Source organism: Streptomyces aureocirculatus, from assembly GCF_000720475.1.
GTDB classification, from domain to species: domain Bacteria; phylum Actinomycetota; class Actinomycetes; order Streptomycetales; family Streptomycetaceae; genus Streptomyces; species Streptomyces aureocirculatus.
In genome coordinates, this window is record NZ_JOAP01000032.1 from 57,672 (window position 1) to 115,342 (window position 57,671).

Below are 57,671 nucleotides of genomic sequence, written 5' to 3' on the forward strand. Positions count from 1 at the left end.
CGACACCTTGGTGGACCTCTTCGAGGCACAGGCCGCCCGCACCCCCGACGCCACCGCCGTCACCTGCGGGGACGACCGCCTCGACTACGCCACACTCGACGCGCGGGCGGGCCGCCTCGCGCACCGCCTCGCCGAGGCCGGCGCCGGACCCGAGCACTATGTCGCCCTCGCCCTGCCCCGATCCACCGACCTCGTCGTGGCGATCCTCGCCGTACTGAAGTCGGGCGCCGCCTATCTGCCGGTCGACCCCGGGCTGCCCGCCGAACGCGTCGCCCACCTGCTCGGCGACGCGGCCCCCGTGGCCCTTGTGACCACCACCGACGCCGCCGTGCCCGCCGAGGGCACCGGTGTGCCCGTGCTGCTCCTTGACGACCCCGCGGTCCACGCCGACCTCGCCCAGCGACCCGCCACCCCTCCGGATCCGGACCGCCGTCCGCTGCCGGAGAGCCCCGCCTACGCCATCTACACCTCCGGCTCCACCGGCCGCCCCAAGGGCGTGGTGGTCCCGCACGCCAACGTCGTACGCCTCTTCACGCGCACCCGGCACTGGTTCGGCTTCGACGAGCACGACGTGTGGACGCTGTTCCACTCCTACGCCTTCGACTTCTCCGTCTGGGAGCTGTGGGGGCCGCTGCTCCGCGGCGGCCGCCTCGTCGTCGTCCCCGACGATGTCGCCCGCTCCCCGGAGGACTTCCTGCGCCTGCTCGCCGACGAGCGGGTCACCGTGCTCAACCAGACCCCGTCCGCCTTCTACCCGCTGGCCCGCGCCGACGCCGAACACCCCGAACTGAGCGCCCGCCTGGCGCTGCGCACCGTGGTCTTCGGCGGCGAGGCCCTGGATGTCGACCGGCTCGCCGACTGGTACACCAGGCACGCAAACGGCACTGACGGCACTGACGGCACTGTCAGCGCGCCGCGTCTGGTCAACATGTACGGCATCACCGAGACCACCGTCCATGTCACCTACGCGCCCCTGGACGGCGCGACGGCACACACGGGCACCGCGAGCCCCATCGGCACCGGCATCCCCGACCTGCGGGTCCATGTCCTCGACGGTGATCTGGCGCCCGTACCGCCCGGCGCGATCGGGGAGATGTACGTGGCGGGCGATGGCCTGGCCCGCGGCTACCTGGGCCGGCCGGGCCTGACGGCGACCCGCTTCCTGGCCGACCCGTTCGGCCCGTCCGGCAGCCGCATGTACCGCACCGGCGACCGGGCACGCCGGCGCGCCGACGGCACCCTGGAGTACCTCGGCCGCGCCGACCAGCAGGTGAAGATCCGCGGCTACCGCATCGAACCCGGCGAGATCGAGGCCGCCCTGCACCGCCACCCGGGCGTGAGCGCCGCGACGGTCGGCGTGTACGAGGACGCCTCCGGGACACGGCGCCTTGTCGCCCACGTGGTCGGGGCCGGGGACGGCTCGGGGACGGAGCCGGAAGGCGCCCCCGGCATCGAGGCGCGGGGGAGTGGACCGGGCGCCGTTCCGGACGGCAGCGGTGTCCCCGCCGTCACCGCCCCGTCCGCCGCCGACCTGCGCGCCCACCTGGAGCGCTTGCTTCCCGCCCACATGGTCCCCGCGGCCTACGTACCGCTGGCGGCGCTCCCGCTCACCGTCAACGGCAAGCTCGACCGGCGCGCGCTGCCCGCTCCCGGCCCGGACGGCTTCGCCACCGGCGCCGACCGTATCCCGCCGCGCACCCCCGCGGAACGCGCGGTCGCCGCCGCCTGGGCGGACGTCCTCGACACCGACGCCGTGGGTGCCGACGACGACTTCTTCGCGCTCGGCGGCGACTCCATCCTCGCCGTACGTGTGACGTCCCGGCTGCGCACGGCCTTCGGCCAGGACGTCTCACCGCGGCTCCTGTTCACCCACCCGACGCTCTCCGCCCTGGCCGCCGCCCTCGGCGACCCGGTGGCCGACGGGGCCGCGGGGGCGGACGTCATTCCGGCCGCGGACCCCGGCACTGTGCCCCCGCTGTCGTACGCCCAGCAGCGCCTGTGGTTCCTCGACCGCTTCGAACCCGGCAGCACCGAGTACACGACGCTGTCCGTGCTGCGGCTTCGCGGCTCCCTCGACGAGACCGCCCTGCGCACGGCCCTCGACGGCCTCGTGGCCCGGCACGAAGCGCTGCGCACCACCTTCGCCGAGGACGAGGGCCGGGCCCGGCAGGTCGTCCACGCGCCGTACACCGTGGAACTGCCTCTCGACGTCCTGCCGGGCGCCGACCAGGACGCGCAGCTCGACGCCGTCGTCGGGCGCGCCGCCGCGACCCCGTTCGACCTGTCCACCGGGCCGCTGCTGCGCGCCAGGTTCGCCCGCCTCGCCGACGACGAGCACGTCCTGGTGCTCGCCGTCCACCACATCGTCACCGACGGCTGGTCCGGCGCCGTCCTCGGCCGTGACCTCGGCGAGCTGTACACGGCGGCCCTGGAACAGCGCACCCCAGAGCTGCCCGCACTGCCCGTGCGGTACACCGACTACGCCGCCTGGCAGCGCGCACGTACCGACGTCGCCGACGAGCACCTCGCCCACTGGCGCGAGGTGCTGTCCGGCCTCGAACCGCTGGAGCTGCCCACCGACCGGCCGCGCCCCGCCGTGCGTACCCGCGACGGCGCCCTGGTGACCTTCCGCCTGCCCGCCGACCTCACCGAGCGGCTGCGCGCGACGGCCCGAAGCGCCGACGCCACCCTGTACATGACGCTGCTCACGGCCTGCCAGATCCTGCTGGCCCGCTGGGCCGACCAGGAGGACGTCGCCGTCGGCACCGTGACCGCGGGCCGCGAGCGCCCCGAACTCGACGACCTCGTCGGCATGTTCGTCAACACGCTCGTGCTCCGCGCCCGCGTACGCCCCGACCGGTCCTTCCACGACCTGCTCACCGAGGCGCGCACCACCGTCCTGGACGCCTTCTCCCACCAGGAAGTGCCCTTCGAACGGCTCGTGGACGCCCTGGAGCCCGAGCGTGACACCAGCCGCACCCCGCTCTTCCAGGTCATGGTGGCCCTGCACAACCTGGGCGCGGAGACACCCCGCATGCCCGGCCTTGACGTCGAGCCCGTGACACCGCCCGTCCGCAACGCCACCTTCGACCTCGCCTTCGACTTCGTCGAGCACGACGGCGGTGTCACCGGTCACCTGGAGTACAACACCGGCCTGTTCGACACCGACACCGTCGAACGCCTCGCCGGGCGCCTGACGCTGCTCCTCGAAGCGGCCGCCGACGACCCGCGGGAGAAGGCCGGCGCGCTGGCCCTGATGACCGCCGCCGAGCGCCGTCAGGTCGTCGAGGAGTGGCAGGGCGACCCGCTCCCGGCCGCGGACACCGCCTTCCCCGTCCTGTTCGAGGCGCAGTCGGCCCGCACCCCGCACGCCACCGCCCTGACCGCCCGCGACACCACGATCGACTACGCGACCCTCAACGACCGCGCCAACCGCCTCGCCCACCACCTCGTCACCCTCGGTGTCGGCCCCGAGGAGGTCGTCGCGGTCCAACTGCCGCGTACCACGGACATGTTCGTGGCCCTCTTCGCCGTCCTGAAGGCGGGCGGCACCCTGCTCTGCGTCGACCCCGACCTGCCCGAGGAACGCGTGACGTTCCTCCTCACGGACGCCGCCCCGCGCACGGTCCTGACGCCCGAGACCCTGCACGAGGTGCCCTGGGCCCTGCTGCCCGCACACGACCCGGCCGACGCCGACCGCCTGGCGCCCCTGCGCCCCGATCACGGCGCCTACATCATCTACACCTCCGGCTCCACGGGACGGCCCAAGGGCGTCGTCGTGGAACACCGGCACCTGGTCAACCTCTGCCATGACCACCGCGAAGGACTCGTCGCCCCGCACACCGCCGACGGACGGCGCCTGAAGGCAGCGCTCAGCGCGTCCTTCTCCTTCGACACGTCCTGGGAAGGGCCGCTCCTTCTCGCCCTCGGCCAGGAGGTGCACCTCGTCGACGAGGACGTACGCCTGGACCCGGAGGCCTTCTGCGCACAGGTCGCCGACAGCGGCCTCGACCTGGTGAACGTCACGCCCTCCTACCTGCGCGAACTGACCGCCGCCGGGCTCCTCGCCCCCGGCCGCCACCACCCCCGCGTGCTCCTCGTGGGCGGCGAGGCCGTCGGCACCGACACCTGGCGCGAACTGTGCGCGGCCAAGGACCTGGGCGTCACCGCGTACAACATGTACGGCCCCACCGAGTGCACCGTCGACGCCGTCTACGGCCGCTGCGCGGCACAGCCCGCCCGCCCGGTCGTCGGCCGCCCCGGACGCGGTCTGCGCGCCTACGTCCTCGACGGCGCGCTGCGCCCCGTCCCGCCCGGCGTCCCGGGCGAGCTGTATCTGGCGGGCGCCCAGGTGGCCCGCGGCTACCTCGGCAGGCCGGGCCTGACCGCGGGCCGCTTCCTCGCCGACCCGTTCGGCGGGCCGGGGGAGCGGATGTACCGCACCGGTGACCGTGCCCGCTGGGACACCGACGGCCTGCTCGAATTCCTGGGCCGGGCCGACGAACAGGTCAAGATCCGCGGCTTCCGCGTCGAGCCCGGCGAGGTCGAGGCCGCGCTCCTGGCCGCGCCGGACGTCGCCGATGCCGCGGTGACGGTCCGCGAACACGCGGGCCGCGCCATGCTCGTGGCGTATCTGGTGCCCGCGGGCGAGCACCCTCCGGCGCCCGACGACCTGCGGGTGCGGCTGCGGCGCACCCTGCCCGACCACATGGTGCCCGCGGTCTTCGTGCCGCTGGCCAAGATCCCGCGGACCAGCAGCGGCAAGACCGACCGCCGCGCGCTGCCCGCCCCGCCCGCACAGCCGGACAGCGGTACGCCGTACGTGGCGCCCCGCACCGGCGGCGAGGAGCGCCTGGCGGCGATCTGGGCCGAGGTCCTCGGCGTGGAACGGGTGGGCGCGCGCGACGACTTCTTCACGCTCGGCGGCGACTCGATCCTCAGCATCCAGATCGTCTCCCGCGCCCGGCAGGCCGGACTCGCCCTGACCACCAAGGACGTCTTCCGCCACCGCACGGTCGCCGAACTAGCCCTGTGCGCAAGGGAAGCGGCGCCCCGGACCCCGGCGACGGACACCACCGCGCCCACCGAAGCACCGCTCACACCCATCCAGCGCTGGTACCTCGACGGCCGCGCCCCCGGCGACCCGCTGCGCTTCACCATGACCCAGCGCCTCGAACTGTCCCCGGGCACCGACCTGTCCGCCCTGAAGGAGGCCGCGGACGCCCTCGTACGCCATCACGCCGCCCTGCGCACCCGCTTCCGCCGCACCGGCGACGACGGCCTGCGCCAGGAAGTCCTGCCGGAGCCGCCCGGCGGGCTCCTCACCCGCCACGACGTGACCGGCCTCGACGACTCCGGCGTGGAGCGCGAGGTGCAGCGCGGCGCGGACGCCGCCCAGGCCTCCCTCGAACCCGCCGAGGGCCGGGTAGTCCGCTTCCTCGTCTTCGACCGCGGACCCGACAGGCCCGCGCAACTCGTGATCACCGTGCACCATTTGGTGATGGACGGCGTGTCCTGGCGCATCCTGCTCGCGGACCTGGAGAGCGCCCACCGTGCCGCGACGGCGGGCCGGACCGTCACCCTGCCCCCGGTGGGGACCGCCTACAGCCAGTGGGCCACCCTGCTCGACCGGCACACCCGCTCCGGCGGCCTCGACGCCGACCTCGCGTACTGGACCCGCCCCGCCACACCCGCCACCCTGCCCGCGGGCAGGACCGGACCCAACACCCACGGCACCGCCGCCACCGTCACCGTCACGCTGACGGCCGAGGACACCGACGCCCTGCTTCGCCAGGTCCCCGACGTCTACCGCACCCAGGTCAACGACGTACTGCTCAGCGCCTTCACCCGCACCCTCGGCCGCTGGTGCGCCCACGACACCGTGCTCATCGGCGTGGAGGGGCACGGCCGCGAGGACCTCTTCGACGGGCCGGGCGCCGTCGGTGACCAGACGGGTGCGGGCGACCCCGGTGACGTCGACCTGTCGCGGACCGTCGGCTGGTTCACCGCCGAGTACCCGCTCACCCTGAGCGTCGATCCGGACGCGGGATGGCGCGACACCCTGCGCTCCGTCAAGGAACAGCTCCGCGCGGTCCCGCACCACGGCCTCAGCCACGGTGCCCTGCGCCGACTCCTTCCGGACAGCCCCCTCGCCGACGCCCCCACACCGCAGGTCGGCTTCAACTACCACGGGCAGTGGGACGCGGGCAGCGGCACGGGCGACAGCGAGGGGGGTCTGTACGGTGGCGTGCTCCCGGCGGCCGGACGCGACACCGACCCCGACGAACCACGCCCCTACCTCCTCGACCTGACCGGCGTCGTCCAGGACGGCCGCCTCGAACTCGGCCTGACCTACCCCACCGCCGTCTACGACGAGGCCACCGTCCGCCGCCTCGCCGAGGACACCCGCGCGGCACTGCGCGACATCGTGGCGCACTGCGCGCGGCCGGACGCGGGCGGCCGCACCCCGTCCGACTTCCCGCTCACCGACCTCACCCAGGAGCAGTTGGACCGGCTCGTGGGCGACGGCCGTCAGGTGGCGGACGTCCTGCCCCTGACGCCCCTTCAGTCCGGGATGCTCTTCCACGGCCTCGTCGACGACGCGGGCGCCTACTTCGACAGGACCGCGGTACGGCTCACCGGCGTGGCCGACCCGCGGGCCCTCGCGCACGCCTGGCAGCAGGTGGCCGACCGCACCCCGGCGCTGCGCACCAGCGTCCACTGGCGGCGACTGCCGCACCCGGTGCAGATGGTGCACCGGCACGCGGAGCTGCCCGTCACCCACCTGGACTGGCGCGACCTGACCTCCGAACAGCGCGCCGCGGCCACGGAGCGGCTCCTCGCCGAGGACCGCGTCGCGGGCATGGAGCTGACCACCGCGCCCCTCACCCGGATCACCCTCGCCGCGCTGCCCGGCGACGAGGTCCTGCTGCTGTGGTCCTCGCACCATCTGATCCTCGACGGCTGGAGCACCGGGCAACTGCTCACCGAGGTGTGCGAGCGGTACGCCGCCCTCACCGGCGGCACGGACGCGGCACCGCCACTGCGGCGGCCGTTCGCGGACTTCGTACGGTGGCTGCGCGACCAGGACGAGGGCGCCGCCGAACGGTTCTGGACCGAGGCGCTCGCCGGTTTCCCCGCCGCGACACCGCTGCCCTACGACCGGGCTCCCGCCGAGGCCCACCGCGCCCGCTCCGGGGACGCCGTCCAGCGTGACCTCGACGTGTCCGTGTCCCGCCGACTGCGGGAGACGGCCGCCCGCGCCGGTCTCACCGTCAACACCGTGGTGCAGGCAGCTTGGGCGCTGCTGCTCGCCCGCTACAGCGGTCGCCGCGACGTCGTGTTCGGCACGACCGTGTCAGGACGCCCCGCCGAACTGCCGGGCGTGGAGTCCATGGTGGGCATGTTCATCAACACGGTGCCGACGCGCGTGCGGGTGCCGGCGGGCAGCGTGCTGTCCTGGCTGCGCGGCCTCCAGGAGGAGCAGAGCGACGCCCGGCGCCACGACTTCATGGCCCTTTCCCGCATCCAGGCGCTCAGCGAAGTCCCGTCGGGCCAGGCCCTGTTCGACAGCATGGTGGTGTTCGAGAACTACCCCGTCGACGAGTCGGCCACCGCCCGCACCGGCGTGGGCGTGGCGGACGTGCACGCCGACGACGCCACGACGTTCCCGCTGTGCCTGCGCGCCCACGTCAGCGACCGGCTCGGCTTCGACCTGGCCTACGACGCCGCACTCTTCGACCGCGCCACCGTGGAACGCGCCGTGGACCGCCTCGCCGCGCTCCTCACCCAGCTCGCCGACGGCATCCCCGAAACACCTGACGACCTCGACCTGCTCACCGCCGACGACCGCGACCTGCTGCGCCGGTGGAACACCCCCGCCCGGCAGGTGCCCCCGCGCAGCCCCGTGGACCTGTTCGCCGAGCAGGCCCGCCGCACCCCGGACGCGACCGCCCTGTCCGACCATGGCCGCGAGGTGACGTACCGTCAACTCGCGGCGTGGTCCGACCGCCTGGCGTCCCGGCTGCTCACCGACGGCCTGCGCCCCGAAGGCCGCGTCGCCCTCCTGATGGACCGCTCCGCCGAACTGGTGGTCGCCCAACTCGCCGTCCTGAAAGCGGGCGGCGCCTATGTACCCATCGACACCCGCGCCCCCGAGAACCGCCGCCGCACCCTGCTCGACCGGGCGGGCGTCACGGCACGGCTCACCGCCGTTGATGTCGGGGCCGCGCTCGGCGCCCCCGGCATGACACCGACCGCACCCGCCGGGAGCGACACCGCCCCCAGCGAACAGCTCACCGCCCCCGCCGCCGACCCCGACCGCCTCGCCTACGTCATGTTCACCTCCGGCTCCACCGGTGAACCCAAGGCCGTGGCCGTGCGCCATCGTGACGTGGCTTCGCTCGCCACCGACGGTCGCTTCGCCGACGGCGTGTGCGCCCGTGTCCTGCTGCACTCGCCCGTCGCGTTCGACGCCGCCACCTTCGAGGTGTGGGCGCCGCTGCTTACCGGCGGCTGCGTCGTCGTGGCCCCGGGTGAGACGGTGGACGCGGCCCTGCTGCGCCGTCTCGTGCGACCCGCTGCGGGTGCCGACACCGCTTCGGCCGGTGGGAGTGCGAGTGCGGGTGCGGGGCTTGGGGGCGGCCCGGGCGGGCTGACCGCGCTGTGGCTGACGGCCGGGCTCTTCCGGCTCCTCGCCCAGGACTCCCCGGACTGCTTCGCGGGCCTGCGCCAGGTGTGGACCGGCGGCGACGTGGTCCCCGCCGCCGCCGTACGCCGCGTCCTCGCCGCCTGCCCCGGCCTCACGGTGGTGGACGGGTACGGCCCGACCGAGACCACGACCTTCGCCACCTCCCACGCCCTTGCGGACGCGACGGCCGTCCCCGACACCGTGCCCATCGGCCGCCCCCTGGACGACATGCGCGTCCACGTCCTCGACGCCCGCCTGCGGCCCGTGCCGCCTGGCTGCGCGGGCGAGCTGTTCCTCGCGGGCGAGGGCCTGGCCCGCGGCTACCTGGGCCGGGGCGGCGACACCGCGGCCCGCTTCCTCGCCGACCCGTACGCCGGTCCTGGAGAGCGGATGTACCGCACCGGCGACCTGGCCCGGCGCCGCCCCGACGGCACCGTCGAGTTCCTCGGCCGCGCCGACGACCAGGTGAAGATCCGGGGGTTCCGGGTGGAGCCGGGCGAGGTGGAGGCCGCCATCGCCACCCACCCCGGCGTGACGGATGTGGCCGTGGTGGCGCGCGAGGACCGGCCAGGGGCACGGCGCCTCGTCGCCTACCTCGTCGGACCCGTCGGCGAGGACCCCGACGCCCTCGACGCCCTGCGCGAGCACGCCCGTGCGGCACTGCCCGACTACCTCGTGCCCTCCGCGTTCGTCGCCCTCGCGGAACTCCCGCTCAGCGCCAACGGCAAGGTGGACCGCGCGGCGCTCCCCGCCCCGGCCCCCGACACCGGCGCACACCCCGGCACCCGTACCGAACCCCGGAACGACGCCGAACGCCGCACGGCGGAGGTCTTCGCGGACGTCCTCGGCGTCGACCGGCCCGGCGTGGAGGACAACTTCTTCCACCTGGGCGGCGACTCGATCCTCAGCATCCGCCTCGCCTCGCGGCTCGCCGAGGAGTTCGGCACCGACATGTCACCGCGCGAGGTGTTCGCCCACCCGACCCCGGGCGCGCTCGCCGCACTGCTCTGCGACCACCGGGCCACCGGTACGGCACGCCCCGCGGTCGTCCCGGTCGAGCGCGACGCCACCGCCCCCATGTCGTACGCACAACAACGCATGTGGTTCCTGGAGGAGTTCGCACCCGGCGGCGCCGAGTACGTCACCTCCCTCGCCCTGCGCCTGCGCGGCCGTCTCGACATCCGCGCCCTGGCCGCGGCCTTCCGCGCCCTGGTGGCCCGGCACGAGTCCCTGCGCACCACCTTCGACGCGGTCGACGGCCACGGCGTGCAGGTCGTCCGCCCGCCGCACGAGGTGCCGCTGCCGGTGCAGGACCTCTCCGGTCTTCCCGGGGAGGAGCGTGCACCGCGCCTCGACGACCTGCTCGCCGCCGAGCGCGCCCGCCCGTTCGACCTGCGCGAAGGCCCGCTGCTCCGGACCGGTCTCGTACGGCTCGCCGACGACGAGCACGTCCTGACCCTGACCCTGCACCACATCGTCACCGACGGCTGGTCCACCGCCGTCCTCACCGACGACCTCGCCCACTTCTACCGCGCCGAACTCAATGGCAGCGCGGCGGAGTTGCCGCCGCTCCTGGTGCAGTACGCCGACTACGCCCACTGGCAGCGCAGCGCGCCCGGCGCCGACGCGCAGCTCGCCCACTGGAAGGAGCACCTGGCCGGCACCGCGCCCCTGAACCTGCCCACGGACCGGCCGCGCCCGCCCGTACGCACCCGCAACGGCGCCACCGCCCGCCTGGTCCTGCCGCCGGACACGGCCCGCCGCCTGACCCGGGTCGGCAGGGACCGCGGCACCACCCTGTTCACGACTCTCGTGGCCGCCGCGCAGACGTTCCTCGCCAAGGTGACGGGCGGCCGCGACATCGCCGTCGGCACCGTCACCTCGGGCCGCGACCGCGCCGAGATCCAGAACCTCATCGGTTTCTTCGTCAACACCCTGGTCCTGCGCTCCCACGTCGACCCCGACCTGCCCTTCCCCGCCTTCCTCGACGACGTCCGGCAGACGGTCCAGGAGGCCTTCGCCCACCAGGACGTGCCGTTCGAGCAGGTCGTCGACGAGGTGCAGCCCGCCCGCGACACCAGCCGCACCCCGCTGTTCCAGGTGATGGTCGTCCTCCAGAACTCCCCTTCCGCCGACCTTGGCCTGCCGGGCCTGCACGTCGAGGACGTCGAGACGGAGCTCCAGCACGCGGCGTTCGACCTCACCCTGGAGTTCGCCGAGACGGAATCCGGCGCGCTGCACGGCGTGCTCACGTACAACACCGACCTGTTCGACACGGTCACCGCCGAGCGGATGGCCGGCCAGCTCACCACGCTCCTGACCGCCGTCGCCGACGACCCGCACCGCCCGCTCGGCGCCCTGCCCCTGGCCGGTGACGCGGAGCTGAAGGCCCTGCTCGACCAGGGCCGCGGCACGCTCGTGGCCGTACCGGCGACCCTGCCGGAGCTGTTCGAACGGCAGGCGCGGCGCACACCCGACGCCGTGGCCATCGCCGAGGGTTCGAGGCAGTGGACGTACGCCGAGGTCGACCGCGCCGCCAACCGGCTCGCCCACCGCCTCATCGGCCGCGGCGTGGGCCCGGAGCGCATCGTCGCCCTCGCCCTGCCGCGCGCCTGCGAAAGCGTGATCGCACAGCTCGCCGTCGCCAAGGCGGGCGGTGCCTTCCTGCCCGTCGACCCGAACTACCCGGAGCAGCGGCGGGCGTTCATGGTGCGGGACGCGGGCGCGACCCTGGTTCTCGACGACCCGGCCAAGGTGTGGGTGCGGGACGGCAAGGACACCGCCCCCACGGACGCCGACCGCACCACCGCCCTGACGACCACCCACCCCGCGTACGTCATCTACACCTCCGGATCCACCGGGACACCGAAGGGCGTCGTGGTGCCGCACCACGGACTCGCCGCGTTCGCCGCGGGAACCGCGGAGCAGTACGCCGTGGGCCCCGGCGACCGCGTCCTGCAGTTCGCGTCGCCCAGCTTCGACGCCTCCGTCCTGGAACTGTGCTCCGCGCTGCTCAGCGGGGCGACACTGGTGACCGGCGAGGAGGGGCCGCTGGTCGGTGAGCGCCTCGCCGAGGCCCTCGCCGAGCAGCGCGTCAGCCACACCCTCGTCCCGCCCGCGGCCCTGGCCACCGTGGCACCCGGCACCGCCGGGGCCCTGCCGCACCTGCGCACCCTGATCGTCGGCGCCGAGGCCTGCCCGCCCGACCTGGTGGAGCAGTGGGCCCCCGGCCGCCGGATGATCAACTCGTACGGGCCGACGGAAGCCACGGTCGTCGCCACCTGGACCGGCCCGCTGACCCCCGGCCCCGCCGCCCCGCCGATCGGCCGCCCGGCCGCAGCCACCCACGTCTACGTCCTCGACGGGGCCCTGCGCCCCGTACCGACCGGAGTGACCGGGGAGCTGTACGTGGCGGGACCTGGTCTCGCCCGCGGCTACCTCGGGCGCCCGGGGCTGACCGCGGGGCGGTTCGTCGCCGACCCGTTCGGCGGGCCGGGGGAGCGGATGTACCGCACCGGCGACCTCGTCGTCCGGGCCGCCGACGGCCAACTGCGGTTCGCGGGCCGGGCCGACGACCAGATCAAGCTGCGCGGCTTCCGCATCGAACCCGGCGAGATCGAGAGCGCGCTGCGCGGTGCGCCGCAGGTACGGGACGCGGCGGTCGTCGTCCGCACGGCCCCCCACCGGGACGTCGTGGACGCCCTGAACGACGCTGACGATGCCGACGGCGCCGACAGTGGGCAGGACGCCGCGAGCCCGGACGGCCGGGCGGCCGCGGCCGCCGACCACGGCCGCCTCGTCGCGTACGTCGTCCCCGCCACGGCGGAACCCGGGGACCTGCCCGTCGCCGAGCTGCGCGACCACCTAGCCGGGCTGCTCCCGCCGCACATGATCCCGTCCGTGTTCGTGCCGCTCGACCACCTGCCCCTCACCCCGAACGGCAAGACGGACCGGCGCGCCCTGCCCGAACCGGGACCCGCCCACACCGGCGGCGGACCGCACACCCCGCCCCGCACCGACACCGAACGCCAGGTCGCCCGCATCTGGAGCGACGTACTCGGCGTCGACGACATCGGCGCGTACGACAACTTCTTCCACCTCGGCGGCGACTCGATCCTGAGCATGCAGGTGGTCTCGCGGCTGCGCCGCGAGGGCCTGCACCTGGCCACCCGCGACCTGTTCACCCACCAGACCGTGGCCGAGCTCGCCACCGTCGTCCGCACCGCGCCCCAGCACTCCGGGGACGGACCCGTGACCGGTGACGTGCCGCTCACCCCCATCCAGGACTGGTTCCTGACCACTCCGCGCGCGGGCCACCACCACTTCAACCAGTCGGCCCTCCTGGAACTGCACACCGCACCCGACCCGACGGCGCTGCGCACGGCTCTCGCCGCCCTCCTCGAACACCACGACGCGCTGCGCATGCGCTTCACCCACGACGCCGAAGGATGGCACCAGTTCAACCCGCCGCCCGCGTCCGACGGCGAGGACCCGTTGACGCGGTACGACCTGAGCGGACTGTCGGCCGAAGAAGCCGACGCGGCCATGGAGAAAGCCGCCGACGACCTGCACACCGGCTTCGACCTCGGCCGCGGCCCGCTCCTTCGGGCGGCCCTGTTCACCGGCGACGCCGAACGGCCGGTGTATCTGCTCCTGGTCGCCCACCACCTGGTCGTGGACGCCGTGTCCTGGCGAATCCTCTCCGACGACCTGGAGGCCGCCTACCGCCAGGCCGCCGAGGGTGAGCCCGTCGCCCTGGGGGAGCGCACCACCTCCTTCCGCGACTGGGCGCGGGGCCTTGCCGCACACGTCGCCGATGGCGGCCTCGACCATGAACTGCCGTACTGGCAGGAGGCGGTGACCGCCGAACCCCTGCCGCCCGCCGACAGGCCGGGAACGGACACGGGGGAGACCCGCACCCTCTCCGTGGAGCTCGACGAGGAGGACACCACGGCACTGCTGCGGGCCGCCCCGACCGCGTACCGCACCCGCGTCAACGACGTCCTGCTCGCCGCGCTCGCCCTGGCACTCGCCCGCTGGACCGGCCACGACCGGGTCCGCCTCGACCTCGAAGGACACGGCCGCGAGGACGTACTGGACGACGTCGACCTGACCCGCACGGTCGGCTGGTTCACCACCGTCCACCCCGTCGCCCTCCAGGTGCCGGAGCCGGACGACATCGGCGAGGACCGCGACTGGCGGACCCTGGTGAAATCCGTACGCCGCCAACTGCGCACCGTCCCGGGCAACGGGCTCGGCTTCGGCGCGCTGCGCGCCTTCGGCCCGCCCGAGGTGCGCGAGCGGCTCGGCACGGCCGCGCACGGACAGGTGGTGTTCAACTACCTCGGCCAGTGGGACGCCCGCCCGCCCGCGTCCGACGCCGGACTCGTGCGCACCGAGCACGGCTCCTTCGGCCAGGACCACGACCCGCGGGACAGCGGTTCGCACCCGCTGGAGGTGGTGGGCGCGGTGCAGGAAGGCAGGCTCGCCTTCACCTGGCACCACCGCCCCGGCCTGCACGACACCGAAACCGTGCGGCGCGTGGCAGCCGAGTTCGCCGACGCCCTGCGCCACATAGCCGGGCACGCCCGCGGCACCGCGGCCAACACCGGCAGGAGCCGCCTGTGACTCCACTCGGCCCCGGCATCCGCGGGCCACCGACGGCGGGCACCGACCCCGCCCCGCGGCCCCCCACCGCGGACCATCTCCGGTCCCACGGGACCGCACTACTCATCACGGAGAGCCCGACATGGACGAGAACACCCGCTACCAGGTGCTGCGCAACGACGAGGACCAGTACTCGCTCTGGCCGGTCGACGTCGACGTACCCGCCGGCTGGCACCGCGTCGGCAAGGAAGGCACCGAGGCCGAGTGCTCCGCCTACGTGGACGAGGTCTGGACCGACATGCGCCCGCGCAGCCTGCGTGAGCGCATGGAGAACACCGGGGCATAGACCGCACCTGTGCCGACCCGGGGCGACGACACCGCCGTCCGCCGCCCCGGTCACCGTCACCTCCTCTCTCCCTTTCACCCCCTCACCCCCTCCCCCCACGCAACCCTCGGGCCGCACTTCCCCGTTCCACAGCGCGGCCGTCTCCACTTTCTTTCCAGTTCTGCTCGAGGAGTTCGCCGATGACGCCGACACTGCACAGCGAACGGCTGGAGTTCGCGCCGTACCGCACCGAGGACGAGGAGGGCTTCGTCACCCTTCTGCGCAACGAGGAGGTGTGCCGTTGGATGGGCCAGGAACAGGTGCCCGAGGAGGATCTGCGGACGGCGTTCCGCATGATGCTCACCCACATCTACCCGCAGAACCTGTTCGACGTATGGGGGCTGTGGCACGAGGGGAGGTACGTCGGCCACGCGGAGGTCAAGAAGACGGGCAACGTGGACGGCCACGAGCTCATCACGGCCCTGGCCCCCGACTACTGGGGCAAGGGCCTCGGCACCGAGGTGGTCCGCACCCTGCTGCGCCACGCCGCCGACAACCTGGGTCTCAAGGAGGCCTACGGCATGGTGGGCGCCGACAACGCGGCCAGCCTGGCGATGGCCGAACGCCTCGGCTTCCGCCATGTACGGGACGTGGTGGGCGACGACGGGTCGGTCACGAAGATGGTCGTGATCTCGACGGCCGACGTGCCGTGAGGGCGGCGTCCGGTCCGTCCTGCGCGGCGGACGGCGGCCCGGGGACGGACCATCGCGGCAGCCGCGGTTCCACGAACAACTGGAACAGCAGCCGTACCGGTGGGGTCGACAACAGGAACACCGCCGCGACGACCGTGAGGGTGAGGACGACCTGGCCCACGGGGCCGAGGTCCTTGAGCGCCGGGTAGAGCCCGGCGGCCTCGCCCGCCCGGATCAGCAGGCCGTGCAGGAGGTAGGGGTACATCGTGACGGCGCCGAGCGCGGTGAACAGCGTACGGCGCCGGGGCACGCAGGCGAGGAAAGCGGCGACGAGGACCGCGCTGAGCACGAAGAGTGCGAGGCGCACGACCAGATAGCGCAGCGGACTCACGCCGAGCTCGGTGTACCCGACGTCCATGGACAGCCAGTGCTCGTCGGGGGCGGGGACGAAGAGATAGGCCCCGGCCCCGGCGAGCGCCAGAGCGACGACGGCCCAGCGGCGCGCCACCCGCGTGCGCAGGAAGGCGAAGTGCTGCGGGCGCAGACTCAGGCCGAGCACGAACCAGGGCAGGAACATCAGCACCCGCGGCAGCGCCAGGTCGTAGCTCATCGTGGTGAAGCCCGCGGCGAGGGAGACCAGGACGGCGATGGGCACGGGATGGCGGACGGCACGCCACAGGGGTGTGCTGAGCCGCCAGAGGAACAGCGCGACGAGGAACCAGCAGAGGTAGGTGGGTTCCGTCGGGGTGAGTTCGAAGGGCTCACCCCGTACCGCGCTGTTCGCGGCCGCGTACGCCGTCTCGAAGAGGAGATAGGGGATGAGCACCCCTTCGAGCAGCCGGCGCATCTGGTCGGGCCGGGCGCTGAAGCGCTGCGAGAAGTAGCCGCAGAGCAGAATGAACGCCGGCATGTGGAACGCGTACACCACGGTGTGGACGGCCTGCAGCGTATGCGTGCCGCTGACGATCTGCTCCCAGGAGTGCCCGAGTGCGACGAGCACGATAAGCAGGAACTTGGCGTTGTCGAAGAAGGGGTCGCGCGTGTCAGGGGCGGCCATCGGCATCACGCCCTCGATCGGGCGGGCGCTGGGGGTTCGACCGGTTGCCAGGGCGCGAGACGTCCTCCTTCACGCGTGGCATGGGTCCAGTACAGACGGCTGTCGAGGCCGAGCATGGTGAGCGCGACGCCGCCCGACGCCAGGGGGACGCTGGAAGGGGCACCGGCGAGCAGGACGCCCGTGCGGTTCCACTGCGGCCGGTGCTTGGCGGCGCCGGACGTGCCCCAGGCCGTGGCGACGTCACCGGTGGCGGACCGGGCCGCGAGCAGGACACCGCCCCAGTCGTTGGAGGTGACGCTCACCGGGCCGTAGCCCCCCGCTCCGCCGAAGTCGGTCAGGTCCGCCGACTGGTGGGCGGTGAGCGGCTTCCGGCCGCCCCGCGACGCCGCAGCGGGGGCGAGGCCGTCCGCGTGCAGTTGGGCGCTGTGTACGTTCCCGGAGTTCGGTACGCGGTAGAAGATCCGGACGCCGTCGTCGTCGGGGCGGACGGTCAGCGGCAGCGTGGTGGGCGGAAGCCCGGTCGGCAGCGGGCCACGGACGAGCGCGTCCGGCTGGTCCTGGATCCAGGCGAGGACGGTGTGCGGCGTTGCGGCAAGGACGTAGGAGCGTCCCGAGCGGTCCGTGGCGGCGACCGGGTCGCCGTGCACCGCCTCGCCACCGAGGCCGCGCCAGGGCGCCCACTCTCCGTCCGCCCGCTGGATGCGGCTGGTGAGCTGGTGGCTGCTGTCACGCAGGTACACCGTCATCGTGCCGTCGCGGTGCACCGCGACGGTGGGGGAGCTGATGTCGTTCGTGCCGATCTCGTCCGACAGCTCCGGGGTGCCGAGGGACTGCCAGGGCCCGAAGGCCCCGTCAGGGGACTCCTGGACGGTGAAGCCCACCTCCCTGCGGTAGTCGGCGGCGCGGGCGCCGAACAGGGTGCGGGTGCCGAAGACGGCGATCCGCCCGTCGGGCAGGGCCACGGGGTGGATGCCCGTGTCGATGCCGGTGTCCTTCAGGAGCATGGGCCCGGTCCAGCGCTTTGTGTTCCACCGGCCGCCGCCGCCGGGGCGGTGCCAGTGCGCGATCCGGCCGTCGAGCACGGCGAACGCCCGCAGGCTGTCGCCCTTGCCCGCGAGCAGCCAGCCCGTGCCGGTGTCCCCCGCGTGGTGGATGCTGTACGACCAGCGGTGTTTCGGGCGCGCGGCGACCTTGATGTCACCGCAGCCCGCCGGGTCCTGGCAGGTGTTCCTGGAGCCGTCGCTCCAGGAGTACGTCTCCAGGGTGCGGGCCTTGGACGCGCCGGACGCAGGGTCGAGGGTCCGGGGGAGACCGCCGTTGAAGTACCCCATGTAGGTCTGCACGGTGAAGTGCGGGCGTGAGCCGGTGGCGGCGTAGCGGGCGAGGGCCTGCTGCACGAACCGGGCACCGAAGCGGTGGTCCTGGTGGTCGGCGCACTTGAGGTTGCGGTCGAGGCGGCCTGGCGTCGGGTTCTGCATCCGCACCTGGGTCGGCTTGAAGCGCTCCAGATAGCCGGTCAGGGTCCGGATGAGCTGTTCCCGTGTGTACGAGAAGTCACGGGTGACCAGGCCGCCGTGCACGAGCTGCGAGCCGAGCGCGGCGATCCGGCCGTCCCACAGGCCGTGCAGGCTGTGCGGGCGGTCACCGGTGATGCTGCCCGACTCGTGCAGCAGCGTCCACACCAGGTGGATGTGCGGGTACCCCTGGAGCGTGTCGAGCTCCGCCTGCCCGCCGCCCGCCGTGGCGATGACGCTGCGCCGCCACGGGTGGTCGGTCCGCCCGGTGACCATCTCCGCGTAGGCGGCGCGGATGCCGTTCTGGCGCGCCTTGGCGTACTTGCGCCAGTCGCGCGCGGGCCGGGGGCGGCCGCGGTACGTGCCCCGCCGTGGCGCGTTGATGCCGTTGGCCTCGCCCGACGTCAGAAAGATCGTGACCACGGGCCTACCGCTGCGCAGTGCCTGGCCGACCTCGGGATTGATGAAGAACAGGTCGTCGTCGGGGTGGGCGACGATCTGCACGATCGATTCCGTGGTCTTGGGCTGCGGCCCGGAGGTCGCCCATGTTCCCGAGGGCGCCGCCGTACTCAGGTCCGGGGGCTGGTGCGGGGCGATGGACCCCTCGCCCTCCTCGGAGCGGGCCGCCAGACCGATGCCCACCCCTATGGGCGCCACGGCGCACAGCAGGGAGGCCGCGATGACGTCACGACGGGTTGCTCGCGCGAATCCGCGCTTTTCGGGGTGCATAAACGGTGTTGCCTTGTCTGACGTACCGGCCACTCGGCCAACAGCTCCTGGGATGGACTCCTTGATCACCGAGGAAGATGCCGTGGGAAGGGCTAGGGTTGTCCTCGGTGATCTTCCTCACGTGACAGGGGTGTGAACACCGCGTGCACGTGAGGGTGACGCGCGTATAACAGGTCCAGACGGGAGAGGCCTTTCTGTACCCCGGGCACGTTGGCGTCGGCAAAGCGAAGCGCCGGGGAGTGTGTGCTGAAGGTCGTCGGGGCGGCGGTGCCGGGGCTCAGCGGCGGGCGATCCCGCCGCCCCAGTCGAGGCGGAGCACGGCGACGTCGTCGGAGTGCTGCCCGGCGTTCAGCGCGTGGGTCTCCTTGATGAGGAGGTCGACGTGGGCGGCCGGGTCCGCGGTCGCCAGCTTCCCGATCAGGGCGAGCAGCCCTTCGACGCCGAGTCGCTCACCGGTCGCGCCGTTGTGCCCCTCGGTGAGGCCGTCGGTGTACAGGGTGAGGGCTCCGGCGGCCGGGAGCCGGACGGTCGTGGGGGGCCAGCCGTGCAGGCCGGGAGCGATGCCCAGGGCGATGCCGTGTGCGGCGGTCAGCTCCCGGGTGCCGTCGGCCGTGGTGAGGAGGGGCTCGTGGTGACCGGCGAGGTGCAGCGTTGCGGTGCCCGCGTTCTGGTCGAGGGTGAGCAGGGTGCAGGTGGCGAAGAGCAACTGGCTGTCGCGCTCGGCGATCAGGATGCGTTCCATCAGGTGCAGCAGATCGTCGCCGCGGTGTCCGCCGAGGATGAGGGAGCGCCAGGCGATCCGCAGGCAGACGCCGAGCGCGGCGGCGTCGGGGCCGTGCCCGCTCACGTCGCCGATGACGGCGTGCAGCAGCCCGTCGTCGCCCTCCACCACGTCGAGGAAGTCACCGCCGAGCAGGGCCATTTCGGCGCTCGGCAGATAGCGGGACGTCACGCGCACCGTGGACGTGTCGAGCATGGGCTGGGGCAGCAGTCCGCGCTCAAGACGGGCGTTCTCCTCCGCCCGGAGCCGGGCGGCCTGCGCCTCGGCGCTGGCGCGTTCGGTCTGGCTTCGGTAGACGGCGTAACGCACCGTGCGGTGCAGCAGGTCCGCCTCGACCTTGCCCTTGACGAGATAGTCCTGGGCCCCGGCGGTCATGGCGTCGGAGCCCGCCTGGGCCTCGGAGAGACCGGTCAGGACGATCACCGCGGTGTGCGGGGCCAGACCACGGACGGCGGCGACCGCTTCAATGCCCGACACGTCGGGCAGGTGCAGGTCGAGCAGGACGCAGTCGATCGTGCTTCCGGCCAGTTCGGTGCGGGCCTCGGCCAGTGTGGTGCGGGTGGTCAGCTCGAACCGCAGCCCCGTGTCGTACAGGAGCTCCTCGACGAGCAAGGCATCGCCCTCGTCGTCCTCTATCAGCAGGATTCGGTACAGCGGCTCGGCGGCGGTCCCGCCCGGGGCGAGGGGCATGGACGCGGTCATCTCGCCTGCTCCGTGCCCGCGAGGGCGGCCTCCGGCAGGGGGGACGGGCCGGAGGTCTCCGGCGGCTCGGGTGTCAGGGTGAAGACGATGCGGGTGCCGCCGCTGTGAGCCGGGTCGACGGTGATGGTGCCCCCGTGGAACTCGACGATCTTCTTGCACATCGCGAGGCCGATGCCGCTGCCGCTGTAGGTGTCCTTGGTGTGCAGCCGCTGGAAGATCACAAAGACCTTGTCGGCGTACTCGGGCTCGATGCCGATGCCGTTGTCGGTCACGGTGAACCGCCAGAGGTCGCCCTCCCGCGCCGCCGTGACATGGATCTTCGGTGCTTCGCCGGGGCGGCGGAACTTGACGGCGTTGCCGATGAGGTTCTGCCAGAGCATGCCCATCTGGGTGGGGTCGGCGACCAGGGTCGGCAGCGGATCGTGGGTGACCGACGCGCCGGACTCCTCGATGCCCACGCTCAGCGCGGACAGCGTCTGCTCGAGCACCTCGTCCAGGTCGACGCTCTGGTGGGATTTGTGAAGGCGTCCCACGCGGGAGAAGTCGAGCAGGTCGTTGATGAGGGTCTGCATGCGGTTCGCCCCGTCGACCGCGAAGTCGATGTACTGGTCGGCCCGCTCGTCGAGCTGCCCTCCATAGCGCCGCTGGAGGAGCTGGGTGAAGCTGGAGACCTTGCGCAGCGGCTCCTGGAGGTCGTGCGACGCCACGTACGCGAACTGCTCCAGCTCGGCGTTGGAGCGCTGGAGGTCGGCCGCCTGCGCGTCGAGACGGACGCGTGCCTCCTCGGCGAACGCCAGCTCCTGGACCAGACGCCTGCGCATGGAGTCGATGTCGCTGCTGAGGCGCCGCAGGTCGGCGGGGCCCGTCGGAGAGATGGGGTGGTCGAAGTCACCGCCGCCGATGGTGCGGGCGTCCGCGCCGAGCTGTTCCAGCGGCTTGTTGATGCCGCGGCGCAGCCCTTCGAAGACGACGGCGGTTAGGACGAGGATGACCAGACCGATGGCGCTGAAGATCCAGTTGCGCAGGGTCATCGTGGACATCAGGTCGTCCCTCGCCTGCAGGCGGTCCGCGCGCAACTGCTCCTGCTGGTGGCTCAGGGCGGCGCGTACCCGGTCGAAGGCCGTCTTGCCCTCCGCCGCTCGTTCGGCGGCCAGCGGCGAGGGGGCGCCGGGCTTCGCGGCGGCGACGGGCCGCGCGATCCGCTGCTGCCACCTCGCCACGGACTCCTGTACGGCCTTCAGGTCGTCGAGGCCGGTGCGGTCGCCGTCCAGCAGCTCGGTGAGCCGCGCGGTGCTGGCCTTCTGCTCGGTGACGCCTCGCTCGTAGGGGGTGATGAACTCCGGCTTGCCGGTGAGTCCGTAGCCGCGGATGCCGGTTTCCTGGTTGAGGACGGCCGATTCCAGGCGGATCGCGGTGGTCAGCGAGGCCGACCGTACGTCCACGAGGTCCCTGCTGAGCGTCCCGGTCCTGGCCAGGACCCAGGCCCCGGTCGTTCCGAGCAGGGCAAGGACCGCCAACGACACGGCCACTCCGGTGCGAAGCCACCGCCGCGTCGTCCACAGGGAAATTCCCCGCGCACGCGGTTGCCTCTGATCGCCGGTCATCCTGTGGACTCCTCGCTGTGACTGCCGCCTTGAAGTGCAGCCAGAACACTCTAGAGGGCGACAACGGTTGTTGTCGCGCGGGTGATCCGGGACCTAGAGTGCCAGGTATGCCAGGCACGAACTTCGTACTGCGGGCCACCCCGCAGGAGACCGCGGCCATCGCGGACGCGGCGGTCGGCCACCTCGCGCAGCGACTGGCCCGCCGCCTCCTCGAGGCCCCGGTGCCCCCGGGACCGGGCGGCGGCTCGGCGCCGGGTGGCTTGGCGCCGGGCGGTCCGGCTGCGGACGTTTCGGCAGCGGGCGTGCCGCCGCTGGACGGTCTGGCGCTGGGCGATGGCTCGGCGCTGGGTGAAGGACCGGCGCTTGGCGAAGGACCGGCGCGGGCCCTGGCTCTGCTTCACCTGCTCGACCACCTCCAGCAGGCCACTGAACGGCTGCAGCGGGAAGTGGCCCTGGCCGCCGCCCGCGCGGGTGCGGGCTACCCACAGATCGGCGCCGCCTGCGGCGTGACCCGGCAGGGCGCCCGGCGCCGCTGGCCGGGACTCTTCAATCACTCCCACGAGAAACGCTCGGAGCGTCCGATGATGACCACCCCCGCCCGCCCCTTCGACGTCCTGCTCGTCGAAGACGACGTCGCCGACGCGATGCTCATCGAGGAGGCTCTCTCCGAGCGCGGGGCCCGCAACCTGGTCCAGGTCACGGACGGAGTCGCCGCGCTGGAGCACCTGCGTGCGCCGGACACCGTACGCCCCGACCTCATCGTCCTGGACCTGAACATGCCCCGGATGAACGGCCGCGATCTGCTGAAGGTCCTCAAGACCGACGAGGACCTTCAGACCATCCCCGTGGTGGTCCTCACCACGTCCACCGCGCCGGAGGACGTGACCGGCGCGTACAGCAGCCACGCCAACGCCTATGTGACCAAGCCGGTCAACCTGGAGGAGTTCGAGCAGGCCGTCCAGAACATCGACGCCTTCTACCTCGACACCGCCACCCGCCCCCGCCCCTGACCTCTCGGTCACTCGGCCCTTTGGCCCCTCACCTCTGGCGGGCGGCAGGGGCGGAGCAGCAGCCGTCCGACTGCTGTTCCGTCTGCTCCGGCTCGTCGAAGAGACCCGCACCGCCGCACACGCCGGTTTCGGGGAGGGTGAGCTCGACGCGCTCGGCCGCCTCCTGGTCACCGGCGAGGGCGGCGGAGATGGAGCGGACCTGTTCGTAGCCGGTCAGGGCCAGGAAGGTGGGGGCACGGCCGTAGGACTTCATGCCGACCAGGTAGAGGTCCTTCTCCGGGTGGGACAGTTCGTTCACCCCGTGGGGGTAGACGGTGCCGCAGGAGTGCACGTTGGGGTCGATGAGCGGGGCGAGGGCGGTCGGGGCCTGGAGACGCTCGTCGAGGCCGAGGCGGACCTCGGACAGGAAGCTCAGGTCGGGGCGGAACCCGGTGAGGACGATGACCTCGTCGACCGGGTTCGGACGGCGGCCGTCCTCGGCGACGAGCACGAGCCGGTCACCCTCCTGCTCGATCCCCTCGGTGCGGAAGCCGGTCACCGCGGACGCGTGCCCGTCCTCCACGGCGGCCTTGGCCCGCTGACCCAGCGCGCCGCGCGCCGGGAGCTGGTCGGCCTCGCCGCCGCCGAAGGTGTCGGCGCCGATCCCGCGGCGCAGGATCCACACGGCGTGCGTGCCCGGCTCCTCCTTCGCCAGGTCGGCGAGGTGGGCCAGGGCCGTGAAGGCGGAGGCGCCGGAGCCTACGACGGCGGTGCGCTTGCCGGCGTAGCGGGCGCGGACGGCCGGGTCCTTGAGGTCCGGAACCTGGTACGAGACGTGGTCGGCGGCGGCGCTCTCACCGAGGGCGGGCAGGCCGTTCGCACCGAGCGGCGACGGCGTGGACCAGGTGCCGGACGCGTCGATGACGGCGCGTGCGCTGATCCGTTCCTCACCGCCGTCCGCGGTACGGACGTGGACGGCCAAGGGCTGCGCGGTGCGGTCGGCGTCGACGATCCGGTCCCTGCCCGCGCGGGCCACGCCGGTCACCGTCGCCCCGTAGCGCACCCTGCGGCCGAGGATGTCGGCCAGCGGCTGGAGGTAGCGCTCGGCCCAGTCGCCGCCCGTCGGGTAGGCCGCCCCGTCCGGTCGCACCCAGCCGGTCGGGGCCAGAAGCTTCTCCGCGGCCGGGTCGACGACCTCGCTCCAGGGGGAGAACAGGCGGACGTGCGACCACTCCCGCACGGCGGTGCCCGCGGTCGGCCCTGCCTCCAGGACCAGTGGTTCGAGACCCCGCCCGGCTAGGTGGGCGGCGGCGGCCAGACCGACAGGTCCGGCACCGATGACCACGACGGGCAACTGATCGGTGGTGGGCGCGCTCACGGGATTCCCCTTTGTTTCGACGTCTGTCGATGTCTTGCGTGGCCACCATGCCACCTGATTCGATGAGCGTCAACATAGATGGATATCGAAGTCGTGAGCGCTCCGGTGGCCCTGGGGCGTTGGTTCGACGTGTGTCAACATAGATGCATGTCGAACACCAGGGTGCTGCCGCTGTTGGAAGCCGATGCCGCCGGGGCCGTGGAGCCGTGCTGCCCGCCGCTGACCGAGCGCCCGTTCACCGCGGGCGAGGCGGAGCGGGCGGCGCCGATGTTCAAGGCGCTCGGGGACCCGGTCCGGCTGCGGCTGTTCTCGGCGGTGGCCTCGCACGAGGGCGGCGAGGCGTGCGTGTGCGACATCTCCGACGTCGGGGTGTCGCAGCCGACCGTCTCGCACCACCTGAAGAAGCTCAAGGAGGCGGGCCTCCTCACCTCCGAGCGGCGCGGGACCTGGGTGTACTACCGGGTGGAGCCGTCGGTCCTCGCGGCGATGGGCCGACTTCTCGCCATCCGCTGAGCCGGCGCCACCGCCGGAGCCGCACGGGTGGAGCTGCATGGGTGAGCACTTGGCCGCCGCCCATGACCACCACGTCGATGTGCCGCGTCATGTCGATGTGCCGCGTCACGTCGATGTGTCACGTCACGGAGCCGGTCGGTCGGCGGCCGCGAACTTCTTCCGCCAGGCCAGGGACACGTAGACCAACGCCACCAGGACCGGTACCTCGATCAACGGGCCGACGACGCCCGACAGGGCCTGGCCCGAGGTCACGCCGAAGGTGGCGATGGCGACGGCGATGGCCAGCTCGAAGTTGTTGCCCGCGGCGGTGAAGGCGAGGGTGGCGGTGCGGTCGTAGGCGAGTCCGATGGCCTTGCCGAGGGCGAACGTGCCGAACCACATCACCGCGAAGTACACCAGCAGTGGCAGCGCGATGCGGGCGACGTCCAGCGGCTGCGAGGTGATCGTCTTTCCTTGGAGGGCGAAGAGGATGACGATGGTGAACAGCAGCCCGTACAGGGCCCACGGGCCGATCTTCGGGAGGAAGTCCCTCTCATACTTCTCGCGGCCCAGCTTCTGCTCCCCGATGCGGCGGGTGAGGAAGCCCGCCAGGAGGGGCACCCCGAGGAAGATGACGACGTTCAGGGCGATCTTCCACATGGAGATGTCGAGGTGCTCGCTGTCGCCGAGGCCGAGCCAGTCGGGCAGCAGGTCGAGGTAGAACCAGCCGAGCAGGCCGAACGCCAGAACCTGGAAGACCGAGTTGAGGGCGACCAGGACGGCGGCGGCCTCGCGGTCACCGCACGCGAGGTCGTTCCAGATGATGACCATGGCGATACAGCGAGCCAGGCCGACGATGATCAGGCCGGTGCGGTACTCGGGCAGGTCGGCCAGGAAGATCCAGGCCAGCGCGAACATGAGCGCCGGACCGAGCACCCAGTTGACGACCAGCGAGGAGATCATGAGCTTGCGGTCGCCGGTGACGGCGTCCAGCTTGTCGTAGCGGACCTTCGCGAGGACCGGATACATCATGATCAGCAGGCCGAGCGCGATCGGGAGGGAGATGCCGCCCAGTTCGACCTTGGCGAGAGCGTCGTCGAGGCCGGGGACGAGCCTGCCGAGCCCCAGGCCGACGGCCATGGCGATGAGGATCCAAGCGGCCAGGAAGCGGTCGAGCGTCGACAGCTTCTGGACGACCGACGGCTCCTCGGTGGTGGTCGTGGGTGCTTCGGTGCGGGTCACGGGCAGGCCCTCTTGTTGTCGGCGGCGGTACGAGCGGTCTCGGCCAGGTCGGCGAACTGGCCCGCGAGCGAGGCGATGACATCCGGCCGCAGCTTGTAGTAGGTGAACCGGCCGCACGGCTCGGTCTCGACGACCCCGGCCTCCCGCAGGACTCTCAGGTGGTTGGAGAGATTCGTCTGCCGGGCGCCTGTCTCCTCCACCAGGTGGGTGGTGCACAGCGTCTCGCGGGCCAGCAGGGTCACGATCTTGAGTCTCAGGGGATCGGCCAGGACCCGGATCAGTTCAGTCTCGACTGATGTCAGCATGGGCTGATACTCTCACATCAGTGGTCGCTGACGCCATCAGGTGCTGATGTCATTCGCACCTGATGCTTCCTTGAGTCGAGAGAGAATCCACTGATGCCCGAGAAGCCCTCCGTGCTGTTCGTCTGTGTCCACAACGCGGGTCGTTCCCAGATGGCCGCCGCGTGGCTGAGCCATCTGGCCGCGGACCGTGTCGAGGTCCGCTCCGCCGGTTCCGCCCCCGCGGGTCAGGTCAACCCGGCCGCCGTCGAGGCCATGCGTGAGGTCGGCATCGACATCTCCGCCGAGACCCCGAAGATCCTCACCGTGGACGCGGTCGAGGAGTCGGACGTCTGCATCACCATGGGCTGCGGCGACACCTGTCCCGTCTTCCCCGGCAAGCGGTACCTGGACTGGGAGCTGGACGACCCCGCCGGTCAGGGCGTCGAGGCGGTGCGTCCGATCCGTGATGAGATCAAGAGGCGTGTGGAGGGGCTCGTCGCGGAGATCGCGCCCGAGCCCACGGTGTGAGAGGAAGCGCCGGAGCCCACGGTGTGAGAGTAAGCACCGGAGTCCACGGTGTGAGAGGGGCCGAGGGAGCGCGCGGAAGCACACGGCATCGCGGGGCGAACGAATCACCCGGGTGCCGGGCCCCGCGGTAGCGGGGGAGCAGGCCGTCGCCCCCAGACTTGGGGCATGAATCCAAGGCGAAGGGCCGTACTGGCCGGGCTGTTGGCCGCGGGGACGGCACCCTGCGTCCCGGGGCGCGCGGCGGCAGCAGAGCCCCGGCCCGCTGCTGAGGCAGGGCTCCGGCCCGGCACGGCGGTGGGGCCCCGGCCTGCCGTGGTGGCAGAGCCCAGACCCCCCGCCGCACTGCTCGGCAAGGAGATCCGCCGACTGCCCACCACCCGCAAGGTGGTCGCGCTCACCTTCAACGCGGCTTGGAACGAGAGCGGCGTCGACACGGTCCTCACCGAGCTGCGGCGCCGCCGGATCGCGGCGACCTTCTTCCCGACCGGCGCGTTCGCCGAGGCCCGCCCCGCAGTTGTACGGGCCATGGGCGCCGCGCACGGCCTGGGCAACCACTCCTACAGCCACCCGTACTTCGACTCCCTGAGCACCCGGGAGCGGCAGCGGGAGGTGCGGCGCGCCGACTCCGCGATCCGTACCGCGGCGGGCACCGAGCCACTGCCGTTCTTCCGTTTCCCCTACAGCTCGACCACCCAGGCCTCGATCGCCGACGTCAACGCCCTCGGCTACGCGGCGATCGAGTTCACCGCCGACACCAACGGCTACCTCGGCCCCAACCGCGGCATGACCGTCGACCGCGTCGTCGAACGCGCCCGCGCCGCGCTCGCACCGGGAGCGATCATCCAGATGCACGTGGGCAGCCCCGGCGCCGGCCCCGTCCTGGACGCGGAAGCACTGCCGCGCATCGTGGACGAAGTCGGCAGGGCGGGCTATCGGGTCGTGGACCTGCGGGACTTCCTCGACCCGGGGACGACGTGAGGACGTGTCAGCCCCGTGGAAGACATGTCAGCCCCGTATCAGGGACCTCCGCGAGAGTACGCCGATGGAGCACAGCCGGTGCTCCGATGAGCGGTTCTCGATGTGTGCGGAGGTGGGGGCGGCATGGCAGGCAGGGGTGCCGTACGAAGACCAGGACGAGGCGGACGCGTCGCGCGGTTGCTGCGTGGGTGTGTGATCCCAGGGGTGTTCTGCGCTCTCGCGGGGGTGCTGGTGCCGCCGGGGCAGGCCGCGGCGGCCGAGGCCGCGGAGTGCAGGCTGCGTCCTGACGAGCAGCACATCGACTGGACCGGGCGGAGGTACACCGGGGATCTCCTGTGCGAGGTGGAGCCGGGGCACATCAGGCTCCAGTCGCGGTCCACCAGTTCGGTGATCGGGACGATGCTCTACTCACCCGCCTGGTTCGTCTGTTGGAAGCAGGGCAGCAGCTACCCCGGTACCGACCTGTGGTACCTCACCCAGGGCGACCAGGTGGTGGCCACACCGGCGGCGAAGGCGTGGGGCTATATGCCGGCCACGTCGGTGAAGGCGCCCGAACATCCCTTCCCCGGCCTCGCGAAGTGCCCGTGGACATGACCGCGAACAGGGAAGCGGCCAGTGCCGGGGACGTGACTGCCACCAAGGGCGTCAGGGGTGTGACGGGTGTGACGGGTTCGGCCGATGCGGAGGGTGTGACGGCAGGGCGGAGGAGGCCGCACGGCGGAGGCCGTTCCGTATGGCGGCGGACCGCTTCCGTCTCCTTATGGCTGCGGACCGCCTCCGTCGCGACGGTACTGGGGATTCTGGCCGTCGGTGCCGGTCTCGCCGCTCCCGCGCAGGCGGCAGGGAGAGCGGCCACATGTGAGTTGCGTGAGGGCATCCAACTGCGTGACGCCATCGGCAATGTGTTCACCAAGGCGCTGTACTGCGACAACCTGCCCTCGGACGTGTATGCCCGAGCCGACTTCGCCTCGCCCGTCACCGGCTGGCTGAAGATGTCGCCGTCGTGGTTCCCCTGCTTCACCACCGGTCCCGCGGACACCCAGGGCGACAAGACCTGGTACTACACCCAAGGCGACCAGGTGGGCACGATGCCCAAGATCAAGGGGTGGGGAGTCGTCCCCGCGGAAGTCGTGCAGTTGCCGGCGGGTACCCCGCGTCCTTTCCCCAACTTGCCCCGGTGCCCGTGGTTCTAGCGCTTGCCCCGGTGTCCGTGGTTCCAGATCCCCGCATCCCGCAAACCGGATCCAGGAACGGAGAGCTTTGTCATGCCCCATGAGCCCACGGTGGCGTCCGAGAGCCGCACGGCCCGGCGCACACCGCTTCGACTGACCCGCGGGCGTACGGCCGTCGGGGCGCTGCTCGGCGCCGTGGTCCTTGCCGCCGCGCCGACGGCGTCCTCCGCGAACGCCACGGACCGCTCCGCCGCAGCGACGACGGAGTGGCGTCTGTGCATGTACCTGGGCGGCCATCCGACATTGAAGAAGGGGGACACCGGTGAGGCGGTGCGTCACCTTCAGTGCGTTCTCAACGAGGTCTACCGCTACCAGACCGTCCCGGTGAACGGTTCCTTCGAGGTCATCACCGAAGCGTCCGTCAAGCATCTCCAGCAGCAGTTCAGCCTGCCGGGCACCGGTGTCGTGGACGCGGCGACGTGGACCGCCCTGCACCCGTAGCACGCGTGCTTCTCACAGAGAGACTTTCGGGATGAATACACAGGCCAGTGCCCGACGGTACCGGCGAAGCGCGGGGTGGTCACCAGGGAAGGCGGCCGCCTTCGCCGTGACCTCGATCTGTACGGTGATCTGCGCGGTGTTCGCCGCGGCGCTGAGCCTGCCCGCGCACGCCTCGGCTCAGGCCCGCACCCCGGCCGCCTCCGCCGCGCAGGTGGTGAACATCGTCAACACCCACAGCAAGCTGTGCGTGGAAACTCCCACGCCGGCCCTCGGTCAGCCGGTGCGTCAGGGACGCTGCTTCGGCAAGCCCGCCGCCCGCTGGTATTTGCAGGCCTCGGGCGCGGGCGCCGGTGCGGTCAACATCGTCAGTGCGGTCAGCGGCACCTGCGTCGGGGTGGAGGACGCGAGCCCCGAAGCCGGGGCGGCGCTCCGGCTCGCCGAGTGCGGCAGCGGTCCCTCCGTGAGCTTCCGGATCGTGCCCATCGGGGAGGGGGTCGGCTTCCAGACCATGACGTCCACCTCGCCCAAGTGTCTGGAGGTGACCGAGTCCTCGACCGCCGACGGTGCGGCGCTGCGACAGTGGGAGTGCAATCAGCAGCCCGGTTCGCTCTTCGCTCAGCAGCAGCCGCCCCGGCAGTGGGGCACCACGCTCGTCAACACCAACAGCGGCAAGTGTCTGAGCATCCTCGACCAGAGCGGCGCGGACGGCGCCAGGGCGGTCCAGCGCACCTGTGCGGGCGCCACCGACCAGCGCTGGCAGGTCGTCGAACTGGGCGACGGCAAGGTCGCCGTGGTCAACGACAACAGCGGCAAATGCCTGGCCATCAGCAACGGAAGCCTGGACAACGGCGCCAACGCCAACCAGTTCTCCTGCGACGGCTACCGGTTCCACACCTGGGCGATGACGCCGGAGGGCCCGCCGGAGAACAGCACCTGTACGCTCGCCAATCTGCGGAGCGGTAAGTACCTCGGTATCCGTGGCCAGAGCAAGGACGACGGGGCCCAGGCGGAGCAGTGGGACCGTACGGCGAACACGGATCAGGTGTGGCGGATGACGCCGTTGCCGAAGTAGTGGTTCGTCGGCATGACTGAAGAGGGTGGCTCTCGACCACGATCGTGGTCGAGAGCCACCCTCGCGCCGCTCAGCGCTCAGCGTGTGGTCACGAAGACGTGGGCCGCGGTCCGCAGAGGGAGTTCGGCGGCGGCCTCCCCGCCGTCGCCGACCAGCACACCGTCCGGTGAGGACGTCACCTTCACGACCGCGCCGGGCCTGACCCCGGCGTGCCGCAGGGTGTGCATGAGCTCGCGGTCGGTCTGGATCAGCTCCCCGATGCGCCGTACGACCGCACTCGCGCCGTCGCGCCCGGGCACCAGGTCGCTGAGGCTGACGGTGCTCTCCCCGGCGGAGGAACGCGTGGTGGTCTCCTTGCCGAGTTCCTCCAGGCCCGGGATCGGGTTGCCGTAGGGCGATTCCGTCGGGTGCCGCAGCAGCTCGAAGAGGCGGCGTTCGACGGCTTCGCTCATCACGTGCTCCCAGCGGCAGGCTTCGGCGTGGACCTGCTCCCACTCGAGCCCGATGACGTCGACGAGCAGACACTCCGCGAGCCGGTGCTTGCGCATCACGCGCGTCGCGAGGCGCCGCCCGTCCTCGGTCAGTTCCAGGTGCCGGTCACCGGCCACGTGCAGCAGATGGTCCCGCTCCATACGTGCGACGGTCTGGCTGACCGTGGGTCCGCTCTGGTCCAGGCGCTCGGCGATGCGGGCGCGCAGGGGGACCACGCCTTCCTCCTCGAGTTCCAGGACGGTGCGGAGATACATCTCCGTGGTGTCGATGAGGTGGGTCATACCGTTGGTCAGGCGGGGGTGTCGGTGAGGGTCTCGGCGGTGGCGGTCAGGACCGCGCGGCCGAGTATGTGGCCGGCCATGGTGAAGCCGAGGACGGCCGGGGTCGCGTCCGCCGGGACGCCGATGGACTCCACGTCGAGGGCGTGCACCACGACGAAGTAGCGGTGCGGGCCGTGTCCGGCGGGCGGGGCGGCGCCGAGGTAACGGGCGGCGCGGGCGTCGTTGGGCAGTTGGAAGGCGCCCTCGGGCAGGCCCGCGCCGGTGTCGTCGCCCGCTCCCTCGGGCAGTTCGGTGACGGTGGCGGGGATGTCGGCGACCGCCCAGTGCCAGAACCCGGACCCGGTGGGGGCGTCGGGGTCGTAGACGGTCACGGCGTAGCTCTTGGTGCCTTCGGGGGCGCCGCTCCAGGAGAGCTGCGGGGAGAGGTCCTTCCCGCCGGGGACACCGGCGGAGAGCTGCTCGGGCGACCAGGGGGCGCCTTCGCTGACGGTGGTGCTGGTGACGGTGAAGGAGGCCGCCTCGGGGAGGCGGGCGAACGGGTCGTTGGCGCTCATCGCGTCGTTCCTTTCAGGCCGTGCTACGTGCTGGGTGGTGGCGCGTCGAGTGGACGAGGAGGCGTCTGTCGGCGCCGATGAATCGACCATAACATGGATAATCGATTATTAAATGGATCGTCTATGATGACGTCATGACTCAGACGGCCGGTACCTCGACCTCGGCGGGGAAGCAGATGCTCTCCGAGCAGGTCCACGCACGCCTGCGGGACGCGATCATGCGCGGGGAGTACGCCCCCGGTGACGCCCTCAAGCCCCAGGACCTCGCCAAGGAGCAGGGTGTGAGCCTCGCTGTCGTGCGCGAGGCGCTCGTACGGGTGGTCGGTGAGGGCCTCGCGGACCGGTTGCCCAATCGCGGCTTCGCCGTCCCGGCCTTCTCCGACCGCCGCTGGCAGGAGATCGCGGAAGCCCGCCGGGCCGTGGAACCCGTCATGCTGCGCATGTCCATCGAGCGCGGCGACGTCGACTGGGAGGCGCGTGTGCGGGCGGCGCACCACCGTCTGGCCCGGACGCAGCCGTATGTGCAGGGGGAGGGGGAGTACTACAGCGACGCCTGGTCAGAGGCGCATCGGCTCTTTCATCGCGCCCTGTTGGAGGGGTGTGGCAACCCCGTACTCCTGGAGACCTTCGACCGTATGTGGATCGCGAGCGAGCTGGCCCGCCGCTGGTCGGCGCTGCGGCGGCCGGACCGGGACGGCGCGCGGGAGCACCGCCGCCTGGAGGAAACCGCGCTGGCACGCGACGCCGACACCGCGGCCGAGGTGCTGGCCCAGCACCTCACCTTGACCGCGACAGGCCTGACCGACCGCGCCGACCACTGACCTCCCGGGGTGAGGCGCCCCTCAGGCGAGCAGATGGTTGCGGTGGGAGGCGCGGCGGGCCGAGGCGAGGAGGCCGCGGATCTGCGGTCCCGCCTGGTCGATGTGGCTGATGGGGGTGGCGAACGGGAGCCGGGTGTCCAGGTGTGTGGTGGGGTGCTCCAGGCGGAGGGTCAACCCGTAGCGGTCGAGGGCCAGGGGGACCGCGCGCACCAAGTCCCGCGTCGGCCGGGGCTGCACGAGGCGGACCAGGAGAGGGACGAGTTCGTGGTGCTCGTCCACGAGGTGCGTCAGCATGTCCGCCTCCTCGCGTGCGATCGGGTCCGGGGCGGCTGCCATGAGTTCGTCCAGCGTGACGAAGTGGCGGCCCTCGCTGTCCTCCAGGAGTGCCTGGCCGAACTCCATGCAGGCACTCTCGTGCGACTCGCCGTCGTAGGGCGCCGCGAGGAGCCCGGTGAGGGTGACTCGGGCGCGCAGTCGGTCGCGGGCGGCGGTCGGTGCGATGTCGGTGAGTTCGAGGCGGACCGGGAGACGGCCGTGCGGCGTGGCAGGGGCACTCTCCGGGGGAGCGTGCAGGTGCATGTGTCCCATCGCCCCCGCGCCGTCGAGCCGGTGGACTTCGGTGTGGCACCCGTCGCTCACCACGGTCATCGACCGCGCCGCGAGCAGGATGGACCGCACGCGCTCGGCGGGGTTCGGTCGTGTGACGCGGGCGCTGTGTGGACGCATCCAGAATCTCCAGGGGCGTGGAAGAGGCTCAGCTACCAAGTTAGGTAAGGCAAACCTAACCTACTCGCATTCGGATGTGATCACCCCAGGGGGTCCCCGGCGTCTGCTGTTCCTCCAGTCGGGCGGCGACTACGCAGCCCAGTGCGCGGGGTGCTCCAGGGGGCTCGACACCTTTGTCCGGGCGTCGCCGCGTGCGGCGTTGAGCTGCGGCTGGGTGAGGAAGAGGGCCCCTGTCAGGTCCGCCCCGGACAGGTTCGTGTCGCGCATGTCCGCGCCGATCAGGTCGGCGTCGCGCAGGTCGGCGTCCGACAGGTCGGCGGCGATGAGGAGCGCGCCGCGCATGCTGGCGCCCCGCAGCTTCGCGCCGCTGAGGCGCGCGCCCATCAGGTTGGCGCCGCGGTGGTTCTTCTTGCGTCCGGGGACCGCGGCGCGGGCCAGCTCGCCGGCGCGCAGCAGCAGCGGGTTCACCTCGCCGCGCAGCGCGTTCACATCCACGTCGCGCACCGCCTCCGCGGTGTCCCGGGTCAACCCGTCGATCAGGTCGTACGCGCGCCGCAGGTCCCGGTGCACGGGCCGGGCCGCGGCCAGGTCCAGGGCCTGGGCGGTGTACTTCAGGAGCTCGTGGAGCTGCCGCATGACGGGGAAGACCTCGTGCATCGCACGCGTGGAGTCCGGGTCCTCCCGCCAACTGACGCCCTTGAAGGTGACCTGGGAGACCTTCTGGCCCGCACCGAAGCAGTCGAACACCGTGCAGCCGTTGTATCCCTTGTCGCGCAGCCGCTCGTGGATCCCGCAGCCGAAGTCCTGCCTGAGGTTGCCGCACGGCGTCCCCGCGGCCTTGTCCACCGGGAAGTCCGACGAGCGCGAGAACGGCAGCGCGACACAGCAAAGCCCGAAGCAGTTGCCGCAGTCGGCCTTCAGCTCGGTGTGATCGGCGTGCGAGGTGCGCTCGGACAAGACGGTGACTCCTGAGGGTGCGGTTCCTTTTTGGTGCTCGTTGCCTCTCCATTGTCCCCTCGGGCGAGCGGGCACCTGTGGCTGGGGCGTACGACTGCCCGTAGGCCAAAAAGGTGTGCAGTCTACCCTGCCCTTCGGATACGTTCGCGCTCGTGGACGAGTCAGCGCTCCTCGAACTCTCCGACGGCCCCGTGACCCGAGGCCGCCTCACCGGTGACCTGGCCTCGCTCGGCCTGGCCGTCGGCGACGTCGTGATGTTCCACACCCAGATGTCCGCGATCGGGTACGTGGCCGGCGGCTCCCAGACACTCATCGGCGCCCTGCGGGATGTCGTGGGGGAGCGGGGGACCCTGATGGTGACCTGCGGCTGGAACGACGCCCCGCCCTACGACTTCACCGACTGGCCGGAGGCTTGGCAGGACGCGCTGCGCCGTGAGCACCCCGCGTACGACCCCGCCCTGAGCGAGGCCGACCACAGCTACGGACGACTCCCGGAGGCGCTGCGCCGCCAGTTGGGTGCCGTCCGCAGCAGGCACCCCGACGCGAGCTTCGCGGCGCTCGGTGCCCAGGCGGACGCGCTGATGGCGGAGCACCCCTGGGACGACCCGCACGGCCCCGACAGCCCGCTGGCCAGGCTCACCGCTCTGGGCGGCCGGGTCCTCCTGCTCGGCGCACCGCTCGACTCCCTGACCCTGTTGCACCACGCCGAGGCGCTGGCCGACGCTCCCGGCAAGCGTTTCGTGGACTACGAGCAGCCGATCACTGTGGAAGGGGAGCGGGTCTGGCGCCGCTTCCACGACATCGACTCCCAGGACGGGGCCTTCGACTATTCCCCGGTGGTACCGGAGGGCCAGTGGCCCTTCGAGGCGATCGGCCGCGCCATGGTCGAATCCGGGATCGGCAGGAAAGGCAGGGTCGGCGCGGCGGAGAGCTACCTGTTCGAGGCCGAGGAGGTCGTCCGCTTCGGCGTCGCCTGGATCGAGACGAAGCTTCGCAGGTAGCCCAGTAGAGGTTCCGCGTCGCGAGCGTGACCGAGCCGTTCGCGGCGTTCCGACGTCCCCGACGTGGCGGTCGTGCGGTCGTGGTATGCCAGGGGCAACCCTGGCCGACGACTGCCCCACCCCCGGGGGGGGCATCCGCGGCGGAGAAAGCGCCTCTTCTGCCCGGGATGGCGCGGGGCAAACGTCAAGGTGCGGCAGAACCCGCCGCATGCGCGGACCTCGTGGCCGGTGGTTGACATCGGCGTAGCCCCAGGGCTGAGCGAGGCGTTGCGCTGGATATGGAAAGCGATGACGTTCCGGCCGAGATCCACGCCCAGCTCCTCGGAGCTTACTGGCTCGATTCCCCCTACCTCGAACAGTCGCCGTGCTGCTGCACCCTCAACCGCCCCGCCCGGCCCCAGGCAATGGTGCTCCGCTCCACCCTGCTCGGCCTTGCCTGTCTGGCTCTGACACTGAGTCTTGCCGCGGTCTGGGCGTAGCCCAGCGGCACAGCCGTTCTCGGTGACCAGCCTCTGTCCGAGCCGGGCTGTCGCTAGCCTGAGGGCGTGGACATCACGCGAACAGAGTGCCCGCAGTGCGGCTCGGAGGTGACCGGCCTCAACGGTCGCTACGCGTGCGCGCTGTGCGGGTGGGTGAACCACTGGTCACAGGGCACCGCGGACCTCCCCGGAGCCGACGAGGACCCGGACGGACCCGACCCCGACATCGCCGCACTGCCGGGGTGATCGAGACCCGCGAGGCCGTCCTGGTCCTGAGGCCCATACCGCTCCGGCAGATCCCGCCACGGCGCACCCGTTCAGGCGGCTCGGCTGACGTCCAGCCGTTCGGACGACGGCTCGTATCCAGCCGCCCTGTACGTGGCGACGGCGGCGGCGTTCGCGCTCGGGGTGCTGACGAGTGCGCTTGATGCGCCCAGTTCACGCAGCGCCGCCGCAGCGGCGACGCTGATCGCCGTCCCGTATCCGCGACCGCGATGGTCGGCGTGCACGCCCACCGGCTCCAGCAGACCGGGCTTGCCGGGCCCGGCCGACCAGACCGTCGCCGCGGCCACCGCGTTGTCCTGGTCGTCGTAGCCGATCAGGCAGCGGGCGTCGGCGTAGACCGGCCCGGCCGCGAGGACGTGCCAGATCTCCTCGGTGAACGCCGGGCTGCCGAACGCCGAGCGGTGCACCGCGGTCCGCACCCCCGCCGTCTCCGGACCGGCTACCTCGATCCGCAGGCCGGAGTCCTTCACCGGCTCGGAGAGGTCGTGGCGCAGCGGCGTCCACGGCTCGTCCGGATGCCAGCCCGCCGCCAAGAGGACCTCGCGCAGCAGGGCGCCGTCGGGGATTTCGAGGGCGACCTTCCCGGGCGGCAGGACCCCGCGCTCCGGATCATCGAGGTCCGCCAGCAGTTGGCGCGCCAGGTTACCGTCCTGTCGCAGGTCCGGCGCGGTCGTCAGGCGCAGCACATCAGGGGCGTCCAGGTATCCGACGGCAATGATCCGGCCGTTCACGCTCCAGGTGCGGACGGCCCCGGCCAGCCTCTGCGCGCCCAGTGCCCAGGCCCAGCCGAGGTCTCCCGGATGCAGTTGCAGCGGCGCGCGGTCGTCCTGCCATGCGCGAAGGTCAGCCACGGCCCCGGTCAGCCCGTCGACACCGGGCTCGTTCAGAACGATCGTCATGCCCCGCATCTCACATCATCACGGCGACCGGCCGCACCTGGTTTTGCTCAGCCGGTCAGAGCGACAGGACACACCCCGGGCGGACGCCGGTGCGTGGGATCGCGTGCGCGCCTCAGGACGCGTCGAGTCGGGCGGCCAGATCGGCCAGGTCGTCGGCGTACACGTCGAACCGGTCCGCGGTGGTGGGTGGGTCGCCGACGGGGCGTGCGACGTAGGCGGTGCGCAGGCCGACGGCCTGTGCCGCGCGCAGGTCCCAGGCGTGGGTGGCCACCATGAGCAGGCGCTCCGGGGGACGTCCGGTGACGGTGACTGCCAGCTCGTAGACCGCCGGGTCCGGCTTGTAGGTCCGGGCGTCCTCGGCGGACAGGGCCTGGTGCCAGCGGAGCCCGGCGTGCGCGTTGACTCCCAGGAGCGCCCTCCGGCTCGCGTTGGAGAGCCCGATCAGCGGGAACCGTTCCGCGAGCCGGGCGAGTCCCGTCACGGTGTCGGGCCACGGCGGAAGCCTGCGACCCGACAGGGCGAGCGCCGTCACGGCGGCCGGGTCGTCGACACCGGCAGTCTCGGCGACGAGCCGGGCCGCCTCCCCGTCGAGTACGTCGCTGTTGACGTAGGGACGGTCGCCGTCGAGGATGCGACGCTGCTCGCCCTCGATGTGCTGCTGCCACATCGACAGCAACTCCGTGACCCTGGATTCGTCGGGTGTGGGGCGGAGTGTGCCGATTTCACCGATGGCGGCGCGGATGCCCGTGGGTTCGTCGACGAGCGTGCCGAGTACGTCGAACACGAGGGCGTCGATCTGCAACTGCGTGCCGGTGTCGGTCTTTGGCCTGAGGTTTGCCATAGGTGCGGTGTCTCCTGAGCGATGCGACGACGCAGGGGCGCGAGTGACTGTCGGTCAAACGCGCCGGGCAGTCGCGGTGATTCCCGTCCCACCCGATCCGATTGTCATGCCCATCCGATGACTTCGGCCCGGTTGCCGACGACGTCGCGGCTGTCGGCACCACCGGACGGGGTCTCAGGTACTCAGGTCCTGCTCCCGTCCGACCGGCCGAAGAGCTCGATCTCGGAGATCGCCACCTGCTTCTTCGCGGACGCGGCGTGCGCCGACTCGATGGTGAACCGCACCTTGGTGACCTCCCCGACGCGGAAGGCGCGACGCTGACCGCCCGGGCCCGGGTCCAGGGTGAGTTCCCGGGTCGCGGTCCCCCCGTCCTTCTTGGTGACCGTCGCCTTGATGCGGTGGGGCAGCGCGGACTTGCTGAGCTGGTCGGCGCGGGTCGAGACGCCCGGCGTGATGATGACGTCGAGCAGCCGGGTCGGACGGACGAACTGCACCTCGATCCACTCGCCCTGTCCCGACTGCACGACTCCGGGACCCCACCAGGTGTTGTTGAGCTTGTCGAAGACCAGCTTCGGTCCGTGGTCGGCGTACGAGCGCGACGCGCGGATCCGGTCCGGCTCGACCGGAGCGCGCTTGGCGAAGTGGTCCCGCGTGGCGTGGAAGCCGTCGGGGATGTACACCAGACCGAGGATGAGCAGCGTCACGACGACGGCGATGGTGACCCAGGTGCCGATGTTGTCGAACACACGGCGCAGCCGGGGGCGGTCGCCCGCCCACGGGGTCTCCTGCTGCCCGGGACCCATGAGGCGGCGCCACCAGGGACGGTGCGCGGGCGCGGTGTCGCTCCTCTCCGCCAGCGGCATCGCACAGCGGCCGCAGTAGTGGCGGTCGGGGTGGTTCGGGGTGGCGCACCAGGGGCAGGGCGCGCCGTGCGCTCCCAGTTGCGGGCCGGGAGTGCGTACGTAGGGCCGGTCGGTGTCGGGCCGCCCGGGCAGGACCGGGGCCACGGCCGGCGCGGGCGTGGGCGGGGTGGCCGTGGGGTCGGCGACGGGCACGACGAGGGAACGGGCACGGTCGGAGACGGGGGTGTCGGCGGACGCGGGCGCACCGTACGGGGCGGCGGGCGCGGCGGGCGCGGCAGGTGTCGGGACGGTGGGGGCGGTGTCCGTCAAGTCCGGTGAGCCGACGGCCGACTGGGAGCCGCCCGTCGCGCCGGACGTTCCGGAGGTGCCGTGCCCGGTGAGGTCGCCGTGTCCGGAGCCGCGGTCGGCGGTGCCCTCCGGGGCCGCACCCGAAGGGTGGCGCTGGGGCAGGCCGGAGGGAGCGGCGACCGGTCCGGCGGCGGGTGCGGGCACGGGGCCCGTGGCCGGTGCGGGTGCCGGACCCGCGGCGCGGGCGTCGGCCCCGGCGTCAGGGCCGTGCACGCTGCCGTGCACTCCGCCCGGCGCCGCACCCCGCGGGCCACCCGACGCGCGGGGGGCGCCACTCCCACCGGGACGCGCGAAAGCATCCCAGCCGGAGCCGGAGCCGGAGCCGGAGCCGGAGCCGGAGCCGGAGCCGGAGCCGGAGCCGGAGGCCGAACCCGAGCCGGAGGCCGAACCCGAGCCAGAGGCCGAACCCGAGCCGGGAGCCAAGCCCGAGCCGGGAGCCAAGCCCGAGCCGGAGCCCGGCCCCGAGCCAGAGCCCGGCCCCGAGCCGAAACCGGAGCCCGAGCCAAGCCCCGTACCGGAACCAGCGGAGGAACCGGCGCCGGAACCAGGAGCCGCACCGGGAGCCGCGCTGGAAGCCGCAGCCGCACCGGAACCCGCACTGGAAGCCGCAGCCGTTCCGGAGGCCGCACCGGGAGCCGCAGCCGTTCCGGAGGCCGCAGCGGAACCCGCCGCAAGCCCACCGCGCGCACCGGCTCGATCCCACCCGAGCACGGCACCACAGGCATCGCAGAACGACTGACCGGGTTCCACGCGGGTGTCGCACTCGGCGCAGTTCTGCGTGGTCATCTGTCCAGGGTCCTTTCGGCAGCCGTCACGGAGACGGTGTAGGGCATGTGTGCGGGACGTGCGGCGGCCACGAGCGCGTCCAGGCGGTGGGTGTCCGCCGGGGTGGGCTCGGGCAGCCGGAGGGCCACGTGGAGGTGGGGGCGGGGAGCGCCGGGGACGGGGCCGCGGGGGCGCGCGCTCCATGCGGCGCCACCGCTCTCCGTGATCTCTGGTGCGGTGCCGAACGCGAGGCGTACCGCTTCTGACAGGCCGAGCCGGGTGCCCCGTACGCGGTGCAGGCCGGCCGCGGCGGCAACGGCGGCACGGAGCCGCCGCTCGGGTTCGGTGCCGTCGGTCTCCGCCCCGATCCACGTACCGAGCCACTGGGCGAAGTCGATCGGGGTGAGGGCGGGGTCGAAGTAGCGGTCCAGGCAGTCGAGCACGTTCAGGATCGGTGCGAGGACCTCGTCGAGCCCGGCGACGAAACGCTGGGCGAGGTCGTCGTCGGCGAAGACGGCCGGGAGCATCGTGCCGATGGGGGAGGAGGAGCCGAGGCCGTCGACGGACCCTCTCATCGCAGGACCCCCGGGAGCGTCGGGCCGGTCGGGGTCGTCACGGGGCTCACGGGGCGTCTCCGATCACGCGTACACGGTGGTCGAAGGAGAACACCAGGGCGGGTGGTTCCAGGTCGATGCGGTCGGTGCGGTCGCCGCGCTTGCCGGTCAGGGGATCGGCGGGGTGCAGGACGACCTCGTCGACGAGTTCGACTCCCGGGACCCGTTGCAGGACGGCGAAGACCTCGCCCGCCTGGACGGGGCGGCCGAACGGCCAGCCACGGCCGTCCGCGCCGCCGGTCAGTGGATCGAGGTGGCGGTACAGGGCGTCGTGCGCGGCACGCCGCACGCGGTCGGTCTCCACCCCGCGGAACGCGTGGACCGTGGACACCACGGTGACGCCCTGGTAGTAGGGCGGACCGACGGCGAGCCTGGTGCCGATGAGGCGGCGCTCGTCGAGATGGCGGGTGATGCGGTCCAGGAGCGCGTCGCCGGGGACGAGTTGCTCGAAACGCAGTCGCCCGCCGGGGTCCGGTACGGCCTGGGGGACCACGAGGACGCGTACGGCGTACGCCCCGTGTTCGTCGGGGTCGCCCTCCAGGCAGGTGATGCGGGCGGTCTCCGGGGCGGCACGGCGGGCGAGTTCCTCGTAGTCGCGCAGGGTGACGGCGCGCTCCTGGGCGCGGAGCGAGATCGGGGCCCGGACCTTGGCCTCCTCGACCGTCTCCCCTTCGACGCCGCCGCGGGCCGCTTCGAGGTTGACGACCTCGGTGATGTACGGGATGGAGGTGCGCAGGACCCGGATCGCACCGCGTGCCACGTTGCCGGAGCGGCCGCCGCCGGTGCGGTAGCGGCGGGCGCGGATGACCGCGCCCTTGGGGGCGACCAGGCCGTACTGGCGCAGGGAGCCGTCGGGTTCGCGTACCGCGGGGCCGAAGGCGATGTCACCGGTGGCCGCGTCGAGGGTGATGTGCCGGTCGCCGGGGCGGGATTCGGCGAAGTGCGGTACCACCCGCCAGTCCTCCCAGCCGTTGTGCTCGGCGGTCTGCAGGAGCACCGGCGGGTCGTCGCCGACGACGGGCGCGTGGGCGAGCCGCAGCCGCTGCCCGGGCAGACCGGTGGCTTCGCCGAGGGCCTCGTCGTGCACCGTCTCGGCGTGCACGACCCGGGTGGTGCCGCCGATCGTGCAGGCGTCGGCGGACCGCACGGTCGGTGAGGTGGTGTAGAAGGGCTGACCGGGCAGCGGATCGGTGACGCGGCAGCGCAGCCAGCCGGCCTCGTGGCCGCCGTTGCGGGACAGGATGTGGCCGCCCGGGACATGCAGGATGACATCGCCGGGCCGGTTGAGGCCGCCGGTCCCGTCGCGGTGGACTTCGCACAACTGCCAGCCGTCCGCGGTCCAGGCCTCCCACACGAGGGGTGGCTGGCGCGGGTCGACGCCGACGCCGTCGACACGGCTGTCGAGTTCGAGGGCGACGGCGCAGTGCGGGACGGCCGCGGTCAGGCCGAACATCAGACAGTCCCCGGGGTGCGGCGACTCGGTGAAGCACAGGACGTCGCGGTCCTCGGCGATCTCGGTGGTCCTGTCGGTGACGGGCTCGCCCCGGCTCTGCACCATCAGGTGCCGCAGCGCGCTGGACACGATGGCCAGATCCTGCTCGGTGGCGAAGACGACCGCGTCCTCCTGCTCCGTGCGCAACGTGGTCACCTCGGTGCCCGTCGGCACCGCTACGACTTCCTCGCGGGGCGCGGACAGCCAGAACGTGACGTCGGTGCGCGCGGCGGCCGGCGGGAAGAGCGTGATGCCGACCAGGTCCAGGAAGGCCAAATGGTTCTTCTCCGGGACGCGGTTGAGCCGGTAGACGATCTGGTCGGCCATGTGGGCGACCGTCTCGACGAGGGTGACGCCGGGGTCGGAGACGTTGTGGTCGGTCCACTCCGGGGCCCGTTGCTGGATGTAGCGCTTGGCGTCGTCGACGAACTGCTGGAAGCGGCGGTCGTCGAGGTTGGGGCTCTGCAGGGGCATCAGCGGTCGCTTTCGGGTGAGCCGGGGCCGCCGGACGAGGACAGGTCCCCGGGCTCGTCGTGGGAGGGAATGACATAGAAGGGGAAGACGAGGCTGCGCGGGTTGTTGGTGCCGCGGATCGCGTAGCGCACGTCGATGTAGAGGACGGACTGGTCCTCGCCCGCGGTGACTTCGACGTCCCGCACCTCGATGCGCGGCTCCCAGCGGTCCAGGCTCAGATACACCTCGTGCTGGATGCGGCCCGCGGTCTGCTCGTTGACGGGCGCGAACACCAGGTCGTGGATGGCGCAGCCGAACTCCGGGCGCATCGGCCGCTCACCGGGCGCCGTCGCGAGGACGAGCCGGATGGCCTCCTCGACCTCGCGTTCCCCGCTGACCAGGGCGATGCCCCCGGTGGGGCCGATGCGCAGTGGGAAGGCCCAGCCGGAGCCGACGAACTGTTCGGCCATCAGAAATCACCGGTCCTCATCAGAAGGGCAGCGGTTTGCGGTTGACCAGGACGACACCGGTCAGGTTGATGTTGGACGAGGTCAGCCCCACGCTGGCGGCCGAGGTGAGCATCAGGGGCCCGGCGGCGCTGACGGTGGCCAGGCCGGCCGCCCGGACGTTGAGGAACGAGGTGTTGACGCTGAAACCGCCACCGCCCGCGTTCACGTTGACGGCGCTCCCGGCCCGGATGTTGAGTAGCCCACCGCTCTTGATGGACAGGTTGCGCCCCGCGCTCAGCGTGAGGTCGGTACCCGCCCGGACGGACACCGAGCGGCTGCCCTTGATGGTCACCGAGCCCCTGCTGTCCACGGTGATCTCGGTCTTGGCGCGGTCCAGGTTGACGGTCAGCTTGCCGTCCCCCGTGGTGACCCGCACGCCCCGGTCGCGGCCCACGCGCTGGCTGAGCAGGTCGATCCGGTTGCCGGTGCGGTCGGAGATGGTGTGACGGCTGGCCTGGTTGCGTGCCCCCGAGTACAGCGGCGACTTGTTCCGGGTCGGCTTGTCCTTGCCGTTGTAGAGCCCGCCGATCACGAAGGGATGGTCGAGCGCGCCCCGGTCGAAGCCGACGAGGACCTCGTCACCGACGTCCAGCGGGAAGATCCCGCCGCCGCGCTTCCCGCCGAGCTGCACACAGCGCGTCCAGTCACTGACGTAGGTGTCGTCGAGCCACGGGAACTTCAGCTTCACCCGCGCCTGTTCGTCCTTCACGTCGACGTCCGTGACGACGGCGTTGGCGACGCCGGGCAGCCGCGGCTCGCTCTCCGTACCGCCCGAGGTGAGCCCGTACAGGGAGCGCCACTGGCGGCCGCTGACGGTGACCCAGGACTCGTAGCGCTGCCCGTTGCCGAACACGTGCCGCACGGAGGTCGTCGTGTACTTGCCCTGGAAGGGCCAGCCGACCTCGGCGAGCGCCACGGGCACGCCCGGCCGCAACTTGGGGTTGCCGTGGACGACGACCTCCAGTTCGGAGAACGAGGAGGACACGTCGTCGAAGAGGGCATCGGCGGCGTGCTTGACCTCGGGCCGCTTGTCGTAGGGCTGGGAGGTCTGGACGAGCTTGGTCTTCTTGAAGGCGCTCGCCGCCTTCTTCGGTGACGTACCGATGGAGAAGACGGGGTTGTTGGCGCGGGTCGACGTCTCCACGATCTCGCGCGCGGTGGCGACGTCGTAGCCGCGCACCTCCACCTCCGCCACCTGGTCGGCGGCGGTCACGGAGGTCCGCAGGCGCAGGATGTCCGTCCCGGACTTCAGGACCAGGGGGTTCTTCTCGCTCTTCGGTGACGGCGCGCCCGACGACGGCTTCGGCGAGACGAAGTTGAACTTGCCCTTGGCGTCGAGGGACATCACCATCTTGTTCTCGTCCGCTAGGCGGGCGATGAAGTCCCAGTCCGTGACGTTGGCCTGGCTGATGAACTCGTAGCTCGCGCGGGAGGACTCGATCCTTCCGACGGGCACGCCCGCGAGCCCGGCCAGTTTCCTGACGATCGAGGACGCGGTCTCGTTCGTGTACGCGACCACGCGGCGGCGGCGCAGGAAGCGGTGCCCGAGGTCGTAGCCGCGGATGACGGTGAAGGTTCCGGTGCCGTCGTAGTCGGCCTCCAGGGCGGTGACCTCACCGGTGAGGAGCGGATCACCGGCGCCCTGCCCGTCGGCCACCGGCGTGAGGACCACCGGCGTGCCGAACTTCACGTTGAGCTCCTTGAGGAGCAGCCGGTACGGGTCGCGGAAGGTGAGCCGGAACGCGGCCGGGACCCCGGCGCCCTGGTCGACCCAGCCGTCGACGAACATCCGGGCGTACTTCTCGGGGAGTTCGGAGCCCCCGAGCTCCACCTTCATGATGCTGGAGAAAGCCGTGTCGGCCATCAGCGACCCACCTCCTGCGCCGCGGGCAGCACGAGTTCGGTACCGGACGCGAGGGTCGACGGGTCGTCGATCCCGTTGGCCTCGGCGATGGTCCGCCACACCGTGGCGTCGCCGTACTCACGCCAGGCGAGTGACTGCAACGAGTCACCGGCGACGACCCGGTGCACGCGCTGCGCGGTGAGCGCGCCGGACGTCGGGTTCTGCCCGTCCGGCTCGCCCGGGATCTCGTGCAGCCGCAACTGACAGGTGGCCCGGATGGGCACGCCCGAGGTGCCGAAGAGGGTGTACGAGGCTTCGACGGAGCTGACGTAGGCGGTGAACCGGGCCGTGCTGAACGACCCCCACTGGAAGACCACCCACGGTGGCGAAGGCTGGTCGGCGTCCTTGCTCCTCGCCGTCACCGCACAGCAGTCGAGCAGCGCCTTCACCTTCTTCATGACCGTGTTGCTCGTCGGCTTGCCGGAGGAGTCCAGGAAGATCTCCACGCTCATCTCGCGCGACTCCGAACCCATGAACTCCGGCTGCGCGCCGTCCCGGTTGCTCGCGGTCGGGGTCACCGTCCAGGACGCGCGGCGGGCGATGGTGAGCGTCGACGGGTTGAAGTCGCAGGTGAACGTCTTCATCAGGCCCCCGGGCGTGGTGCTGATACCGATGGGGGGCTCATGGATGGCGAGGCTGGCCCGTACGAGGCTCTTGCCTGCGCCCTTGCTCTTGGGCATGGGGTGTCCCGCTCCTTTCTCCGGCTGCTGCGGCTGTCAGTCCGTGAACCCGTGATGGGCGATCTCCAGGACCTCCGTGGCGACGGCCGGGTTGCCGGGGTCGAGCCGGGGGCCCTGCCAACTGATCGGAAGCACGTCGATAAGACCCCAGCGGGCCACCTCGGACCCGTCCGCGCGCAGCGCCGCGATCTCGGCGGTGGGCCGCTTGATCCCGGTCTGCACGGTGGAGATCCACTTGGCGACCTTCGTGGTGTCCGGAGTGAGGGGCCGGGTCAGCCGGATGGTGGAGAACGTGACACGGGACGGCAGTTGCCACACGAAGCCGTTGTTGCCGCCCTCCTGCCGGTGCTCCACCTCCACCTGCGACGAGAGTCCCTCGCAGCCGTTGAAGTAACCGAGGCTCTCGCCGTCGATGGAGAGACTGAACCAGATCGTGGAGCCCGGGTCCTGGCGGGGCATCGTGCGGGGGCCTTTCTGTCGTTACTGCGGTGGCGCACCGGTGGCGCGGAACGGGGAGCGGCCAACGGGGCTGCCGGGGGCGGCCGGTCGGCGGTCGGTCAGCGGCGGTCGTCGCGGAGCCTGCCGGTCCGTTCGCGGTCCATACGGAGCTCGGTGCGGACAAGGCGGGTGATGCGGCCGATCATCCGGTGCACCAGTTCGTCGACCTGGAAGTCGGTGAGGGCCTTCGGGTCGAACGTCCCTGCGGGCACCCGGGTGTAACCGGGGGGCGGCGTACTGCTGGCGGACGTCACCGGGGCCGGGTTCCTGTCGGGCGGGAACGGCAGCGGGTCGTCGAAGTCTTCTTGTTGGTTCTGCTGCCCCTGCTGTGGCTGTTGGTTCTGCTGCCCCTGCTGGCCCTGGCTGCCGGTACGGAACCGCTCCAGGGTGTTGGCGACGGTGGCCGCGGCGTTGGCGGCGAGCGCCCCGGTCGCCGACCGGGCCGCGGAGCGCAAGCCCCGCTGAACGGTGTGCTCGGCGCCGGTCCTTGTGCCACCGCCGCCCGTGGGTGCGAGGGGCAGGCGCTGGACGGGGTGTGCCGCGGATGTCACCGAGGGGGTGACGAGACGGGCCACGCGGAGGGGGGACGGGACGGCGGCGGCCGTGCCGACCGGTGTGACAGAGCGGAGGCGTGCGGGCCTGGCAGGGGTGACGCTGCGCTGCACGGGGGCCGGCGCCGCCGAGGCCGTGGTGGTGGGGGTGGGGGTGGGGGTGACGGATGTGGTGCTGTGCATCGAGGGTGGGTTCAGTGTGGTGGGGAAGGCGGGTGCCGCGGGCGGAGGGAACTCGGTGGCTCCGGGGGCATGTTGCACCGGCGGCGCTGCGGGGGTGAACGGCGCGGGGGCCACGGGGGCCTCCGGGGCCCGCTGCGGGGCGCTGGTGTGCGCGGGCGTGGGTGTGTGCGGGGTGGCCGCGCGGTGTGGAGATGGCGGCGTGGGCGCGGTGGGCGGTGTGGTGCGTTGAGTCGGCGGGGGAGTGGGGGCGGTGGCACGCTGCACCGGCGGCGGTGCGGGACTGAACGAGGGAGGTGTACGGGGGGCCTGCTTCGCGAACTCGGTGGGCGAGGCGGGGGAGGTGGGGGAGGCGGGCGTGGCGGCACGCTGGACCGGCGGGGGTGTGGTGCCCGGGATCGGAGGCGGCGTCGCCCCCTGGACAGGCGGCACCGTCGCCCCCTGGACAGGCGGCATCGTCGCTCCCTGGACCTGCGGCACCGTGGGGGCGGTGGGACCGGATGTCTCGGGGGCCTGGTGCGCCGCGTTCGTGCGCGGTGTGGGCCTCGACGACGGCGTGGCGTGGCTGGCAGGGGTGGGCCGGTTGGATCGGGTGGCCCGCTGCACCGGCGGTGTCGTCGGGACGCCCGGGTGCGACGCGCCGGGCCCCTGCGCCGGGGTGCCGGACGCGGGCGCGACCGTACGCGAGGAGGCCGGTGCGGACGGGGGGTGGGAGGGAGGTGTGGACGGCGAGCTGGGGGGAGGTACGAAGGGTGCGGGGGAGGCGGAGGCTGAGGGGGTGACGGGGCTGGCGGGGGTGGACACCGAACGCTGCACCGGCCGCGAAGCCGTGCGCTCACCACGGCTCGACGCGTCGGCACCTTGGGCCAGCGAGTCGGTGAGTGACACGGCCTCCGGGGGCGGGGAGGTGACCGGAGCCCCCAGCGGGCTGCGACCCCGGGGCGGTACGGGCCTGACGCCGCCGGGAGCCGTGGAGCGCTGCACCGCGCGGGCGGGCGGCGCGACGGCCGGGTTCGCCGAGGGCTCTGCGGGGGTCGCTGGAGCGGCGGGAGCGGCGGGAGCGGCCGCCGGGCCCCACTGCGCGGTGGAAGACGGCGCGGCCGAGGGCGGCACGGGCGTTGAGGGCATGGGCGTCGGCGCCGAGGGCGTTGAGGGCGTCGAGTCGGAGGGCACCGGGGCGCCGAGGCCCGGGCGGGGCGCCTTGCGGGTGACGCTGCGCTGCACCGCCGGGGGTCGGGCGCTCACGGGCGGTGGGGACGTGGGCGAACTCGCCGCCGTCCGCGTGGGAGACGTGTTGGGCTGTGTACGGGAGGTGGGCACCCCCGAAGGGGAGGTACCGGTAGCAGCATGGGAGGTGCTCGCGGCGGCACGCGCGTCCGACGCGGACGCGGACGCGGACGCTGCCGCCGATGTGGGCGAGTTGCTCCCTTGCGCAGGCGAACCCCCCTTTGCGGTACGTGAGTCGGTCGTTGTCACACGGGGGGCGGACGGAGCAGGGGTGTCCGGGCCCCGAGTCGCGCGCTGCGCCACTGGCCCGGCACCGGACGGCCCGCCGTTCTCGGGGGCCGGTGCGGCACCGCGCGGGGCGGCGGCACCGCTCGGCGCGGCAGGGGCGGCACCGTTTGACGGGGTACCGGACGACTTCCCGCCACTCGGCGAAGCGGTACCGGCCGCGGCCGCGGCCACAGGCGCCGTCGTGGCATTCGGCGGCACACTGGTCGGCGCCTCAGCAGGACCCGGCGCCTCAGCAGGACCCGGCGCCGCAGTAGGGCTCGGCGCGACCGAAGCACCCGGCCCGACCGAAGCACCCGGCCCGACCGAAGTACCCGGCAGGCCTGAAGAACCCGAGACGCCCGAAGCACCCGTCAACGCCTGCGAGGGGGAAGGCACTCGGCCTCCCCCTCGCTCCTCGCCGCCACCTCCCGGTGGGGCCGACCCCGCACGGGAGGCGTCGGCCCGTACCGGAGCGGACTCCCGAGGGGCCACAGGCAGGGCACGGCGCTGTACGGCCGCCGGAGGCACGAGCGGTGCCTTCGTCAGGGGACGCGGACGCGGAGCCTCCGCCGGAGGGGCGGGCGTCACGCGAACCCCGCCGACCGGGGCGGCGGGCGACGGGATGGCTGTGCTCGGCACGCGTGACGGCCTGACGGCCGCCGTCACGCTCCCAGCCTCCTGCGCGGCATGCGAGCGCCGCACGACAGGAACGACGGGACTCGGCCCGCCGGAACGCTGGGCGTCAGGACGCTGGACTCCCGTGGACCGCTCGACTCCAGAATTCTGAACCACAGAGCGCTGAACCACAGGGCTTTGAACCACAGGGCTCTGAACCACAGGACCCTGGACTCCAGAAGCCTGAGCCCCGGAAGCCTGAGCCCCAGAAGCCTGAGCCCCAGAGGTCCGGTTTCCACGTACGCCAGCCGCGCCAGGACCCTGCGCGCCGCCACCCCCGCCGCGCCGAGCGGCAGAAACGGTGGACCCCTGCTTTCCGGGCGCCCCCGCCCTCCGTGCTCCGGCCGCCGTCGCAGCACGCTGCACCGGTACGGGCGCGGCCACCGGCAGCCCGGAACCCGCACCCGCACCCGCCCTCAATGCCGCCGCCCGCTGCACCTCTCGCAGCGGTGCCGCCGACGCAGGGAGCACCGAAGAGGGTGAGGGCGACGAGGGTGACGGTGGCAACGGGGGTGGCACAGGTGTCCACGGGGCCGCGCCCGAGGCCCTCTCGAGCCCTGTGGCAGGCCGCGCCGTATCGCTCAGTGCCGCGGCCGACGAGGACGAGAGCCGACTGCTCGACGCCTCGTCGAGCACACCGAGGCGGGACGACGTGTTCGTGAAGGACGGGTTCTGCCAGGTGGGCAGCCGCATGCCGAACGCGGAGTCCGCGACACCGGCCCCGCGGCCCCCCAGGGACCGCTGGATCGGCGGCAGCCCGGACCACGCGCCGGGAACCGCACCTCCGTACCCGGCACCCGCCGCCGACGAGCCAGCGACGACATCTTCACCCACACCCACACCCTCGGCACCGGCACCGGTAACGACATCAGCACCGGTAGCGTGACCGGCATCGGCAGCGTGACCGGACACACCACCGTCCTCGTCCCCCGGGCGCATGCGGTCAGAGGCCCCGCCCCGGGCAGCAGCGCCACCCCTGCCCCGCAACCGATCCAAGAACCCCAAACCTCAGCCCTCCGCCCCGGCGCCCGCCACGAAGGCGGCTATCTGGTTCGTGTACCGGCGGCGGTCGTGGTGTTCCAGGTCCAGGATCGTCTCCAGGTTCCAGTGGAAGTGGTAGGCCACGTACGCGATCTCCTCGTGCAGCCGGTCGGTCGCGTACGTCACGATTCCCCCAGGCGGCTCCCGCCGAGTTCCACCTCGAACGGCTCGGAGCAGTGCGGGCACTCCACGGCGGCGCGGGTGTGGCCCTCGGCGTTGATCTGACGGTAGAAGTCCTGGAGGAAGGCGAGGTCGGAGGCGAACATGCTCTCCACCGTCCCGTCGTGCACGCTCGGCAGGGAGCCGAGCCGCGTGATGACCCGGCCGAGCAGCACCACCGACAGGTACGCGGGGTTCTCCTGGACCCGCACGTCGCGCAGCGGGACCAGTTCGTCCCGTGCCGTGGACAGGCGCATCACACCGTCCCGGTGGACGGTGCCCGCCTCGTCGACGTAGCCGCGCGGGAGCTGGAAGGGGAACTCGGTGCGCAGAGCCCGCGGTGCCGTCCCGGTGGGAGCGGCGGCGGAAGACGTAAGGGGGGACTCCGCTTCCGCCGCCGCGGTCCGAGGGGCCGGTGGCGCCGCGGCGGCCGTGCCCGCCTCCGGCGCACCGGCAGCCGTGCGCCGCATTATTCGATGACCAGTTCTTCGAAGACGATGGTCACGGTCTCGCTCAGCACGGCGGCCTCGCCGGCCTTGAGGGTGCTGGCGTCGATCTTGCTGCACCAGGCGTTGCGCAGGTTGTAGCGCTTCACCGGGTTGTCCTCGTAATCCATCATGATGATGGAGGCGTTCTTGCGGGCCGTGCTCATCCGGCCGTTGATCGAGTCGTTGATCCACGTCGTGAACGCGGTCGACTGGGTCATGCCGCGCACCACGGTGCACTGCCCGTTCTTCTGCACACCCGGCAGCAGATTGATGTCGATCTTGCCCTGGGCAGTGTTCTGGGGGCTGACGATGACGTCCTGTTCGATGCTGAGACCGCTGACCTCCGCGAGGTACTCGACCATCACACCGTCGATCTGGAGACCGAAATTGTGTGAAGTGAGGGAGTCGCCCTGCATGAGACTCATGTGTTCGCTGTCTTCCTAGGCTTCTTGGCTTCGAGGCTTCTGGGCTGCTGATCCGGGCTTCTGGGATTCTTGACGTCGGGCCGGTGGCCCGGGGCCTACTCCTCCAGCTCCCCGTTGCCGCTGGAGAACTGCGAAAGCCGGAAGATCACGAACTCCGCCGGCTTGACCGGGGCGACACCGATCTCGCAGATGACCCGGCCGAGGTCGACCGACTCCGGCGGGTTGGTCTCCTCGTCACACTTGACGTAGAAGGCCTCCTGGGGCCGCTGCCCGAAGAGCGCGCCGCTGCGCCACTCGTTGACCAGGAACGCCGAGATGTTGCGTCGGATGCGGGCCCACAGCGCGTGGTCGTTCGGCTCGAACACCACCCACTGGGTGCCGATGAGTATCGACTCCTCCAGGTAGTTGAAGTACCGGCGGATGTTCAGGTAGCGCCACTCCGGGTCCGAGGACAGGGTGCGTGCTCCCCAGACGCGGATGCCCCGGCCGGGGAAGGCGCGGATGCAGTTGACGCCGATGGGGTTGAGCAGGTCCTGCTCGCCCCGGGTGATCTGCAGCTCCAGGTCGACGGCGCCGCGCACCACCTCGTTGGCGGGGGCCTTGTGCACACCGCGCTCGAAGTCGTTGCGGGCCCAGATGCCGGCGACGTGGCCGCTCGGCGGGACCATGCGGGCCTGGCCCGTGGCCGGGTCGAAGGACTTCAGCCAGGGGTAGTACAGGGCCGCGTACTTGGAGTCGTAGCCAGCCGTCTCCTGGCGCCAGACCCGGATCTGACGGGCGTTGAGGCTCGGGGGCGGGTCGATGACGGCGACCCGGTCGCCCATCAGCTCGCAGTGGGCGATGAGCCCGAGCTGCACGGCCTTGACGGCCTCCAGGTCGATCGCGCCCCGCTGGTAGGCGGCCATGAGGTCGGGCACGGCCACCATGGAGATCTCGTCGACGGCCTCCAGGCCACCGAAACCGGTGCGGTCCGCCGAGTCGCCGAGGTACTGGGCCGGGCCGGGGTGGGCGGGAGCCTCCCGCTCCACCGGCGCCGGAGCGGGCGGCGCGGCGGGCGGCGCGGCGGGCGGCGCGGCCAGGGTGACCGTCTGGTTCTCGGGGCGGGTGAGCTGCGCCGCCGACGCGGCCTCCGTCACCGTGATGAGCTTGGAGCGCTCCTTGACCTGGGTGACGACGTAGGCCCTGGTGCCCTTCTTGGCGCTCACGTCGAACGTCTCGACCTGCTTGTCGCCGTCCTTGACGATCAGCTTGAAGCGCTCGGCGGGGCCCTCGCCCTCGGGGTCGGCGACCTCCACCGTCAGCGGGCCCGTGCTGCCCTGCGCGGTGGCCGCCACGGAGAACGCGCCGAGCTGCTTCGGCTCGGCGGCGGGCAGCGCCGCTGTGGGGGCCGTGCCGGTCACGGCGGCCGGGGCGGCGCCGTCACCGGAGACGCCATCGGCGGAGCCGCCGACCCGGATGACGTAGGCGGCGGAACCGCCGTTGTTGAAGAACCCGTACACGGAGTGTGCGAGGTAGTACCCGTCGGTGAAGTCGCCGAACGAGGTGACGTACTGAGTCCAGTTGGTCACCAGTGTGGGTTCGTTGAGCGGCCCGGTCGGCGCGAGCCCGACGAAGGCCGCCACGGAGGTGCCCACCCCCTCGATCGGGCGTGAACCGCTGGACACCTCCTCGACGTAGACGCCGGGCGACAGGTAGGACGGCATGCTCTGCTCTCCTCGGGGTACGAAACGGGACGTCCTCACCCTGGCGTGTGCGTCTTGCCGTCGAAACGTCCCCGGGTACCTGCCACCGGGCAAGGCCGTTGCCCGCAAGGGCACTTCGTCCGGCCCTGCCGCCGGGGGGGCCGGGTGCGCCGCGGGGACGGCACCGGCCCCGCGGGCACGTCAGGCGGGAGCGTAGCGGCCCGCAGCGGGCTGCGGTACGGGATCACTGCCGGGCGCGGGCGCCGGGGGCGCACCGGAGGCCATCGCGGCCGCCCCTGCGGGCAACCCCGTCTGCCCGGCCGTCTTGCGGTGTGTCACCAGCTCGCTTCACCCGGCACCAGGCGGCCCGCCTTGCGGTACTCACGGCGGGCGCCCTCCAGGAGGTCGCCCGCACCGACCGGCTCGTCCCGGCCCGCCGCGAGATACGCGGCGGTGACCACCGCACTGCGGATCCCGCCGCCCGCGAGGTCGAAGTCCCGGGCCAGGGCGGTGACGTCGATGCCCTCGGCGCGGGGGACGTGCGACAGGCCGTGCCGCCACAGCGCCAGGCGCTGCTCGGCGTCGGGGAAGGGGAAGTCGACCACCAGGTCGAGGCGCCGGGTGAACGCGTCGTCGATGTTGGCGCGCAGATTGGTGGTCAGGAGCGCGATGCCGTCGAACGACTCCAGGCGCTGCAGCAGATAAGCGCTCTCCAGGTTGGCGTACCTGTCGTGGGCGTCCTTGACCTCCGAGCGCTTGCCGAAGACGGCGTCGGCCTCGTCGAAGAGGAGCACGGCGTCCGTGCGGTCGGCCTCCGTGAAGATCCGCTCCAGGTTCTTCTCGGTCTCACCGACATACTTGTCCACGATCGAGGAGAGCTGGACGACGTAGAGATCGACCCCCAGATCGGCGGCGATGACTTCCGCGGACAGCGTCTTGCCGGTGCCGGAGTCGCCCGCGAAGAGCCCGAGGACGCCCCGGCCGCGGCCGCCGCCCGCGCTGAGCCGCCAGTCACCGAGGACCCGGTCGCGATGCCGGGCACGCAGGGAGAGTTCCCGCAGTTGGGCGAGGGGCCCGTCGGGAAGGACCAGGTCCTGCCAGTCCACCGCAGGACGGATGCGGCGCGCGTGCCGTTCGAGGCCCGATGCCGACTGCTGCCGGGCGGCGAGACGGACGTGGGCGGCGGTCAGCGGGGTCCCGTCGAAGGCGGCGAGCGCCGCGGCGGCGCGTGCGGCGCGCCCGATGCGTTCCCCGCCGAGGTGGTACGGGGCAACGGTCGCGGCCAGGTCGAAGCCGTCGGCGTCCGGACCGAGCGCGGTCCGCCAGGCAGGTGTGCCGCCTGCCGGTCGCGGGGGCGCCTGAAGTACCAGCGGGTCGTGTGTGGACCACTGCGGATCGTAGGGGCGAGGGTCGGCGAGCAGCACGGTCACATCCGTGGCCGCGGTCAACTCGGCCACCATCGGGCCCGGTTCATCGGGCAGGCCGCACACCACCACCGCCCGGTCGCTCAGGCGTGCCTCCCGCAGCAGCTCGGGGACCTGGTCCGCGGCGCCGGAGAAGCGCAGCGCGTCGAGGCCCGCCGTGCGCAGGGCGGCCGCGAGGGTGGCAAGGGCGTCGCCCTCGCGCTGCTCACGGAGGTAGACGGCGCACACGCCCTGACCGAGCAGGTCGGCAAGTCGCTTGCCGAAGTCCTCGCCGTGCGCGGCGCCGGGCCGCGGGTCCGGCACCGGGTGCAACCGCCCGAGGAGTGCGGCGTCGGCGGTGTCGTCGCCCAAGAGGTGGGCGGTGATCCGGTCGGGCACGCGCAAGGAGCGGGTGAGGAGGGGGCGTTCGGCGTCCTCCACGGTCAGCAGCCCCAGGGCGCGCAGGGGCGCCGAGAGGTGGAAGCGGGCGCGGGCCGCGGGCAGGTGCGCCGGTACGCCGCACAGCTCCAGGGCGAGCCCGACGGTGGCGCGGCGGCGGCTCACGTCGTCGTTGAGGTAGCCGTAGAGCGGTTCGAAGGTGCGGTCGAGGTCGGGGGCGAGGGCGATGAGGAGGACGGCCGTGTCCAGCTCGGTCAGGCGCAGCCTGGCCGCGGTCCTGCCCAGGCGGTCCTCGGCGCCCACCGCCCCCGGCGCGGGCTCACCGGACCGGGAGTCCGCACCGGGCGTTGCACGAGACACTTCCGTATCGGGCAGCACACGCGGCACGTCCGTACTGGGCACTGCACGCGGCACGTCCGTATCGGGCGCCGCACGCGGCACGTTCGCACTGGGCACTGCACACGGCACGTCCGTATCGGGCGCCGCGCGCGGCCACTCGCGCAGCAGGTGGTTCAATGCCTCCCCGGAGACGTACAGACCCCGCAGTGGGTCGTTCGCGGTGGGGTCGTCGGCGGAGCGGTGTTCGACCAGCGCGGTCACCGACTGCCGCAGCCGGTCAAGGCGGTCGAGCAGGAAGCGGGCCGGGCCCGCCGCTCCGGGGTCCCGCGGCAGGGTGGCCCCGGCGAAGGTGTCGTCCGGGGGTGCGGCGCTCATGGCCGCTCCGTGGGGCGGGCAGCCGCTTGTCCGCGATCCGACTGTCCGCGTGCGGTACGTGCCGCCGCCACCTGGTGGGGCCGGTGGGAGCGTTCCTCCGACCGGGGCGGGCCGCCGTCGACACCGCGCACCCGGACCGTCGCGCCCTCGGTGACCGGCGGCCCGGCGTCGTAGTCGGGGTAGGCCGGGAACGGCACGGTCAGGACGACGTCCAGGGACGGCTTGAGCTCGCCGCCGAGCGCGGACCAGATGTCGGCGAGGGAGCGGGCCTCGGACTGGTTGCTCGCCACCGTCAGCGGTACCGAAAGGCCCAGGCGGCCGAGGGCGCCCGGGAGTTGCGCGGCGGACAGGAGCTCGTGCGGCAGCAGGCTCGCGAGGACGGCGGACAGCAGCCGGTGCTCGTCCTGCGGAGTCTTCGTCCAGGCCGTCACCAGGTAGGAGAGCCGGAACCAGCGCGGCGGCCTGCGGCGGCGTACGACGATGTCCTCGGTGTCGCGCAGCTCCGTGTGGCCGCGCTGCCGCCGGGACACGTCCTCGCGGATGTCGTACAGATAGGCGTTGATCACGGGCGCGTTGCGCCGGGCCGCCCAGTCGCGGGAGGGCACGTCGAAGGACACGTCGATGCCGGAACCGGCCAGTGCCCCGCCGCCGACGAGGCCTTTGAGTACCTCGTCCACGTCATGAATCACTCTTGCGCTCCCCTTTGCCGTCCGCCGCCCGGACGGGCTCTCTGCGGCCCCGCCCCCGATCGTGCTGTCCGCGCCGTCCGGTCGGCAGGCACGGCGGGGACGACAGCGGGGCAGCGCCCGTGCCCCAAGGGGCGGCCGCCGCGGGATCGGCGGCTCAGATGTAGCCCTCGCGGAGGGCGTAGGCCACCGCGTGCGAGCGGTTGCGCAGGTGCAGGCGGGTGGTGAGCCCGTGCATCACGTTCTTGACGGTGCGTTCGGAGTAGGACAGCTTGGTGGCGATCTCCGTGGTGTCCAGGCCCTCGGCGACCAGGCGCACGACGTCCACCTCGCGGGATGTGAGGCCCCGGAAGGACGCCGGCTGGTCGGTGCCGGTCCTGTGCAGGCGCCCGACTTGGCTGATGAGCCTGCCGAGCAGGTCCGCGGGCAGGTCGCCGCCGCCCTTGGCCGTGGTCAGGACGGCCTGCACCAGGCGGTGCGCGGTGGCCTCGCGACGCCACACGATGGCGCCGACACCGCACTCGATGACGTCGAGGAGCTCGTTCTCGCGGACCGTGCCCACGACGAGCACGGCGCGGGAGCCCTCGCTGCGCACGGTGCGCCGCAGCCGGGCGAGCGCGGCCTCGTCGAGCACGTCCTCGATCAGCATGGCCACGGTGGCGGGACCGGAGTCCTCGCACAGTTCGACCTCGGGGTGCCGGCGCAACTGGCTGCGGACACCCTCGCGGCTGATCGGGTCGGAGGCTTGTACGGCGACCCGCACCCGGCTTGCCGGGGGCGCGGAGACCGCGGAGGGCGGAAGTGAGCTGGACAAGCGATTTCCCTCTGGTTCAGGGGCGGGCCGACAGAATCGAACATGCTCCGGTGCCCGGTGGCTCCGCATCGGTAGAAATTACGTAGGTGTCCATACCTCCGGTGTTTTCGGGCGGCAGAGCGCCGACCCGACGCCGCCCTGCCCTCTGGGCCGTACCGGGAAGCCGGTTTGACAAGACTTGTACCAACTCACACGATGAACGCCGTTAGAAGGTCTAACAAAATGACCGGAGGCCGGATCGATGCAGTTCGTGGCCCGCGACGGTGAGCGGCGTGAGATCGACCGGCTGATGGCGTCGGCCGCCGCCGGGCGCGGCGGGGCCCTCGTGGTGGCGGGTGAGGCGGGCATCGGCAAGTCGGCGCTCCTCGACACGGCGGTGGGGACCCTCGACGGGTGGGAGGTGCTGCGCGCCGCGGGCACCGAGTTCGAACAGGACCTCCTCTACGCGGTCCTGCACCAGCTCTGCGCCCCCCTCCTCGTTCACCGTCGCGCGCTGCCCGCGGTGCAACGGGCGGCCCTTGAGGCGGTGTTCGGCCTCGGCGAGCAGACGTCGCCCGATCCGCTGACGGTCAGCCTCGCCGCCCTCGGGCTGCTGGCCGAGGCGGCACGGAAACACCCGGTGTGCTGCGTGGTGGACGACGCCCAGTGGATCGACGAGGCCTCCCGGCAGATCCTGGTGTTCGTGGCGCGCCGGGTGGGCGCCGAGCGCGTCGCGGTGGTGTTCGCCGCCCGCGACGCCGCCGCGGTGCCCGGCCTCGCCGACCTGCCGCGGATGCCCCTCGGCGGCCTCCACGACGAGGCCGCCCGCAGCGTGCTCGGAGCGGTGACGCACACCGGCCTGGACGCGGAGGTGTTCGACCGGATCCTGGCCGAGGCGTGCGGCAACCCGCTGGCGCTCCTCGAGTTCGCGCATGACGCGGGCCCGTTCGGGGTGCCGAAGCTGCGGCGGCCGCGGGCCAGCCTGGTGCACGCCCTCGAGGAGAAGTTCGTGCACAGATGGGCGGGGTTACCGGCCGGCATCCGGCCCCTGGTGGTGCTCGCCGCCGCCGAACCGGTCGGTGACCTCGCCCTGCTGCGGCACGCGGCGGCCCTCATCGCCCTGGACCCCGAGGACTTCGCCGTCGCGGAGGACGCCGGGCTCCTCACCCTCGGGCCGCGGCTGC

45 protein-coding genes (2 of these 45 cut by a window edge) are annotated in these 57,671 nt (G+C 72.4%); 17 read left to right on the plus strand and 28 right to left on the minus strand.

Features of this window, described 5'->3' with window-relative positions; translation table 11 throughout:
- The 3 genes from IG78_RS0127060 to IG78_RS0127070 all read left to right on the plus strand — a co-directional run.
- Positions 1 to 14,317, plus strand: partial view of a non-ribosomal peptide synthase/polyketide synthase gene (locus IG78_RS0127060; RefSeq protein ID WP_037686399.1) — the 3' portion only. Its footprint begins 6,224 nt before the window's first position; the window shows 14,317 of its 20,541 coding nt (coding positions 6,225–20,541); its start codon lies off the left edge, out of view; it ends in the stop codon at positions 14,315 to 14,317.
- Between the two features lie 121 nt (positions 14,318 to 14,438).
- A complete protein-coding gene (locus IG78_RS0127065; protein ID WP_030567705.1) occupies positions 14,439 to 14,642 on the plus strand; it encodes an MbtH family protein in 204 nt (67 codons plus the stop codon).
- Positions 14,643 to 14,821: 179 nt separating this feature from the next.
- On the plus strand, positions 14,822 to 15,334 hold the full coding sequence (locus IG78_RS0127070) for a GNAT family N-acetyltransferase (RefSeq protein WP_030567708.1): 513 nt from the start codon (positions 14,822 to 14,824) through the stop codon (positions 15,332 to 15,334).
- On the opposite strand, the gene IG78_RS0127075 is transcribed toward IG78_RS0127070, so the two are convergent.
- The 4 genes from IG78_RS0127075 to IG78_RS0127090 form a co-directional block, all read right to left on the minus strand.
- A complete protein-coding gene (locus IG78_RS0127075) occupies positions 15,294 to 16,370 on the minus strand; it encodes an acyltransferase family protein (RefSeq protein ID WP_225882232.1) in 1,077 nt (358 codons plus the stop codon). The two genes, IG78_RS0127070 and IG78_RS0127075, sit on opposite strands and share 41 nt — an antisense overlap.
- A 5-nt stretch (positions 16,371 to 16,375) precedes the next feature.
- The gene (locus IG78_RS0127080; RefSeq protein WP_078965598.1) at positions 16,376 to 18,613 is read right to left on the minus strand and encodes a PIG-L family deacetylase; all 2,238 of its coding nucleotides are present in this window, start codon (positions 18,611 to 18,613) and stop codon (positions 16,376 to 16,378) included.
- Positions 18,614 to 18,890: 277 nt separating this feature from the next.
- Entirely contained in the window at positions 18,891 to 20,096 is a 1,206-nt protein-coding gene (locus tag IG78_RS0127085; protein WP_030567714.1) for a PP2C family protein-serine/threonine phosphatase, read from the minus strand.
- Positions 20,093 to 21,700, minus strand: coding sequence for a sensor histidine kinase (locus IG78_RS0127090; protein WP_030567716.1), 1,608 nt, complete (start codon positions 21,698 to 21,700; stop codon positions 20,093 to 20,095). Before IG78_RS0127090 ends, IG78_RS0127085 begins: the two co-directional genes overlap by 4 nt.
- 107 nt (positions 21,701 to 21,807) lie before the next feature.
- Here IG78_RS0127090 and IG78_RS0127095 point away from each other — a divergent pair, with 107 nt between their 5' ends.
- Positions 21,808 to 22,710, plus strand: coding sequence for a response regulator (locus tag IG78_RS0127095; RefSeq protein ID WP_225882233.1), 903 nt, complete (start codon positions 21,808 to 21,810; stop codon positions 22,708 to 22,710).
- 28 nt (positions 22,711 to 22,738) lie between these two features.
- Here IG78_RS0127095 and IG78_RS0127100 read toward each other — a convergent pair whose 3' ends face one another.
- Complete coding sequence (locus IG78_RS0127100; protein ID WP_030567720.1) at positions 22,739 to 24,067, minus strand: FAD-dependent oxidoreductase; 1,329 nt, start codon at positions 24,065 to 24,067, stop codon at positions 22,739 to 22,741.
- Positions 24,068 to 24,214: 147 nt separating this feature from the next.
- Between IG78_RS0127100 and IG78_RS0127105 the strand changes: the two genes are divergently transcribed.
- Positions 24,215 to 24,580 (plus strand): ArsR/SmtB family transcription factor, encoded by a 366-nt coding sequence (locus IG78_RS0127105; RefSeq protein ID WP_030567722.1) that lies wholly within the window; start codon positions 24,215 to 24,217, stop codon positions 24,578 to 24,580.
- A 123-nt stretch (positions 24,581 to 24,703) separates the two neighbouring features.
- On the opposite strand, the gene arsB is transcribed toward IG78_RS0127105, so the two are convergent.
- Positions 24,704 to 25,801: an ACR3 family arsenite efflux transporter gene (arsB, locus tag IG78_RS0127110; RefSeq protein WP_030567724.1), complete on the minus strand. Its 1,098-nt coding sequence runs from the start codon at positions 25,799 to 25,801 to the stop codon at positions 24,704 to 24,706.
- Positions 25,798 to 26,106 carry an ArsR/SmtB family transcription factor gene (locus IG78_RS0127115; protein ID WP_030567726.1) on the minus strand — a complete coding sequence of 103 codons (309 nt, stop codon included), beginning with the start codon at positions 26,104 to 26,106 and terminating at the stop codon, positions 25,798 to 25,800. The genes arsB and IG78_RS0127115 overlap by 4 nt, the downstream gene beginning before the upstream one ends.
- Positions 26,107 to 26,199: 93 nt before the next feature.
- On the opposite strand from IG78_RS0127115, the gene IG78_RS0127120 reads away from it, so the two are divergent.
- The 6 genes from IG78_RS0127120 to IG78_RS0127150 all read left to right on the plus strand — a co-directional run bounded on the left by IG78_RS0127120 (position 26,200) and on the right by IG78_RS0127150 (position 30,336).
- On the plus strand, positions 26,200 to 26,613 hold the full coding sequence (locus tag IG78_RS0127120) for an arsenate reductase ArsC (protein ID WP_030567728.1): 414 nt from the start codon (positions 26,200 to 26,202) through the stop codon (positions 26,611 to 26,613).
- Between the two features lie 315 nt (positions 26,614 to 26,928).
- Positions 26,929 to 27,591 (plus strand): polysaccharide deacetylase family protein, encoded by a 663-nt coding sequence (locus IG78_RS0127125; RefSeq protein WP_225882234.1) that lies wholly within the window; start codon positions 26,929 to 26,931, stop codon positions 27,589 to 27,591.
- Between the two features lie 192 nt (positions 27,592 to 27,783).
- Positions 27,784 to 28,185 carry a hypothetical protein gene (locus IG78_RS0127135; RefSeq protein ID WP_030567733.1) on the plus strand — a complete coding sequence of 134 codons (402 nt, stop codon included), beginning with the start codon at positions 27,784 to 27,786 and terminating at the stop codon, positions 28,183 to 28,185.
- Positions 28,182 to 28,784: a hypothetical protein gene (locus tag IG78_RS49440; RefSeq protein WP_157855880.1), complete on the plus strand. Its 603-nt coding sequence runs from the start codon at positions 28,182 to 28,184 to the stop codon at positions 28,782 to 28,784. Before IG78_RS0127135 ends, IG78_RS49440 begins: the two co-directional genes overlap by 4 nt.
- Before the next feature lie 72 nt (positions 28,785 to 28,856).
- The gene (locus tag IG78_RS44300; protein ID WP_030567737.1) at positions 28,857 to 29,264 is read left to right on the plus strand and encodes a peptidoglycan-binding domain-containing protein; all 408 of its coding nucleotides are present in this window, start codon (positions 28,857 to 28,859) and stop codon (positions 29,262 to 29,264) included.
- Between the two features lie 106 nt (positions 29,265 to 29,370).
- On the plus strand, positions 29,371 to 30,336 hold the full coding sequence (locus tag IG78_RS0127150; protein ID WP_030567739.1) for an RICIN domain-containing protein: 966 nt from the start codon (positions 29,371 to 29,373) through the stop codon (positions 30,334 to 30,336).
- 77 nt (positions 30,337 to 30,413) lie between these two features.
- On the opposite strand, the gene IG78_RS0127155 is transcribed toward IG78_RS0127150, so the two are convergent.
- Both IG78_RS0127155 and IG78_RS0127160 read right to left on the minus strand, forming a co-directional pair.
- Positions 30,414 to 31,109: an iron-dependent transcriptional repressor DtxR gene (locus tag IG78_RS0127155; RefSeq protein WP_030567741.1), complete on the minus strand. Its 696-nt coding sequence runs from the start codon at positions 31,107 to 31,109 to the stop codon at positions 30,414 to 30,416.
- An 8-nt stretch (positions 31,110 to 31,117) separates the two neighbouring features.
- Positions 31,118 to 31,663, minus strand: coding sequence for a YbhB/YbcL family Raf kinase inhibitor-like protein (locus IG78_RS0127160; protein ID WP_030567744.1), 546 nt, complete (start codon positions 31,661 to 31,663; stop codon positions 31,118 to 31,120).
- Positions 31,664 to 31,797: 134 nt separating this feature from the next.
- On the opposite strand from IG78_RS0127160, the gene IG78_RS0127165 reads away from it, so the two are divergent.
- Positions 31,798 to 32,484 (plus strand): GntR family transcriptional regulator, encoded by a 687-nt coding sequence (locus IG78_RS0127165; RefSeq protein WP_030567746.1) that lies wholly within the window; start codon positions 31,798 to 31,800, stop codon positions 32,482 to 32,484.
- Positions 32,485 to 32,505: 21 nt separating this feature from the next.
- Here the strand turns inward: IG78_RS0127165 and IG78_RS0127170 are convergent, their stop codons facing one another.
- Both IG78_RS0127170 and IG78_RS0127175 read right to left on the minus strand, forming a co-directional pair.
- On the minus strand, positions 32,506 to 33,210 hold the full coding sequence (locus IG78_RS0127170) for a DUF2470 domain-containing protein (RefSeq protein ID WP_030567748.1): 705 nt from the start codon (positions 33,208 to 33,210) through the stop codon (positions 32,506 to 32,508).
- 129 nt (positions 33,211 to 33,339) lie between these two features.
- On the minus strand, positions 33,340 to 34,167 hold the full coding sequence (locus tag IG78_RS0127175) for a pentapeptide repeat-containing protein (protein WP_030567750.1): 828 nt from the start codon (positions 34,165 to 34,167) through the stop codon (positions 33,340 to 33,342).
- 152 nt (positions 34,168 to 34,319) lie between these two features.
- Between IG78_RS0127175 and aac(3) the strand changes: the two genes are divergently transcribed.
- The 3 genes from aac(3) (at position 34,320) to IG78_RS0127190 (ending at position 35,893) form a co-directional block, all read left to right on the plus strand.
- Positions 34,320 to 35,168 (plus strand): aminoglycoside 3-N-acetyltransferase, encoded by an 849-nt coding sequence (gene aac(3) / locus IG78_RS0127180; RefSeq protein ID WP_030567752.1) that lies wholly within the window; start codon positions 34,320 to 34,322, stop codon positions 35,166 to 35,168.
- A gap of 278 nt (positions 35,169 to 35,446) precedes the next feature.
- Entirely contained in the window at positions 35,447 to 35,647 is a 201-nt protein-coding gene (locus IG78_RS0127185) for a hypothetical protein (protein ID WP_030567754.1), read from the plus strand.
- Between the two features lie 66 nt (positions 35,648 to 35,713).
- On the plus strand, positions 35,714 to 35,893 hold the full coding sequence (locus IG78_RS0127190) for a hypothetical protein (protein ID WP_030567756.1): 180 nt from the start codon (positions 35,714 to 35,716) through the stop codon (positions 35,891 to 35,893).
- 71 nt (positions 35,894 to 35,964) lie between these two features.
- Here the strand turns inward: IG78_RS0127190 and IG78_RS0127195 are convergent, their stop codons facing one another.
- The 10 genes from IG78_RS0127195 to IG78_RS42745 all read right to left on the minus strand — a co-directional run bounded on the left by IG78_RS0127195 (position 35,965) and on the right by IG78_RS42745 (position 46,531).
- Positions 35,965 to 36,831 (minus strand): GNAT family N-acetyltransferase, encoded by an 867-nt coding sequence (locus tag IG78_RS0127195; protein WP_030567758.1) that lies wholly within the window; start codon positions 36,829 to 36,831, stop codon positions 35,965 to 35,967.
- 112 nt (positions 36,832 to 36,943) lie between these two features.
- Positions 36,944 to 37,672: a haloacid dehalogenase type II gene (locus IG78_RS0127200; RefSeq protein ID WP_051852980.1), complete on the minus strand. Its 729-nt coding sequence runs from the start codon at positions 37,670 to 37,672 to the stop codon at positions 36,944 to 36,946.
- Between the two features lie 182 nt (positions 37,673 to 37,854).
- On the minus strand, positions 37,855 to 39,096 hold the full coding sequence (locus tag IG78_RS0127205) for an NADase-type glycan-binding domain-containing protein (protein WP_051852981.1): 1,242 nt from the start codon (positions 39,094 to 39,096) through the stop codon (positions 37,855 to 37,857).
- Positions 39,097 to 39,665: 569 nt separating this feature from the next.
- Positions 39,666 to 40,223: a phage tail protein gene (locus tag IG78_RS0127215; protein ID WP_030567766.1), complete on the minus strand. Its 558-nt coding sequence runs from the start codon at positions 40,221 to 40,223 to the stop codon at positions 39,666 to 39,668.
- Between the two features lie 46 nt (positions 40,224 to 40,269).
- Positions 40,270 to 42,228 carry a putative baseplate assembly protein gene (locus IG78_RS0127220; RefSeq protein ID WP_030567768.1) on the minus strand — a complete coding sequence of 653 codons (1,959 nt, stop codon included), beginning with the start codon at positions 42,226 to 42,228 and terminating at the stop codon, positions 40,270 to 40,272.
- Entirely contained in the window at positions 42,228 to 42,677 is a 450-nt protein-coding gene (locus tag IG78_RS0127225; protein WP_030567770.1) for a GPW/gp25 family protein, read from the minus strand. The genes IG78_RS0127220 and IG78_RS0127225 overlap by 1 nt, the downstream gene beginning before the upstream one ends.
- Before the next feature lie 19 nt (positions 42,678 to 42,696).
- Positions 42,697 to 44,580: a VgrG-related protein gene (locus IG78_RS0127230; RefSeq protein WP_030567772.1), complete on the minus strand. Its 1,884-nt coding sequence runs from the start codon at positions 44,578 to 44,580 to the stop codon at positions 42,697 to 42,699.
- Positions 44,580 to 45,299 (minus strand): CIS tube protein, encoded by a 720-nt coding sequence (locus tag IG78_RS0127235; protein WP_030567774.1) that lies wholly within the window; start codon positions 45,297 to 45,299, stop codon positions 44,580 to 44,582. The genes IG78_RS0127230 and IG78_RS0127235 overlap by 1 nt, the downstream gene beginning before the upstream one ends.
- A gap of 36 nt (positions 45,300 to 45,335) precedes the next feature.
- Positions 45,336 to 45,758 (minus strand): phage tail protein, encoded by a 423-nt coding sequence (locus IG78_RS0127240; RefSeq protein ID WP_030567776.1) that lies wholly within the window; start codon positions 45,756 to 45,758, stop codon positions 45,336 to 45,338.
- Between the two features lie 98 nt (positions 45,759 to 45,856).
- Positions 45,857 to 46,531, minus strand: coding sequence for a hypothetical protein (locus tag IG78_RS42745; protein WP_037686403.1), 675 nt, complete (start codon positions 46,529 to 46,531; stop codon positions 45,857 to 45,859).
- A 250-nt stretch (positions 46,532 to 46,781) separates the two neighbouring features.
- Between IG78_RS42745 and IG78_RS49445 the strand changes: the two genes are divergently transcribed.
- Positions 46,782 to 48,809, plus strand: a complete 2,028-nt coding sequence (locus tag IG78_RS49445; protein WP_157855881.1) for a hypothetical protein — start codon at positions 46,782 to 46,784, stop codon at positions 48,807 to 48,809.
- Positions 48,810 to 49,705: 896 nt separating this feature from the next.
- Here IG78_RS49445 and IG78_RS50285 read toward each other — a convergent pair.
- The 7 genes from IG78_RS50285 to IG78_RS0127285 form a co-directional block, all read right to left on the minus strand.
- Positions 49,706 to 49,864, minus strand: coding sequence for a DUF6760 family protein (locus tag IG78_RS50285; RefSeq protein ID WP_169749721.1), 159 nt, complete (start codon positions 49,862 to 49,864; stop codon positions 49,706 to 49,708).
- Positions 49,861 to 50,367, minus strand: coding sequence for a hypothetical protein (locus IG78_RS0127260; RefSeq protein WP_030567781.1), 507 nt, complete (start codon positions 50,365 to 50,367; stop codon positions 49,861 to 49,863). Before IG78_RS0127260 ends, IG78_RS50285 begins: the two co-directional genes overlap by 4 nt.
- Complete coding sequence (locus tag IG78_RS0127265; protein ID WP_030567783.1) at positions 50,367 to 50,810, minus strand: phage tail protein; 444 nt, start codon at positions 50,808 to 50,810, stop codon at positions 50,367 to 50,369. Before IG78_RS0127265 ends, IG78_RS0127260 begins: the two co-directional genes overlap by 1 nt.
- A gap of 95 nt (positions 50,811 to 50,905) precedes the next feature.
- Positions 50,906 to 52,513 carry a phage tail sheath subtilisin-like domain-containing protein gene (locus IG78_RS0127270; RefSeq protein ID WP_030567785.1) on the minus strand — a complete coding sequence of 536 codons (1,608 nt, stop codon included), beginning with the start codon at positions 52,511 to 52,513 and terminating at the stop codon, positions 50,906 to 50,908.
- Positions 52,514 to 52,827: 314 nt separating this feature from the next.
- Positions 52,828 to 55,008, minus strand: a complete 2,181-nt coding sequence (locus IG78_RS0127275; RefSeq protein WP_030567787.1) for an ATP-binding protein — start codon at positions 55,006 to 55,008, stop codon at positions 52,828 to 52,830.
- Positions 55,005 to 55,697, minus strand: a complete 693-nt coding sequence (locus IG78_RS0127280; RefSeq protein WP_030567789.1) for a Pvc16 family protein — start codon at positions 55,695 to 55,697, stop codon at positions 55,005 to 55,007. Before IG78_RS0127280 ends, IG78_RS0127275 begins: the two co-directional genes overlap by 4 nt.
- Before the next feature lie 154 nt (positions 55,698 to 55,851).
- Complete coding sequence (locus IG78_RS0127285; RefSeq protein ID WP_051852982.1) at positions 55,852 to 56,508, minus strand: helix-turn-helix transcriptional regulator; 657 nt, start codon at positions 56,506 to 56,508, stop codon at positions 55,852 to 55,854.
- Between the two features lie 241 nt (positions 56,509 to 56,749).
- On the opposite strand from IG78_RS0127285, the gene IG78_RS0127290 reads away from it, so the two are divergent.
- Positions 56,750 to 57,671, plus strand: the beginning of a protein-coding gene (locus IG78_RS0127290) for an AAA family ATPase (protein WP_030567793.1). Its footprint extends 1,772 nt past the window's final position; 922 of the gene's 2,694 nt are visible here — the first part of the coding sequence; it begins with the start codon at positions 56,750 to 56,752; the stop codon falls past the right edge of the window.

Excerpts from the sequence above, each read along its gene's own strand:
- IG78_RS0127065 (WP_030567705.1), top strand. The coding sequence starts at position 14,439 with ATGGACGAGAACACCCGCTACCAGGTGCTGCGCAACGACGAGGACCAG.
- IG78_RS0127070 (WP_030567708.1), top strand. The coding sequence starts at position 14,822 with ATGACGCCGACACTGCACAGCGAACGGCTGGAGTTCGCGCCGTACCGC.
- IG78_RS0127075 (WP_225882232.1), bottom strand. The coding sequence starts at position 16,370 with ATGGCCGCCCCTGACACGCGCGACCCCTTCTTCGACAACGCCAAGTTC.
- IG78_RS0127080 (WP_078965598.1), bottom strand. The coding sequence starts at position 18,613 with ATGCACCCCGAAAAGCGCGGATTCGCGCGAGCAACCCGTCGTGACGTC.
- IG78_RS0127085 (WP_030567714.1), bottom strand. The coding sequence starts at position 20,096 with ATGACCGCGTCCATGCCCCTCGCCCCGGGCGGGACCGCCGCCGAGCCG.
- IG78_RS0127090 (WP_030567716.1), bottom strand. The coding sequence starts at position 21,700 with ATGACCGGCGATCAGAGGCAACCGCGTGCGCGGGGAATTTCCCTGTGG.
- IG78_RS0127095 (WP_225882233.1), top strand. The coding sequence starts at position 21,808 with ATGCCAGGCACGAACTTCGTACTGCGGGCCACCCCGCAGGAGACCGCG.
- IG78_RS0127105 (WP_030567722.1), top strand. The coding sequence starts at position 24,215 with ATGTCGAACACCAGGGTGCTGCCGCTGTTGGAAGCCGATGCCGCCGGG.
- IG78_RS0127115 (WP_030567726.1), bottom strand. The coding sequence starts at position 26,106 with ATGCTGACATCAGTCGAGACTGAACTGATCCGGGTCCTGGCCGATCCC.
- IG78_RS0127120 (WP_030567728.1), top strand. The coding sequence starts at position 26,200 with ATGCCCGAGAAGCCCTCCGTGCTGTTCGTCTGTGTCCACAACGCGGGT.
- IG78_RS49440 (WP_157855880.1), top strand. The coding sequence starts at position 28,182 with ATGACCGCGAACAGGGAAGCGGCCAGTGCCGGGGACGTGACTGCCACC.
- IG78_RS44300 (WP_030567737.1), top strand. The coding sequence starts at position 28,857 with ATGCCCCATGAGCCCACGGTGGCGTCCGAGAGCCGCACGGCCCGGCGC.
- IG78_RS0127155 (WP_030567741.1), bottom strand. The coding sequence starts at position 31,109 with ATGACCCACCTCATCGACACCACGGAGATGTATCTCCGCACCGTCCTG.
- IG78_RS0127160 (WP_030567744.1), bottom strand. The coding sequence starts at position 31,663 with ATGAGCGCCAACGACCCGTTCGCCCGCCTCCCCGAGGCGGCCTCCTTC.
- IG78_RS0127165 (WP_030567746.1), top strand. The coding sequence starts at position 31,798 with ATGACTCAGACGGCCGGTACCTCGACCTCGGCGGGGAAGCAGATGCTC.
- IG78_RS0127170 (WP_030567748.1), bottom strand. The coding sequence starts at position 33,210 with ATGCGTCCACACAGCGCCCGCGTCACACGACCGAACCCCGCCGAGCGC.
- IG78_RS0127185 (WP_030567754.1), top strand. The coding sequence starts at position 35,447 with ATGGAAAGCGATGACGTTCCGGCCGAGATCCACGCCCAGCTCCTCGGA.
- IG78_RS0127195 (WP_030567758.1), bottom strand. The coding sequence starts at position 36,831 with ATGACGATCGTTCTGAACGAGCCCGGTGTCGACGGGCTGACCGGGGCC.
- IG78_RS0127200 (WP_051852980.1), bottom strand. The coding sequence starts at position 37,672 with ATGGCAAACCTCAGGCCAAAGACCGACACCGGCACGCAGTTGCAGATC.
- IG78_RS0127215 (WP_030567766.1), bottom strand. The coding sequence starts at position 40,223 with ATGAGAGGGTCCGTCGACGGCCTCGGCTCCTCCTCCCCCATCGGCACG.
- IG78_RS0127220 (WP_030567768.1), bottom strand. The coding sequence starts at position 42,228 with ATGCCCCTGCAGAGCCCCAACCTCGACGACCGCCGCTTCCAGCAGTTC.
- IG78_RS0127225 (WP_030567770.1), bottom strand. The coding sequence starts at position 42,677 with ATGGCCGAACAGTTCGTCGGCTCCGGCTGGGCCTTCCCACTGCGCATC.
- IG78_RS0127230 (WP_030567772.1), bottom strand. The coding sequence starts at position 44,580 with ATGGCCGACACGGCTTTCTCCAGCATCATGAAGGTGGAGCTCGGGGGC.
- IG78_RS0127235 (WP_030567774.1), bottom strand. The coding sequence starts at position 45,299 with ATGCCCAAGAGCAAGGGCGCAGGCAAGAGCCTCGTACGGGCCAGCCTC.
- IG78_RS0127240 (WP_030567776.1), bottom strand. The coding sequence starts at position 45,758 with ATGCCCCGCCAGGACCCGGGCTCCACGATCTGGTTCAGTCTCTCCATC.
- IG78_RS42745 (WP_037686403.1), bottom strand. The coding sequence starts at position 46,531 with ATGCACAGCACCACATCCGTCACCCCCACCCCCACCCCCACCACCACG.
- IG78_RS0127260 (WP_030567781.1), bottom strand. The coding sequence starts at position 50,367 with ATGCGGCGCACGGCTGCCGGTGCGCCGGAGGCGGGCACGGCCGCCGCG.
- IG78_RS0127265 (WP_030567783.1), bottom strand. The coding sequence starts at position 50,810 with ATGAGTCTCATGCAGGGCGACTCCCTCACTTCACACAATTTCGGTCTC.
- IG78_RS0127270 (WP_030567785.1), bottom strand. The coding sequence starts at position 52,513 with ATGCCGTCCTACCTGTCGCCCGGCGTCTACGTCGAGGAGGTGTCCAGC.
- IG78_RS0127275 (WP_030567787.1), bottom strand. The coding sequence starts at position 55,008 with ATGAGCGCCGCACCCCCGGACGACACCTTCGCCGGGGCCACCCTGCCG.